Source organism: Caballeronia sp. ATUFL_F2_KS9A, from assembly GCF_023630765.1.
Taxonomy (GTDB): Bacteria; Pseudomonadota; Gammaproteobacteria; order Burkholderiales; family Burkholderiaceae; genus Caballeronia; species Caballeronia zhejiangensis.
The window spans coordinates 1-46,286 of sequence record NZ_JALQEK010000040.1 but is presented as its reverse complement, the minus strand read 5'-3'; the positions used below and the strand labels follow the sequence as shown (position 1 = coordinate 46,286).

General features: G+C 63.3%; 41 protein-coding genes. 18 read left to right on the top strand and 23 right to left on the bottom strand.

All coding sequences use genetic code 11. The features are described from left to right. Positions 1-818 (top strand): ABC transporter permease (locus NCS67_RS25865; protein WP_250437193.1); only part of this gene is annotated, 818 nt, incomplete at its 5' end. A 111-nt stretch (positions 819-929) separates the two neighbouring features. Here NCS67_RS25865 and NCS67_RS25860 read toward each other — a convergent pair. After that, entirely contained in the window at positions 930-2,351 is a 1,422-nt protein-coding gene (locus NCS67_RS25860; protein WP_008347726.1) for an MFS transporter, read from the bottom strand. A 278-nt stretch (positions 2,352-2,629) separates the two neighbouring features. After that, positions 2,630-2,884 (bottom strand): DUF6723 family protein, encoded by a 255-nt coding sequence (locus NCS67_RS25855; protein WP_008347724.1) that lies wholly within the window; start codon positions 2,882-2,884, stop codon positions 2,630-2,632. A 294-nt stretch (positions 2,885-3,178) separates the two neighbouring features. On the opposite strand from NCS67_RS25855, the gene NCS67_RS25850 reads away from it, so the two are divergent. After that, positions 3,179-8,050 carry a response regulator gene (locus NCS67_RS25850; protein WP_250437192.1) on the top strand — a complete coding sequence of 1,624 codons (4,872 nt, stop codon included), beginning with the start codon at positions 3,179-3,181 and terminating at the stop codon, positions 8,048-8,050. A 105-nt stretch (positions 8,051-8,155) separates the two neighbouring features. On the opposite strand, the gene NCS67_RS25845 is transcribed toward NCS67_RS25850, so the two are convergent. Continuing rightward, positions 8,156-9,274 carry a 3-deoxy-7-phosphoheptulonate synthase gene (locus NCS67_RS25845; RefSeq protein WP_275445930.1) on the bottom strand — a complete coding sequence of 373 codons (1,119 nt, stop codon included), beginning with the start codon at positions 9,272-9,274 and terminating at the stop codon, positions 8,156-8,158. 176 nt (positions 9,275-9,450) lie between these two features. Between NCS67_RS25845 and NCS67_RS25840 the strand changes: the two genes are divergently transcribed. Further along, complete coding sequence (locus tag NCS67_RS25840; protein WP_250437195.1) at positions 9,451-10,125, top strand: HAD family hydrolase; 675 nt, start codon at positions 9,451-9,453, stop codon at positions 10,123-10,125. Between the two features lie 13 nt (positions 10,126-10,138). Continuing rightward, positions 10,139-11,167 (top strand): aldose epimerase family protein, encoded by a 1,029-nt coding sequence (locus NCS67_RS25835; RefSeq protein ID WP_250437191.1) that lies wholly within the window; start codon positions 10,139-10,141, stop codon positions 11,165-11,167. 7 nt (positions 11,168-11,174) lie between these two features. Here NCS67_RS25835 and NCS67_RS25830 read toward each other — a convergent pair whose 3' ends face one another. The 6 genes from NCS67_RS25830 to NCS67_RS25805 all read right to left on the bottom strand — a co-directional run bounded on the left by NCS67_RS25830 (position 11,175) and on the right by NCS67_RS25805 (position 18,279). After that, positions 11,175-12,311, bottom strand: a complete 1,137-nt coding sequence (locus NCS67_RS25830; RefSeq protein WP_008347714.1) for a porin — start codon at positions 12,309-12,311, stop codon at positions 11,175-11,177. Positions 12,312-12,518: 207 nt separating this feature from the next. Continuing rightward, positions 12,519-14,033: an ATP-binding cassette domain-containing protein gene (locus NCS67_RS25825; RefSeq protein ID WP_250437190.1), complete on the bottom strand. Its 1,515-nt coding sequence runs from the start codon at positions 14,031-14,033 to the stop codon at positions 12,519-12,521. Beyond that, positions 14,030-14,956 carry a branched-chain amino acid ABC transporter permease gene (locus NCS67_RS25820; protein WP_250437188.1) on the bottom strand — a complete coding sequence of 309 codons (927 nt, stop codon included), beginning with the start codon at positions 14,954-14,956 and terminating at the stop codon, positions 14,030-14,032. Before NCS67_RS25820 ends, NCS67_RS25825 begins: the two co-directional genes overlap by 4 nt. A gap of 2 nt (positions 14,957-14,958) precedes the next feature. Continuing rightward, on the bottom strand, positions 14,959-15,834 hold the full coding sequence (locus NCS67_RS25815) for a branched-chain amino acid ABC transporter permease (RefSeq protein WP_250437186.1): 876 nt from the start codon (positions 15,832-15,834) through the stop codon (positions 14,959-14,961). Positions 15,835-15,947: 113 nt separating this feature from the next. Further along, positions 15,948-17,186, bottom strand: a complete 1,239-nt coding sequence (locus tag NCS67_RS25810) for an ABC transporter substrate-binding protein (protein WP_502801875.1) — start codon at positions 17,184-17,186, stop codon at positions 15,948-15,950. A 196-nt stretch (positions 17,187-17,382) separates the two neighbouring features. Beyond that, positions 17,383-18,279 (bottom strand): LysR family transcriptional regulator, encoded by an 897-nt coding sequence (locus NCS67_RS25805; RefSeq protein WP_008347704.1) that lies wholly within the window; start codon positions 18,277-18,279, stop codon positions 17,383-17,385. Positions 18,280-18,371: 92 nt separating this feature from the next. On the opposite strand from NCS67_RS25805, the gene NCS67_RS25800 reads away from it, so the two are divergent. The 5 genes from NCS67_RS25800 (at position 18,372) to NCS67_RS25780 (ending at position 23,043) form a co-directional block, all read left to right on the top strand. Continuing rightward, positions 18,372-19,148, top strand: a complete 777-nt coding sequence (locus NCS67_RS25800) for an NAD(P)H-dependent oxidoreductase (protein ID WP_175980597.1) — start codon at positions 18,372-18,374, stop codon at positions 19,146-19,148. Between the two features lie 59 nt (positions 19,149-19,207). Next, positions 19,208-19,834, top strand: coding sequence for a glutathione S-transferase family protein (locus tag NCS67_RS25795; protein ID WP_250437182.1), 627 nt, complete (start codon positions 19,208-19,210; stop codon positions 19,832-19,834). 15 nt (positions 19,835-19,849) lie between these two features. Further along, on the top strand, positions 19,850-20,485 hold the full coding sequence (locus tag NCS67_RS25790; RefSeq protein WP_175980593.1) for a glutathione S-transferase family protein: 636 nt from the start codon (positions 19,850-19,852) through the stop codon (positions 20,483-20,485). Between the two features lie 120 nt (positions 20,486-20,605). Further along, positions 20,606-22,249, top strand: coding sequence for an acyl-CoA synthetase (locus tag NCS67_RS25785; RefSeq protein WP_250437180.1), 1,644 nt, complete (start codon positions 20,606-20,608; stop codon positions 22,247-22,249). A 14-nt stretch (positions 22,250-22,263) separates the two neighbouring features. Next, a complete protein-coding gene (locus NCS67_RS25780) occupies positions 22,264-23,043 on the top strand; it encodes an enoyl-CoA hydratase (RefSeq protein ID WP_250437179.1) in 780 nt (259 codons plus the stop codon). Positions 23,044-23,046: 3 nt separating this feature from the next. Here the strand turns inward: NCS67_RS25780 and NCS67_RS25775 are convergent, their stop codons facing one another. Further along, on the bottom strand, positions 23,047-23,436 hold the full coding sequence (locus NCS67_RS25775) for a DUF779 domain-containing protein (protein WP_250437178.1): 390 nt from the start codon (positions 23,434-23,436) through the stop codon (positions 23,047-23,049). A gap of 56 nt (positions 23,437-23,492) precedes the next feature. Further along, a complete protein-coding gene (adh, locus tag NCS67_RS25770; RefSeq protein WP_250437177.1) occupies positions 23,493-25,013 on the bottom strand; it encodes an aldehyde dehydrogenase in 1,521 nt (506 codons plus the stop codon). A 552-nt stretch (positions 25,014-25,565) separates the two neighbouring features. Between adh and NCS67_RS25765 the strand changes: the two genes are divergently transcribed. Both NCS67_RS25765 and NCS67_RS25760 read left to right on the top strand, forming a co-directional pair. Next, a complete protein-coding gene (locus NCS67_RS25765; protein WP_008347689.1) occupies positions 25,566-26,963 on the top strand; it encodes an L-lactate MFS transporter in 1,398 nt (465 codons plus the stop codon). A gap of 21 nt (positions 26,964-26,984) precedes the next feature. After that, the gene (locus tag NCS67_RS25760) at positions 26,985-27,122 is read left to right on the top strand and encodes an MFS transporter small subunit (protein ID WP_008347687.1); all 138 of its coding nucleotides are present in this window, start codon (positions 26,985-26,987) and stop codon (positions 27,120-27,122) included. Positions 27,123-27,204: 82 nt separating this feature from the next. Here the strand turns inward: NCS67_RS25760 and NCS67_RS25755 are convergent, their stop codons facing one another. Both NCS67_RS25755 and NCS67_RS25750 read right to left on the bottom strand, forming a co-directional pair. Beyond that, the gene (locus tag NCS67_RS25755; RefSeq protein WP_250437176.1) at positions 27,205-27,504 is read right to left on the bottom strand and encodes a type II toxin-antitoxin system RelE/ParE family toxin; all 300 of its coding nucleotides are present in this window, start codon (positions 27,502-27,504) and stop codon (positions 27,205-27,207) included. Continuing rightward, complete coding sequence (locus NCS67_RS25750) at positions 27,501-27,644, bottom strand: type II toxin-antitoxin system ParD family antitoxin (protein WP_250437175.1); 144 nt, start codon at positions 27,642-27,644, stop codon at positions 27,501-27,503. Before NCS67_RS25750 ends, NCS67_RS25755 begins: the two co-directional genes overlap by 4 nt. 384 nt (positions 27,645-28,028) lie before the next feature. Between NCS67_RS25750 and NCS67_RS25745 the strand changes: the two genes are divergently transcribed. Continuing rightward, a complete protein-coding gene (locus tag NCS67_RS25745; RefSeq protein WP_034471001.1) occupies positions 28,029-28,334 on the top strand; it encodes a high-potential iron-sulfur protein in 306 nt (101 codons plus the stop codon). 7 nt (positions 28,335-28,341) lie between these two features. On the opposite strand, the gene NCS67_RS25740 is transcribed toward NCS67_RS25745, so the two are convergent. Beyond that, the gene (locus NCS67_RS25740) at positions 28,342-28,827 is read right to left on the bottom strand and encodes a DUF4019 domain-containing protein (protein WP_175980585.1); all 486 of its coding nucleotides are present in this window, start codon (positions 28,825-28,827) and stop codon (positions 28,342-28,344) included. 173 nt (positions 28,828-29,000) lie between these two features. Between NCS67_RS25740 and NCS67_RS25735 the strand changes: the two genes are divergently transcribed. Then, the gene (locus NCS67_RS25735) at positions 29,001-29,873 is read left to right on the top strand and encodes an endonuclease/exonuclease/phosphatase family protein (protein WP_250437174.1); all 873 of its coding nucleotides are present in this window, start codon (positions 29,001-29,003) and stop codon (positions 29,871-29,873) included. Here NCS67_RS25735 and NCS67_RS25730 read toward each other — a convergent pair. From NCS67_RS25730 to NCS67_RS25720, 3 genes are all read right to left on the bottom strand, one after another. Continuing rightward, complete coding sequence (locus NCS67_RS25730) at positions 29,870-30,937, bottom strand: M14 family metallopeptidase (RefSeq protein WP_250437173.1); 1,068 nt, start codon at positions 30,935-30,937, stop codon at positions 29,870-29,872. The genes NCS67_RS25735 and NCS67_RS25730 overlap by 4 nt on opposite strands. A gap of 9 nt (positions 30,938-30,946) precedes the next feature. Further along, on the bottom strand, positions 30,947-32,140 hold the full coding sequence (locus tag NCS67_RS25725) for a M20 aminoacylase family protein (protein WP_008347674.1): 1,194 nt from the start codon (positions 32,138-32,140) through the stop codon (positions 30,947-30,949). 95 nt (positions 32,141-32,235) lie between these two features. Then, entirely contained in the window at positions 32,236-33,132 is an 897-nt protein-coding gene (locus tag NCS67_RS25720; RefSeq protein WP_008347672.1) for a LysR substrate-binding domain-containing protein, read from the bottom strand. A gap of 180 nt (positions 33,133-33,312) precedes the next feature. Between NCS67_RS25720 and NCS67_RS25715 the strand changes: the two genes are divergently transcribed. The 5 genes from NCS67_RS25715 (at position 33,313) to NCS67_RS25695 (ending at position 41,433) form a co-directional block, all read left to right on the top strand. Continuing rightward, a complete protein-coding gene (locus tag NCS67_RS25715; protein WP_008347670.1) occupies positions 33,313-34,629 on the top strand; it encodes an MFS transporter in 1,317 nt (438 codons plus the stop codon). Positions 34,630-35,286: 657 nt separating this feature from the next. After that, positions 35,287-35,745 carry a (2Fe-2S)-binding protein gene (locus NCS67_RS25710; RefSeq protein WP_008347667.1) on the top strand — a complete coding sequence of 153 codons (459 nt, stop codon included), beginning with the start codon at positions 35,287-35,289 and terminating at the stop codon, positions 35,743-35,745. Between the two features lie 10 nt (positions 35,746-35,755). Further along, on the top strand, positions 35,756-36,763 hold the full coding sequence (locus NCS67_RS25705) for an FAD binding domain-containing protein (protein ID WP_284504159.1): 1,008 nt from the start codon (positions 35,756-35,758) through the stop codon (positions 36,761-36,763). A 10-nt stretch (positions 36,764-36,773) separates the two neighbouring features. Next, positions 36,774-39,005, top strand: coding sequence for a xanthine dehydrogenase family protein molybdopterin-binding subunit (locus NCS67_RS25700; protein ID WP_250437172.1), 2,232 nt, complete (start codon positions 36,774-36,776; stop codon positions 39,003-39,005). Between the two features lie 250 nt (positions 39,006-39,255). Beyond that, entirely contained in the window at positions 39,256-41,433 is a 2,178-nt protein-coding gene (locus tag NCS67_RS25695) for a malate synthase G (RefSeq protein ID WP_250437171.1), read from the top strand. Positions 41,434-41,475: 42 nt separating this feature from the next. Here NCS67_RS25695 and NCS67_RS25690 read toward each other — a convergent pair whose 3' ends face one another. From NCS67_RS25690 to NCS67_RS25665, 6 genes are all read right to left on the bottom strand, one after another. Further along, the gene (locus NCS67_RS25690) at positions 41,476-41,661 is read right to left on the bottom strand and encodes a 4-oxalocrotonate tautomerase (RefSeq protein WP_008347661.1); all 186 of its coding nucleotides are present in this window, start codon (positions 41,659-41,661) and stop codon (positions 41,476-41,478) included. A 27-nt stretch (positions 41,662-41,688) separates the two neighbouring features. Further along, complete coding sequence (locus tag NCS67_RS25685; RefSeq protein ID WP_250437170.1) at positions 41,689-42,465, bottom strand: class II aldolase/adducin family protein; 777 nt, start codon at positions 42,463-42,465, stop codon at positions 41,689-41,691. After that, positions 42,443-43,354, bottom strand: a complete 912-nt coding sequence (locus NCS67_RS25680) for an urea transporter (RefSeq protein WP_250437169.1) — start codon at positions 43,352-43,354, stop codon at positions 42,443-42,445. Before NCS67_RS25680 ends, NCS67_RS25685 begins: the two co-directional genes overlap by 23 nt. Positions 43,355-43,486: 132 nt before the next feature. Continuing rightward, positions 43,487-43,693, bottom strand: a complete 207-nt coding sequence (locus NCS67_RS25675; protein ID WP_008347655.1) for a hypothetical protein — start codon at positions 43,691-43,693, stop codon at positions 43,487-43,489. Between the two features lie 112 nt (positions 43,694-43,805). Beyond that, the gene (gene gbd / locus NCS67_RS25670; RefSeq protein WP_250437168.1) at positions 43,806-44,945 is read right to left on the bottom strand and encodes a 4-hydroxybutyrate dehydrogenase; all 1,140 of its coding nucleotides are present in this window, start codon (positions 44,943-44,945) and stop codon (positions 43,806-43,808) included. Positions 44,946-45,036: 91 nt separating this feature from the next. Further along, positions 45,037-45,984 (bottom strand): GNAT family N-acetyltransferase, encoded by a 948-nt coding sequence (locus NCS67_RS25665; RefSeq protein WP_250437167.1) that lies wholly within the window; start codon positions 45,982-45,984, stop codon positions 45,037-45,039. Between the last annotated feature and the right edge of the window lie 302 nt (positions 45,985-46,286).

The window sequence follows — 46,286 nt, the reverse complement described above, 5'->3', positions numbered from 1 at the left end:
GGCGGGGGGGTGATGCAAGCGGGGGGGGGGGGGGGGGCGGGGGGGGGGGGGGGGGCGGGGGCGGGGGGGGGGGGGGGGGCCCCCCCCCCCCCCCCCGGCCCCCCCCCCCCGCGGTGCTTGCCGGCTCGCTCGCAGGCCTCGCGGTGGGCGTGCTCAACGGGCTCGTCATCACGCATATGCGGATCCTGCCGTTCATCGTCACGCTCGCGACGAGTCTCGGCGCGCATGGGCTTGCGTTGCTGCTCGGGCATAACGACGCGGTCGGCATTTCATCGGATTCGAACTTCGCCGCATTCGGTCAGGGCGATCTGTTCGGCTTGCCGATACCGGGCATCGTGTCGGCGCTGACCGCGTTTGCCGGATGGATCGCGCTGCGCAGTTCGCGCTTCGGGCGGCATGCGCTCGCCATCGGCGGAAGTGAGGAAGCGTCGCGGCTGATGGGCTTGAACGTGGACCGCACGCTCGTCATGGTGTATGCGCTGAGCGGCTTGCTTGCGGGCATCGCCGGTGCGATTCTGGCCGCGCAGTTCGGCGCCGGACAGCCGAATGAAGGCGTCGGATGGGAGCTGTTCGCGATTTCCGCGGTCGTCCTCGGTGGCACGCGACTGACCGGCGGCGATGGGTCCATCGCGATGACCGTCGCGGGCGTCGCGTTGCTCGGGCTCGTGTTCAATCTGCTCAACTTCGAGAACGGGCTCGGGTTCATTTCGCTTTCCGCCTACTGGCAGTCGGTGATTCGCGGTGCGTTTCTACTGCTCGTGATCTTGCTGCAGGCGCGGGTTTTGAGTGGGAACAATAAGGTGAAAGTGGCGCACTGAGGTTTGCTTTCTCTACGGTGGATTTCGCCGGATCCCGTTTTGCTTTCGGCTTATTAGCGTTGCCCCTGTGCTAATAGTCCAACGCGAAAACGGGATCCGGCGAAAAAAACATCAAGCATGCCGATGCTCGGGCAACACGTCATGCGCCATATCGTCCCGCTGCGTCCCGGCACCAGCACCAGTCCCGGCCCCAGGAATCCCCCGCCCGCGCAGCGAACACCCGACCGTCTCGGTAACGAACACCAACGCAACCGCGCCAACCGCACAAGCCCCCATCATGTAATACGCCGGCACCAGCGTGCTGCCTGTGCGTCCGATCAGCCAATCGGTGACCATCGGCGCGGTGCCGCCGAAGATCGACGTCGACACGTTATAGGCGATCGCCATCCCCGCATACCGCGCCTGCGTCGGGAACATCGCCGGAAACATCGCGGAGATGCTCGCGAGTTGCGGCACATACAGCAGCCCCAGCACCGCAAGTCCGATCAGCGCGCCGGCAATGCCATGGGTCATCAGCGAGAACATCGGCACGGCCGCGACGAAGATGCCGACGAGCGAAAGCCACCACACCTTCTTGCGTCCGATACGATCCGACAGCGCGCCCGCGAACGGCAGCAGCACCATCATCGACAGCATGCCGATGAGCGGCAGCAGCAGCGAGAGGTTGTCGCTCATGCCGAGCTCCTTCTTCATGAACGTCGGCATATAGGCGAGCAGCACGTAGTTCACGACGTTGAGCGCGACGACGAGCCCGCCGAGCTGCAAGAGCGGCTTCCAGTAGCTCGCGAACAGTTCGCCCAACGACACACCCGTCTGATGCTCTCGCTCCGCCGCTTCGGCGCATTCGCGAAACACCGGCGTGTCCTCCATCTTCGAGCGCAGATACAGTCCGATGAGACCGAGCGGCGCCGCGACGAGAAACGGCAGGCGCCATCCCCACGCGTGCATCGCGTCGTTGCCGAGCAGCACCGAGCAGCCGAGCATCAGGAACGCGCCGAGCGAAAAGCCCGCGAGCGTGCCGAATTCGAGAAAGCTGCCGCAAAAGCCGCGCTTGTGATCGGGCGCGTATTCGGCCATGAACGTGGCCGCGCCACCATACTCGCCGCCCGTCGAGAAGCCCTGGATCATGCGCAACGCGACGAGCGCCACGGGCGCCCATATGCCGATGCTTCCATATGAAGGCAGCAAGCCGACGAGCAGCGTCGCCATCGACATGATGATGATGGTCAGCGCGAGCACATGCTTGCGGCCGAGACGATCGCCGAGCGGTCCCCAGAAGAGGCCGCCGAGCGGACGCACGAGAAACGAAATCGCGAACGTGGCGAGGGCGAAGAGCGTGGCTTGCGCGGTACTGCCGGGAAAGAGCGCGGCCGAAATGTAGGTCAGGCCGTAGCTGTAGATGCCGTAGTCGAACCACTCGGTCGCATTGCCTATTGCCGAGGCGGCCATGGCGCGTCGAATCGGCGCGCGCGAGGGCGTCTCATCGGGCGCCGCGTGTTGACCCTGCCTCGTGGATGGTTGCACGTCACTCATAGTCGTCTTCCGGATGCGTCATGGACCCGGTGCTGCGCTCGAGTTCGCGCGCCATGCACCGCCTTGAGATCAAGATACAGACGCATGCCGCTTGCCTGGCATGTCCTAGGACGATGACGGCGCTGGGGTTTTCCCGAGCGCGCGGGCCATTCTTGCCGATCGTCTGTGGACTCGCCGGGGCTTCTTACCGCGCGGCTCGCAGCCTCGACGCGCTCACGGGGATGAGACGTTCCGCCTGCGTCGAAAGCGCATGTCATAGGACAATGCGCGAGCGCGGATCATGGCTCGGGATTGGCGAGATCCGCGGCGACGATGCGGTGGCCGAGCGCTTCGGCCGCCCGCCGCGCGTCCTCGCTCGATTCGAACGGGCCGATGGTCTCGCAGCCATCGAACGGATAGAGCACGCGCTTGTCGCGCTTTCTCACGACCTTCAGCGTGCCGATGTGCAGGCCCGTCGCATTCACCACATACGACGCGTAGATATCGAAGTCTTCGTGCGCGCCTGCGCCTGATGTCGAGGGGGCTTTAGGCATCGGTCTGGACATGGTTTCGCTTGATGTGATGCTGGCGCCTGACGGTCACGCGCACGTTATCGATTTGAGCGACACGTCTAGCAAATCCCGTGCCGCACTGTCCCGAACGCCTTGCAGGACGGGGCTGACGCGCGTGCGGCCATTGCAAGAAAATGGGTTTTCCGTGCGAGAATCCGGTATCGTTCGCACCCGCGTCCGGAAGCGCACATGAACGATTCGAACCCTACGACGGGCAGCGTCCCTGACAAACCTGCATCGCCCCATCGAGAGGCCGGGCGAGGAGATCAAGCGTCGATGAAAGCCGAAAACCTGATCGCGGATACGAGGATGAACGGGCTCGACCCGAGCTTCCTCCTGGGCGGCGGCGAAATGGGCGCGCTTATCCGCGGTTTCGACTGGACGCAGACCGCGCTCGGCTCGCCCGAAAACTGGCCGCAAAGTCTCAAGACGGCCATCCGCATCATGCTGACGTCGCGCCAGCCGATCTGGGTCGGCTGGGGGTCGGACCTGCTTTTCTTTTACAACGACGCGTACAAGTCGATCATCGGCGGCAAGCATCCGCATGCGCTCGGCCAGCCGACCTCGGTCGTGTGGCGCGAAATCTGGAACGATATCGGCCCGCTGCTCGACACGGCGCTCGCGGGCATCGAAGGGACATTCGTCGAACAGAAGCTCCTCATCATGGAGCGCAACGGCTTTCCCGAGGAAACGTATTACACGTTCTCCTATAGCCCGATTCCCGATGACCGCGGCGGCGCGGGCGGCATCATCTGCGCGAACAGCGACGACACGCAGCGCGTCCTCGGCGAACGTCAACTTAACGTGCTGCGCGAGCTGGCCGCATCGGCGGCGGATGCGCGCTCGTGGCGCGAGGCATGCGAACTGTCGATGAACGCGCTCGAAGGCGCATCGCGCGACATGCCCTTCGCGCTGCTCTACATCGCCGAGCCGGGCGGCGACATGGCGACGCTCGCCGGAGCGTGCGGCATCGCGCCGGGCCATGCGGCCGCGCCCGCAACGCTGCATGCGTCGCACGCGGAGCTGTGGCCGTTTCAAAGCGTGCTGCGCGACGGCCAGGCGCGCGTGGTGACGAACCTCGAACGCCTCGTCGATGCGCCGTTGCCGACCGGCGCGTGGAACGTCGCGCCTTCGAGCGCGGTGCTCGCGCCCATCGCGCCTTCGGGCGAGACGGGCCGCGCGGGCGTGCTGATCGCGGCGTTGAACCCCTACCGGCTTTTCGACGACGCCTATCGCGCGTTCATGAATCTGGTCGCGGGCCAGATCGGCGCGGCGATCGGCTATGCGCACGCGTACGAGGAAGAGCGCCGCCGCGCCGAAGCGCTCGCCGAAATCGACCGCGCGAAAACCACGTTCTTCTCCAACATCAGCCACGAGTTCAGGACACCGCTCACGCTTATGCTCGGTCCGCTCGAAGAACTGCTGGCCAGTCCCGGACGCGTAGGCCGCGAGGATTTGCGGCTCGTCGAGATCATGCATCGCAATGGCCTGCGACTCCTGAAGCTCGTCAACGCGCTGCTGGATTTCTCGCGCATCGAGGCCGGGCGCATCGAGATGCATCGTCAGCCGACCGATATCGCCGTATTCACCGCCGAGCTCGCGTCGCTGTTTCGCTCGGCGATCGAAACGGCCGGCCTGCGCCTCGAGATCGATATCGCGCAGGCGCCGGTGATCGCGGACATCGACCGCGACATGTGGGAAAAGATCGTGATGAACCTGCTGTCGAACGCGTTCAAGTTCACGTTCGATGGCGCCATCCGCATCTCGCTGCACGCGAACGCCGATCGCAGCATCGAAATGAGCGTGCGCGATACCGGCATCGGCATTCCCGAAGACGAGCTCACGCGCGTGTTCGAGCGCTTCCATCGCGTGACGGGCGCGGCGGGCCGCTCGGTGGAAGGCAGCGGCATCGGCCTTGCGATGGTGCACGAGCTCGTCAAGCTGCACGGCGGCATGATCCGCGTGCAAAGCACGCTCGGCGAAGGCGCGTGCTTCACCGTCACGCTGCCCTCGTCGCGCGAATCGGCGTTCGATGCGCAAGCCGCGCCCCATGCCGAAGCGAGCATCCGCGCGCGCTCGTATGTCGATGCCGCCATGCGCTGGATGCCGGACGGAGAGCCGCCGGTCGTCGAAAGCGAGGAAGACGCGCCGCTCGGCGCGGACGCGGCCGACGACCCGACGCTCGCCAATGCGTTGCCGGGCCGCGTGCTGATCGTCGACGACAACGCCGATCTGCGCGACTACATGCGCCGCATGCTGATCGCGGCGGGCCACGACGTGAACGTCGCCGCCGACGGCGAAGCCGCGCTCGCGATCGCGCGCGACGTGCGACCGGAAGTCATCGTCTCCGACGTGATGATGCCGCGCCTCGACGGCTTCGCGCTCGTGCGCGCGCTGCGCGAAGACGAAGCGCTGCGCGAAACGCCTGTCGTGCTGCTCTCGGCGCGCGCGGGCGAGGAAGCGCGCGTCGACGGCCTCGAAGCGGGCGCGGACGACTATCTGACCAAGCCCTTTTCCGCACGCGAACTGCTCGCGCGCGTGGCGAGCAATCTGCGGCTCGCGCGGCTGCGTCGCGCGACCGAACAGAAGCTGCGCGACGAATCGCGCACGCTGGAGATTCTCAATCGCGTCGGCACGGCGGTCGCGGGCGAACTCGATCTGAGCCGCGCGGTGCAGGTCGTCGTCGATGCCGCGACGGAGCTGACCGGCGCCGCCTTCGGCTCGTTCTTCTACAACGTGCTCGACGACAAGGGCGGCAGCTACACGCTCTACACCCTGTCGGGCGTGCCGAAGGATACGTTCGCCAAATTTCCGATGCCGCGCAACACGGCCGTATTCGGTCCGACGTTCGCGGGCGAAGGCATCGTGCGCTCGGACGACATCACGAAAGATCCGCGCTATGGACACAACGCGCCGCATCACGGCATGCCGAAGGGCCATCTCGCCGTGTGCAGCTATCTCGCCGCGCCGGTCCTCTCGCGCACGGGCGAAGTGCTCGGCGGGCTGTTCTTCGGGCATCCCGAGCCGGGCGTCTTCACGGAGCGCTCGGAGCGCATTCTGACGGGCATCGCGTCGCAAGCGGCGATCGCCATCGACAATGCACGGCTCTTTCAGGCCGCGCAGGACGAGATCGCCCAGCGCACGAAGGCGCAGGACGCGCTGCGCGATCTGAACGAAACGCTGGAACGCCGCGTCGCGGATGCCGTCGCGGATCGCGATCGTTTGTGGGAGTTGAGCGAAGATCTGTTCTTCGTCGCGAGCTTCGAGGGCGCGCTGCTGCGCGTGAGTCCTTCATGGACGACGGTGCTCGGCTTCGACTCGCAGCGCCTGCATTCGCACACGGTGATGGACCTCCTTCATCCCGACGACGCGCCCGCCGCCGCCGAGGAACTCGGCAAGCTGCGCGCGAACGGCTTGCCGGTGCGCTACGAATGCCGGATGAACCGTTCGGACGGCGGCTGGCGCTGGATCGCGTGGACCGTATCGCTCGATCCGGCCACGCGGCGCATTCATGGCGTGGGCCGCGACGTCACATCCGACCGCGAAACCGCCGACGCGCTGCGCCACGCCGAAGAAGCGCTGCGCATGGCGCAAAAGATGGAAGCCATCGGCAAACTGACGGGCGGCGTCGCGCACGACTTCAACAATCTGCTGCAGGTGATCGGCGGCAATCTGCAATTGCTCGCGAAAGACGTCGCCGGACAGGACAAGCCCGAGCAGCGCGTGCGAAGCGCGCTCGCGGGCGTCGCGCGCGGCGCGAATCTCGCGTCGCAATTGCTCGCGTTCGGCCGACGCCAGCCGCTCGCGCCGAAGGTCGTGAATCTGGGCCGCTTCGTGCGCGGCCTCGACGACATGTTCCGCCGTGCGCTCGGCGATGGCATCGAGATCGAAACCATCGTGTCGGGCGGATTGTGGAATACGCTCGTCGATCCATTCCAGGTCGAGAACGCGCTGCTCAATCTCGCGATCAACGCACGCGACGCGATGAACGGTCACGGCAAGCTCACGATCGAAGCCGGCAATGCATCGCTCGACGAAACCTACGCGATGCGCAACGCCGACGTCGCGCCCGGCCAGTACGTGATGGTCGCCGTGACCGACACCGGTTCGGGCATGTCGCCCGAAGTGCAGGAACGCGCGTTCGAACCGTTCTTCACGACCAAGCGCGAAGGACAAGGCACGGGCCTCGGCCTTTCGATGGTGTACGGCTTCGTCAAGCAGTCCGGCGGCCACGTGAAGGTGTACAGCGAGCAAGGGCACGGTACGACGGTGCGTATCTATCTGCCGCGCGCGCGCGAGGAAGAGGATATCGAAACGACCATCGATGCCGGTCCGGCCAAGGGCGGCAGCGAGACCATTCTCGTCGTCGAGGACGATGAGGAAGTGCGCGCGACCGTCGTCGAGATGCTCGCGGATCTCGGCTATCGCGTATTGCGGGCAAAGGACGCGCAGAGCGCGCTGGCGATCGTCGAAAGCGGCGTGCCCGTCGATCTGCTCTTCACCGATGTCGTGATGCCCGGCCCGCTGCGCAGCAACGAAATGGCGCGCAAGGCGCGTGAACGCGTGCCGGGTATCGCGGTGCTGTTCACGTCGGGCTATACGGACAACGCGATCGTGCATGCGGGGCGGCTCGACGAAGGCATCGATCTGCTGAGCAAGCCTTATACGCATGAGGCTTTGGCGCGCAAGGTGCGGCAGGTGCTGGGACAACGCATGAGGGCATCGGCGGGCGCGCCTGCCAGCGCCGATGTCAGCGTGCCGAGCGTCGCGCAAAACGATGCGCTCTCGCGAATGCGCGTGCTGTTCGTCGAAGATAACGAACTCGTGCGCGATAGCACCGCCGAATTGCTGCGCACCTTCGGGCTGGATCTGACGGAAGCGGGCAGCGTCGATGAAGCGCTGGCGCTCATGCGCGAGCATCGCTTCGAATTGCTGCTGACGGATGTGGATCTTGCCGGGCAGTCCGGCGTGGAACTGGCTATCGCGGCGTGCCGCAAAACGCCGGGACTGGGCGTCGTGTTCGTGACGGGCTACGACCTCGCGCTCAGCGAGGACGAGCGTCGCGCATTGCCGAAGTCGATTCAGTTGAAGAAGCCATTCGATCCGCTGGCGTTGCTCAATGCGCTGAATGCGGCGGTGGCGCGGTAGGGGCTTGTCACATCACGCGATCATCGAACTTCGATGCATCGCCCGTCGTCGCCGTGATTGCGGCGAACGGAAACGCTTCCCTTGCCGCGCCCACGCTTCTTGTCATCAGCCCGCGCGGCGTTTTCTCACTGCTTGAGCGAGCAGTTCGAGCACAGGTTCGCTTTGCGTCCAGCCAAGGCATGCATCGGTGATCGATACGCCGTGCTTGAGCGGCACGCCCGGCTTCTGATCCTGACGGCCCTCTTCCAGATGACTCTCGATCATCACGCCGGTAATGCGCCGTTCGCCCGCCTCCAGTTGCCGCGCGATGTCCTGCGCGACATCGACCTGACGCAGATGCGACTTGTTCGAGTTGGCGTGCGAGCAATCGATCATCACCTGTTCGCGCTGGCCGAGCTTGGCGAGCGCGCCGCACGCCGCCGCGACGCTTTCGGCGTCGTAGTTCGGCCCCTTCTTGCCGCCGCGCAGAATGACGTGGCAGTCGTCGTTTCCGCGCGTCTCGAAGATCGCCGCCATGCCCATCTTTGTCATGCCCATGAACGCGTGGCTCGCGCGCGCCGCGACGATTGCGTCGGCGGCAACCTGCACGCCGCCATCGGTGCCGTTCTTGAAGCCGATTGGACAAGAAAGCCCCGACGCAAGCTGACGATGACTCTGGCTCTCCGTCGTGCGCGCGCCGATCGCGCCCCACGCGATGAGATCGGCGATGTATTGCGGGCTGAGCAGATCGAGGAACTCGGTCGCGGTGGGCAGACCGAGGCCGCTGATGTCGAGAAGCAGTTCGCGCGCGCGGCGCAGCCCTTCGTTGATGCGGAAGCTGCCATCGAGACGCGGATCGTTGATATAGCCCTTCCAGCCTACCGTCGTGCGCGGCTTTTCGAAGTACACGCGCATCACGATGAAGAGATCGTTACGCAGTTCGTACGCCACTTTCTTCAGACGCTCTGCGTATTCCATCGCCTGATCGTGATCGTGGATGGAACACGGACCGATGACGACGACGAGCCTGTCATCGCGGCCATGCAGAATATTCGCAATGGCCGCGCGGCTTTCCTCGACGAGGGTCTGCACGCCGGGCGTGACCGGCAGTTCATCGAGCAGCAACGCGGGCGAGATCAGCGGACGCACCGCGCCGATGCGCGTATCGTCGATGCGGGTCGTGTCTTGCGTGGAGTCGGCCACGCCTGCCTCCTGATCGCGGGAGGGATTGTCGATGCGGGTCAAGATAGGCTCCGTGATGCGTAATTGATGCAAAATTCAGGGACTTCATGCGGCGATTCCGCGATATAACCGGCTCGCGGCGCAAACATCCATTATCGCACCTGGAGCAGCCTGTTTGCCCGATCGTGCGTATGATGAAGCGATACGACACGCCCGAACTCGATCAAAGGGAGCAGATCATGCGCATCGAAACATCATTTCTATTCGACCTCGACGGCACGCTCGTCGACAGCGTCTATCAACATGTGCTCGCGTGGAAAGAAGCGCTCGACGCCGAGGGCATCGAGTTGTCGGTGTGGCGCATTCACCGCAAGATCGGCATGAGCGGCGGACTCTTCACCAATCAGTTACTGCGCGAGACGCACGGCGAGATCAGCGCGGATCGCGTCGAGCGGCTGCGGCAGTTGCATGCGGAGGCGTACAAGCGGCTGCGCGCGCAGGTGTGTCCGCTGCCCGGCGCGCGCGAGTTGCTGCAAGCGTTGACGAAGGCCGGCACGCGCTGGGCCATCGCGACGAGCGGGCGCATGGAAACCGCGCAGGTCAATCTCGAGGCATTGGGCGTCGATCCGTCGAAGCAAGTGGTCGTTACGCGCGACATGGTGAAGTACGCAAAGCCCGATCCGGATCTGTTCCTCGCCGCCGCCGAGCGTCTGAACGTGCCGATCGAGCATACGGTCGTCGTCGGCGACAGCATCTGGGACATGCTGGCCGCGCGCCGTTGCCGCTCGCTCGGCGTCGGCTTGCTGTCGGGCGGTTATGGCAGCGATGAACTCGAGCGCTCCGGCGCGTTGCGCGTGTATGAAGATCCAGCGGACTTACTGCTGCATCTCGATGAAGTCGCGGCGCGGCCATGAGATGATCTCGCGCATGACGACCTCTTCTTCCATCGACGTTCGCCCCTGGGCTGACGCGAATCGCTACACGTTGCGCAATGCATCGGGCATGTCTGTCGATATCAGCGACCTCGGCGCGACGCTCGTTTCATGGCTCGCGCCCGATCGCGATGGACATCTCGCCAATGTCCTGCTCGGTCACGACATGCCCGACGATTACCGCAACGGCAGCGCGTTCATGGGCGCGATCATCGGGCGCTGGGCGAATCGCATCCGCGATGCGCGCTTCGTGCTCGATGGCATCGCGCATCAGGCGGAGCGCAACGAAGGCGCGAATCTTCTGCATGGCGGCTCGGCGGGTTTTCATCGGCAGATGTGGCGTGTGCAGGCGGCGAACGGCGCGCTCGTCATGACGCTGCAATCGCCTGCGGGCGCTTCTGGCTTTCCCGGCAATGTGGATGTGACCGTGCGCTATGCGCTCGATGACGACGGCACGTTATCGATCGATTACGAAGCTCGCACCGATGCGCCGACGCCCATCAACCTGACCAATCACGCGTACTTCAATTTGAACGACGGCGCGAGCATTCGCGGCCACGAGATATCGATTGCATCGGATACGTACTTCGCAATCGATGCGACCTCGATTCCAATCGCGCGCGAAAGCGTCGGGGACAGCGCGTTCGATTTGCGCGCGCCTGCATCGATCGGTACGCGTCTCGAGGCGGTTCATCCGCAACTCGCGATCGCGGGCGGCTTCGATCATTGCTACGTGTTGAGCGACCAAGCGAACGAACCGCGCACGGTCGCTGTGCTGTTCGATCCATCGAGCGGACGCGAACTGAGCGTGTCGACCGATGCGCGCGGCTTGCAGTTCTACTCGGGGAATTATCTGGAAGATGTGCCCGCGCGCGGCGGTTCGCGTTATCGCAAGCAGGCGGGACTGTGCCTGGAAGCGGGCGGCTTTCCCAACGAGATCAACATGCAAGACAGCGAGCGCGCTGTCTTGCGGCCCGGCGACGTGTATCGTCAGCGCACGCGCTATACATTGCGCGTGCGCTGAAGCGTCATCAGAAGATATTGCGCAAGCCGATCGACACGCCGGTCTGATTCGAGCGGCCCGGCAGTTCGACATCCGCCGCGCCCGTCACCTTGTTGAAGTCCACGGTGCCGTAGACTTCCGTGCGCTTCGACAGCGCGTACTCCGCCAGCGCGACACCCGTATAGCGATTGCCGCTGCCCGTCGCGCCCCCGCCGATGGCCGCGTTCTTCATGTGGTCGTAGTAGAACGCGCCCGTGAGCAACAGCGCCGGCGTGACCTGATAGGTGACGCCCGCGAACGGGCCATCGTCGCGACGGCCCGAGCCTTTCAGAATATCCGTGCCCGATACGAGGCCACGCTGTTGCAGGATGCTGTCGACGAAGCCGGTGTCATCGGTCGAATGCAGATAGCCGACATAGAGCTTCGCCGCGCCGATCGCATAGACCGCGTTCGCGTTCCAGATCTTCTGCTTGTTCGCGGCGTTGTCGCTGTTCTGCTGATAGCCGCCGCCGATGGACAGCGGGCCCATCGCATACGACGCCGTGAAGCCGTACATGTTGCCCGCGCCCATATGACCCGGAACCTGGCCCGAGAAGCCGCCCGCGCCCGTCGACGTATAGTTCGTGCCGAACGAGTACATCGCGCCGATCGTGAGGCCCGCGAACGTGCCGTTGTACTTGACGGCGTTATCCGCATAGAGACCCGCGCCCAACGCAACCGGCAACCATGCGTTCTCGAAGTAATTGCCGACCGTGAGCGGATCGTAGACGTCACCGAGCATGTCGAAGAGCGGCGTCTTCTGACGGCCGAGCGTCAGCGTGCCATATGGATTCGACAGGCCGACGAAAGCCGCGCGATTGAATGCGCGAGCGCTGTCGGAGTATTGGCCGTTTTCCAGTTCCACGCCGCTTTCCAGCTGGAAGATCGCTTTCAGGCCGCCACCGAGATCTTCGACGCCTTTGAAGCCGATGCGGCTATTGGTAATGGCGCCGTTCGTCATGAACAGCTTGCCGTCGTTGTTGGCGTTGGCGTTCGTGAGGTAACGCACGCTGACATCGGCGACGCCGTACAGCGTGACCGAGCTTTGCGCGAATGCGGATTGACACGCGAGCGCGACGACCGACGCGCCGATGCCCGCGATGGCACGCGATGTGAATGTCTTCATGATGTATTGGGAGCGCGTATTCGTTAGCCGTTTTTCATGGCTTCGACGCGTCGCCTTTCAGATAACTGTCTTGGCTGAAGCAGCTTGGCGCGACGCATCGAAAGCTCGCGGTTTTTTAACACATCAAATGACGCGATGCCCATTCGGTGCAATACGTGTGGCGTTTCAGGCAACAAGGCGCGCGTGTTTAGTTGCGCGCGCTACGCTTCAAACTTTCGCCTGCGCAATTTGCGCTGGCTCCGACCGCACCGCTTCGAGAAAGCCTCGTCCCATCTCCTTCTCGAAGCGCGACGGACTGCCCTCCCACACGATGCGCGCATGTTCGAGCACATACACGCGGTCCGCATGGGGCAACGCGAACGTCACGTTCTGCTCGCCCAGCAGCACGGTGATCGGCGTGGTCTTCTGCAGCCGTTCCATCGCCTTCGACAGTTGCTCGAGAATCACCGGCGCGAGGCCGAGCGTCGGCTCATCGAGGATGAGGAGCTTCGGCTGCATCATCAGCGCGCGTGCGATCGCGAGCATCTGCTGCTCGCCGCCCGATAACGTGCGCGCGGTCTGCGCCTGACGCGATTCGAGTATCGGAAAGAGTTCGAAGAGCCACTTGAGCTGATCGGCGCGCATCTTGTCGGAAAGATGATAGCCGCCGAGATCGAGATTCTCGCGCACGGTCATGTCGCCGAACAGCTCGCGCGTCTCCGGGCACTGCACGATGCCGCCACGCGCGATCGCCGCGCCGCTCATGCCTTTCAAATCGCGCGAGCCGTAGCGAATGGTTCCGTGATACGCCACGAGTCCGGAAATCGCATTGAAGAGCGTCGTCTTGCCCGCGCCGTTCAATCCGACGACCGATACGAATTCGCCTTCGCGCACATGCATGTCCACGCTATCGAGCGCGCGCGCCTTGCCGTACAACACGCCGACGCTCTCGACCTGAAGAATCGACGGCTTGTTGCTCACGACTTCCGCGCCACGCTCGCGTGCCTCGATCTTGCCGCCGAGATAGACGCGCCGCACGGTCTCGTTCTGCATCACTTCTTCGGCGGTGCCTTCCGCGACGTACTCGCCGAGATACATCGCAAGCACGCGATCCGCGAGCGCCGCGAGACTCTTCACGTTGTGATCGACGAGCAGCACCGCGCGCCCTTCCGCGCGAAAGCCGCGAATCAGTTCGGAGAACGCTTCCGATTCGGCAGCGGTGAGACCCGCGAAAGGCTCGTCGACGAGCACGACACGCGGATCGCGTGCGATCGCCTTTGCCATCTCCATGCGACGCAGATCGGCGAAGGGCAGCGTCGCCGGATGACGATGCATCACCTTGCCGAGTCCGACGCGCTCCGCGATCTCGCGTGCGCGGCGATTCACATGCGGATCGGCGGCGAGCTTCACGAGCGAATCCGGCAATAGCGCGAGCTTGATGTGTTCGAGCACTGTCTGCCGATGCAGCGGCCGCGAATGCTGGAACACGATGCCCACGCCCGCGCGCGCGATTCGATGCGGCAGCCATCCGGCCATCTCGACGCCATCGACCTTGATCGATCCCGCGTTGGGCCGCTCGATGCCCATGATGAGCTTCATCACCGTCGACTTGCCGGAACCGTTCGGACCGATGAGGCCGAGTATCTCGCCGGGCTCGATATCGAAGCCGATGTCCTTCACCGCGACGAGACCGCCGAAGCGCTTCGTGAGGCCGCGCACCGAAAGCAAAGGTGTATCGCTCATTCGCGCTCCCTCACACGCAGGATGTTGCCGAGCAATCCATCGGGAAAGAACAGGATGACCGCGAGCGCGACAGCCGCGACCACGAACGTATTGATCTGCCCGAGCGGACGCAGGAATTCGCCCGCGACGATGAGAAAGATCGAGCCGAGCACCGCGCCGAGTATCGTGCGCCGGCCGCCGAGCACAGCCGCGATGATGATCTGCACGCCGATGCCGATATCGACCACCGTGCTCACCGACGCCGTGCCCTGATAGAACACGAGCATCGCGCCCGCGACGCCTGAGAACACCGCGCTGATGCAGAACGCCGCGAGCTTGTGCTTCACGACGTTGAAGCCGAGCGCCTGCGCGCCGACGGTATCCTGCCCGCTCGCCTGCAGAATGAGACCGATGGCCGAGCGCGACAGGCCGAACAGAATGATCGCGCAGACGATGAGGAACGCGAGCGCGATCCAGTAGTTGTGGCTCGCATCGACGGACATCACGTCGGGCACCATCATGCCGATCTCGCCGCCGGTGACGCCCGCGAAGATCACGATCGCGTTCTGCAGCAGCAACACCGCGACGAGCGTGACGAGACCGAAGTACGGTCCGCGCAATCGCAATGCGGGCACGGCGAGCAGCAGGCCGCCGACGAGCGCGACGAGGCCGCCGGCCATCACGCATACCGGTATCGGCGCGGCGGCGTGCGCGTTCAGTATCGCGGCGGAATACGCTCCGAGCCCGATCAGGAACGTCGGTCCGAAATTGACTTCGCCCGCGAAGCCGAAGAGCAAGTCCCACGACATCGCGAAGACGCCGAAGTAATACGCGACCGTCAGCACGCCGAGGATATACCCGGTGAGCCACCACGGCAGCGTCGCGGCGACGATCGCGAGCAGGACCGCGGACCAGATCAAGCGCGAACGAACGATGTCTTTCATGATTAGCGCCGTCCGAGAAAGCCTTGCGGCCGCACATATACGACGAGCACGAGCAGCAGCAGCGCGGGCAATGGCCGCAGCGTCGGCGAGATGAGGTACGCCGTGACGGTCTCCAGATAACCCACGACATACGCGGCCATCAACGAGCCCGACACGCTGCCCAGGCCGCCGAGCACGACGATGGAAAACGCGCTCGCCGTGAGCTGTCCGGTGTTGTTCGTGCTCACGCCAAGGAACGATGCGAGCAGCACGCCCGCGATGCCCGCGAGCACACCGTAGATGGTCCACGCGAGCAGATAGATATTCGACAACTCGAAGCCGAGCAGCGTGAGACCGCGCGGATTCATCGACGCCGCGAGCAGCGCCTTGCCCGCCTTCGTGCGATTCACGAAGAGCCACAGCAATCCGATCACGACCCAGCACACGACCGCGATCATGATCTCGTTATAGGGCACGCGCACGCCCGCGACGCTCGCGATGCCGGGAATCAGCGGACGCATCGTGATGGGGTTATCGGAGAAGAGATACGCCATGCCCTGCTGGATCATGATGCCCCAGAGCAGCGTGCCCGTGAGCACGAAGATCTCTTTCTCTTCACGCGGGATCGCAGTCGAGCGTTGAATGGGCCGCACCACCATGAAATAGGTGACGTATGCGGCAATCATCCCGCAGACCACGCCGAGCGGCGTGCCGAGATAGGTGCCCAATCCGGCTTCGCCCGCGAGCGCCCAGCCGAGCAGCGCGGATACCAGCATCACGCCGCCATGCGCGAGATTGAGCACGCCGGATACGCCGAATATCAGCGTGAAGCCGATCGCGCCGAGCGCGTAGAGCGAGCTGATCGCGAAGCCATCGATGAGTATTTGCAGTGGCAACATAGCGGCCCTTTATGTCTTCCATGTCGATGCCAACGTGGAACCGGTCCCCGCAACATGCGCCGCAAGGTGCGCGCTATCGGCAGCGCACGCGCGTCGCGACGACGCAAACGCGCTTAGTTCGCGGCTGCCTGCACCTTCACGAAGGCCGGAAACTTGACCTTTGCGTTCGCCACCGACTTCGGCCATATCGCCACTTGCTTGCCGTTCTGCCATTGCAGGTTGATGCCGGTGATATAGCCTTCGCCGTACTTCAACGCGTGCGTGAACTGATCGTTCTTGCCGTAGAACTGCCAGCGTCCGATGGTGCCGACATAGTCGGTCTTTTCGAGCGCATCGACCATCTTGTCGGGATCGGTCGAGCCTTCATTGCGATGAATCGCATCCGCGATGATGTACACGAGGTCATAGCTCGTGAAGCCGTCATACGCGGGCGATACGCCGGCAAAGTGCTTCTGATACGACTCGACGAAGGGCACGGTCTTCGGCGTCAACGCGACGCCCGGCGCCGCCGCCGATGCGGTGATCACACCTTCGGTCGCGCCGTTGGTGTCCTTCCAGAAGCTCGTGGTCGTCGCTTGCGAGCTTTGGCCCGACATCGGAATCGGCACTTGCTGATCGTGCCACTGGGCGGTCGGCTGCACGCCGACATGGCTGATGCCCGTCGTGATCGTGTCCGGATGCTTCGCTTCGATCTGGTTGAAGATCGGCGTGAAGTCCGACGTGTCCGGATTGAAGCGGATGTGATCCAGCACCTTGAGGCCCGCTTTCGGCAGGCACTCGAGGTAGCGCTCGTCGAGCGGCTTGGTCCACGCGGCGTCCTCGCTCATCACGACGGTCGTCTTCATCTTGAACTCGCCGACAAGCACGTCATGCGAGAAATCGCAGATCGATTGCGCGATGAACGCAGACGTCATCCAGCCGTGGAAGGTGTACTTGTAGTGATCGTAGTCGTCATGCACGCGCTTCGAGATTTCGTTGCTCGCCGCGCCCGGCGTGATGAAAGGCATCTTCAGGCGCGCGGACCATGGCTCCATCGCGAGCGCGACTTCGCTGATGTAGCTGCCGATGATCGCGACCACCTTGTCCTGACTCGCGGCGCGCTGAAAGGCACGCACGCCGTCCGATGCCGACGAGTGATCGTCATACGCGATGATCTGGATTTGCCGGCCATCGACACCGCCCTTCGCGTTGATCTCCTCCGCTGCGAGTTGCGCGGCCTTGCTGATCGAAGCGCCCGCCACCGCGGACTCTTCGCTGATGACGCCGATCTTTATCGGCTCCCCTGCCGCGTGCGCCGTGACCGTGAGACTCAAGGCCGCCATCGCCGTACCCGTTGCAATGACGGTACTCATTCCCCGCCACGTCTTGCGCTTTGACATCATCAGTCTCCTCTGTGTATTCGATCGTGGAGCGACGCCAGCCAGACACATGACACATGCAGCAATTAAGGATTTGCCGACAAACAGTAGCACTCGCCTTTCGAGCACTGAATCAGTAATAACGATAAAGACGATCATGCGAAAAGATCATCAATGCAGCGTCATTCTTTCAAACAGCTTGCGCGATGAACTCACGCAGCCATCGATGCGCAGGATCGCGATGCACGCGTTCATGCCAGTACATCGACATCTCGTAGCCGGGCACGTCGACGGGCGGCGCGACGATGCGCAACTCCGGCCAGCGCTTCGCGAGCCTCGCCGGTTGCATCGAAACCAGATCGGTCGTCGCGAGCACGGAGCGCACGAAGAGGAAGTGCGGCACCGACAGCGCGACGTGCCGCTTCATGCCGAACGTTGCGAGCGTGTCATCCGTCGGGCCGAAGAATCCGCCGCCATCGGGCGACACGATCACATGCTCCAGTGCGCAGAACTGCGCGAGCGTCGGACGCCGCTTCAATCGCGGATGATCCTTGCGTCCCACGAGCACATAGCTTTCCGTGAAGAGCGCTTGCTGATGAAAATTGGCCATCTCGGGCGATGTGATGTGAAACGCGAGATCGATCTCGCCGTTCTCCGCCTGCTTCGCAAGACGCGGCGGCAACATCTCCAGCACGGCGATCCGCGTGTGCGGCGCGGCGGCGCGCAAGCCGCTCAACGCAGGCAGCAGCACGGTCGATTCGCTGTAGTCAGTGGCGGCGATGCGCCATGTGTTGTCGGCGATGGCGGGATCGAACGCGGCTTCCGGCGACACCGCGCGTTCGAGCGATGCCAGCGCTTCGCGCAACGGCTCCCGCAGACTTTCCGCTCGCGCTGTCGGGCGCATGCCACGCGGGCCGGGCAACAGCAGAGGATCGCCGAAGATGTCGCGCAGCTTCGACAGATGCACGCTCACGGAAGGTTGCGAAAAATGAAGGCGCTCGGCTGCACGCGTGACGTTCTGTTCGGCAAGCAAAACGTCGAGCGTGAGAAGCAAGTTCAGATCGAGCCTTCTCAAGGTATTAGTCATGGCAATTCCTGCAATTTCAGATATTCATTTCCAATATACCCGAGAGGCTCTTAAGCTGGTCTCCATTCCAGAAACGAAGTGGAGAAAGCCTCATGAATGTGCTGATCGTGTATGCCCATCCGGAACGCCGCTCGCTGAACGGCGCCATCAATGATTTCACCGTCGAGCGTTTGCGCGCGAACGGCCATAGCGTGCAAGTCTCCGACCTGTATGCAATGAACTGGAAGGCGCCGCTCGATGCGAACGACGTGCGCGACCGCAACGCCGATACGCCGTTTCACGCGAGCCTCGATTCGAAGCACGCGTTCGAAAACGGCCTGCAAAGCCGCGACATCGAGCTGGAGCAGGACAAGCTGCGCTGGGCCGACGCGCTGATCCTGCAATTTCCGATGTGGTGGTTCTCGATGCCCGCGATCATGAAGGGCTGGGTCGAGCGCGTCTATGCGTACGGCTTCGGCTACGGCGTCGGCGAGCATTCGGACACGCATTGGGGCGACCGCTACGGCGAAGGTCTGATGGCGGGCAAGCGCGCGATGATCGTCGTCACGACGGGCGGTTGGGAATCGCATTACAGTCCGCGCGGCATCAACGGACCCATCGACGATATTCTCTTTCACATCCAGCACGGCATGCTTTTTTATCCAGGCTTCGATGTGCTGCCGCCGTTCGTTCTCTATGAAACGCATCGCATGGATGAAGCGCGCCTGCAAGCCACATACGATGCCCTCGGCCGGCGTCTCGACCGTCTCTGGGACGATGCGCCCATTGCATTCCGCAAGCAGAATCACGGCGACTACGCGATTCCTCAGCTCACGCTGCGCGACGAACTCGCAGCCGGAAAGACCGGTTTCGCGGCGCACATCGACTGAAGCAAAACGCGAAACACAGCTAAGATGGATCCTTCGACAAGTACGGAGGAAGACATCGAATGCTGACGATCTGGGGCCGGGCCAACTCGGTCAATGTGCAGAAAGTGTTGTGGTGCTGCGATGAACTGGGGCTCGCGTACGAGCGCATCGACGCGGGCCTGCAATTCGGGCGCAACAACGAGCCCGACTATCTCGCGATGAACCCGATGGGCCGCGTGCCCACGCTCGTCGACGGCGACTTCGTGCTGTGGGAGTCGAACTCGATCATTCGCTATCTCGCGATGCAATACGGCGGTGCCAGCACGCTCTATCCCGCCGAGCCGAAAGTACGCGCGAGCGCGGACCGCTGGCTCGACTGGACGCTTTCGACCCTGCAACCCGCCGAACGTCCGGTTTTCTGGGGCTATATCCGCACGAGTGCCGCGGATCGCGATGCGCAGCAACTCGCTGCCGCCGCGAGCGAGGTGGAAAAGCTCTGGCGCGTTATCGATGCGCATCTGAAGGGCCGCGACTATCTCGAAGGCAACACGTTCACGCTCGCCGATCTCGTCGTCGCCGCGTATGCGCGCCGCTGGTTCGGCATCGCGGAGCTGGTTCGCCCCGCGCTTCCCGAACTCGAACGCTGGTATGTGGGCATCACGCAGCGTCCGGGCTTCGCGCGTCACGTCTCGCCTGCATTGACCTGAACGGGACGGATTGCCATGACCATCGAACTGCATACATGGAACACGCCCAACGGACGCAAGATCAGCGTCGCGCTGGAGGAAATGCAACTGCCGTACACCGTGAAAACGGTGAACATCACGAAGGGCGAGCAGCATACGCCTGAGTTTCTGCGCATCAGCCCGAACAATCGCATTCCGGCGATCGTCGATCCGGACGGACCCGACGGCCAGCCGATCAGCGTGTTCGAGTCCGGCGCGATCCTGCTCTATCTCGGCGAGAAGACGGGCAAGTTTCTGCCCGCGAGTTTGCGCGATCGCGTGCCCGTGCTCGAATGGCTGATGTGGCAGATGGGCGGCTTCGGCCCGATGCCGGGACAGGTGCATCACTTCCGCATGGTCGAAGCGGAAAGCGACCGGCGTTATGGTTTGAAGCGCTATTCCGACGAAACGCGCCGCCTGTACGGCGTGCTCGACAAGCGCCTCGCGCAAGTGGAATGCGTCGCGGGCGATATGTCCGTCGCGGATTTCGCGATTCTCGGCTGGGCGTGGCGGCATGAACGTCATCAGGTTTCGCTCGATGATTACCCTAACGTCAAGCGCTGGTACGAGGCGCTTTTCGCGCGCCCGGGCGTGAAGCGGGGCTTCGAAGTCAAGCTCGACGATCTCGGCTGATCAGGGCAAACCATGAGTCGGAGCGTCAGGCTAACGTAAGTTGCGCGCGTGATAACGATCTTCTAAGAAACGTGAGCGACACTGACGCCATCCGATAGATTCGCGCCCGAGGAGACAATCATGACCGCCAGCATGTACGACGATGGCCTTCCCAAAACTGCCGCCAACTACGCGGCGCTGACGCCGCTCATGTTCATCGAGCGCGCGGCGTCCGTATATCCGACGCTTCCCGCTATCGTGCACGGCGATGTCCGGCGCAACTGGGCCGACACCTACGCGCGCACGCGGCGGCTCGCATCGGCGCTGGCGGCACGCGGCATCGGCCTCGGCGATACCGTCGCCGCGATGCTGCCGAACACGCCCGAAATGGTCGAAGCGCACTTCGGCGTGCCGATGACGGGCGCCGTGCTCAACACGCTCAACACGCGGCTCGACGCCGCCACGCTCGCGTTCATGCTCACGCACGGCGAAGCGAAGGCGGTGCTCGTCGATCGCGAGTTCTCGGACGTGATGCGCCGCGCGCTGAAAGACGTGCCGCAGGACGTGCTGGTCATCGATGTCGACGATCCGCAGTACGCGGGCGCGGGCGAGCGCATCGGCGAAATCGAATACGAAGCGCTGCTCGCGAGCGGCGATCCCGCATACGAATGGTCGCCGCCATCCGACGAGTGGAACGCAATCTGTCTGAATTACACGTCGGGCACGACAGGCAATCCGAAGGGCGTCGTGTATCACCATCGCGGCGCGTATACGAATGCGGTGAGCAATATCCTCGAATGGGACATGCCGAAGCATGCCGTGTACTTGTGGACGCTGCCCATGTTCCATTGCAACGGCTGGTGCTTTCCGTGGACCGTCGCCGCGCGCGCGGGCGTGAACGTGTGCCTGCGCCGCGTCGATGCGAAGACCATCTTCGATCTGATTCGCAGCGAGCGCGTCACGCATTATTGCGGCGCGCCGATCGTGCAGAACCTGCTCGTCAACGCGCCCGACGACATGAAGACCGGCTTCGATCAGAAAGTCCATGCGATGGTCGCGGGCGCCGCGCCGCCCGCCGCGATGATCGAAGGCATGGAGCGCATGGGCTTCGAACTGACGCATGTGTACGGGCTCACGGAAGTTTATGGCCCGGCCACGGTCTGCCCGCAGCAGGCCGAATGGAGCGCGCTCGATATGGGCGAGCGCGCGCGCTTGAATGCGCGGCAAGGCGTGCGCTATCACTTGCAGGATGCGGTCACGGTGCGCGATCCGATATCGATGGAACTCGTGCCTTCCGATGGCGAGACCATCGGCGAGATCATGTTCCGCGGCAACATCGCGATGAAGGGTTATCTGAAGAACGCGGCCGCGACCGAAGAAGCGTTTCGCGGCGGCTGGTTCCATACCGGCGATCTCGCCGTCGCGTATCCGGACGGCTATGTACGCATCAAGGATCGCAGCAAGGACATCATCATCTCGGGCGGCGAGAACATATCGAGCATCGAAGTGGAGGACGTGCTGTACCGGCATCCGGCGGTGCTTGCCGTCGCGGTCGTCGCGAAGCCCGATACGCGCTGGGGCGAGACGCCCTGCGCTTTCGTCGAATTGAAAAGCGGCGCGCACGCGAGCGCGGAAGAGTTGATCGCGCATTGCAAGAAGCATCTCGCCGGCTTCAAGGTGCCGCGCGCGATCGAGTTCTGCGAACTGCCGAAGACATCGACGGGAAAGATCCAGAAGTTCGAGTTGCGCAAGCGCGCGGGGTCCGTCACCGCGATCGACGTCTGATGGAGACCACGACAATGAGCGAACTCGTTCTGATCCAACGCGATGCGTATGACATGAAGGGTGTCGTCAGGCTCACGCTGAATCGGCCCGATGCGTTCAATGCCTTATCTGAATCGATGCTCGAAGCGCTCGAACGCGCATTGAAGGACATCGCCGAATCAGATGCGCGCGTGGTCGTGCTCGCAGGAGAAGGCCGCGCGTTTTGCGCCGGGCACGATCTCAGAGAGATGCGTGCGGAGCCCGCGCTCGATTATTATCGCGAGCTTTTCGCGCACTGCTCGCGCATCATGCTGACGATCCAGCGCATGCCGCAGCCCGTTATCGCGCGCGTGCAAGGCATCGCGACGGCGGCGGGTTGTCAGCTCGTCGCGATGTGCGATCTCGCGGTCGCATCGAGCGAAGCGCGTTTCGCGGTATCGGGCGTGAATCTCGGGCTCTTTTGCGCGACGCCGAGCGTGGCGCTGTCTCGCAACGTATCGCGCAAGGCCGCGTTCGAAATGCTCGTCACCGGCGAGTTCATCGATGCGGCCACCGCGCGCGAACGCGGCCTCGTGAATCGCGTCGCATCGCCTGGCGAACTCGACGATACCGTGCGCACGCTCGCTGCGACCATCGCCGCCAAGCCGCGCGAAGCGGTCGCGGCGGGCAAGGGCTTGTTCTATCGGCAACTCGAAACCGGCATCGAAGCGGCATACGCGCTCGCATCGGAAACGATGGCCTGCAACATGATGCACGACGCCACGCTCGAAGGCACGCAAGCCTTCATCGAAAAGCGCGCGCCGCGCTGGAAATGACGCTCAGCTCACGTGCTCGACCGGATGCCTGTCGAGCCACGCGTTCTCTTCGTCGCTGTACAGACGCGAGCGCGTAAGAAAGCGCAAACCGCTCGGGCGTTCCAGCGAAAACATGCCGCCATTGCCCGGCACGGCATCGATGATGAGCTGCGTATGCTGCCAGTACTCGTACTGCGATTCGGTCATGTAGAACGGCACGCCGCCGATCGAGCCGAGTTTCACGTCCGAGCCGCCGACCATGAATTCGCTGACTGGAAAGCACATCGGCGCGCTGCCGTCGCAGCATCCGCCGGATTGATGAAACAGCACCTCGCCATGCTCGGCCTTGAGCCTTTCGATCAAGTCGATGACGGCGGGCGTCGCGGTCACGCGCTGCACTTCCTGTTCGCTCATGATGTCCCCGTCGGTTTGATCGGCCGCCGCGGGAAGCAGCGGCGGCCTCACACGCTTTAGAAGAAGCCGAGCGGCTTGTCGCTATAGCTGACGAGCATGTTCTTCGTCTGCTGATAGTGGTCGAGCATCATCTTGTGATTCTCACGGCCGATGCCCGATTGCTTGTAACCGCCGAACGCCGCGTGCGCCGGATACGCGTGATAACAGTTGGTCCACACGCGTCCCGCCTGAATCGCGCGGCCGAAGCGATACGCCCGCGTGCCGTCGCGCGTCCACACGCCCGCGCCGAGACCGTACAGCGTGTCGTTCGCGATCTCGAGCGCTTCTTCCTCGGTCTTGAACGTCGTCACCGAAAGCACCGGCCCGAAGATTTCCTCCTGGAAGATACGCATCTTGTTGTGGCCTTTGAAGACCGTCGGCTTGACGTAATAGCCGTTCTTCAGTTCGCCGTCGAAGGTGTTGCGCTCGCCGCCGGAGAGGCACTGCGCGCCTTCCTGCTTGCCGAGATCGATGTACGACAGGATCTTCTCCAGTTGCTCCTGCGAAGCCTGCGCGCCGATCATCGTCTTCGTATCGAGCGGATGGCCCTGCGCGATCGCCGCGACGCGCTTGAGCGCACGTTCCATGAAGCGCTCGTAAATCGATTCCTGCACGAGCGCGCGCGACGGGCACGTACACACTTCGCCCTGATTCAGCGCGAACATCGTGAAGCCTTCGAGCGCCTTGTCGAAGAAGCTGTCGTCGGCGTTGAGCACGTCTTCGAAGAAGATGTTCGGGCTCTTGCCGCCCAGTTCCAGCGTCACCGGAATGAGGTTCTGGCTCGCGTACTGCATGATGAGTCGGCCCGTCGTGGTCTCGCCGGTGAAAGCGATCTTCGCGATGCGCTTGTTCGATGCGAGGGGCTTGCCCGCTTCCAGACCGAAGCCGTTGACGACATTGAGCACGCCCGGCGGCAAGATGTCTTCGATGATTTCGAGCAGCACGAGAATCGACGCGGGCGTCTGCTCGGCCGGCTTCAGCACGACGCAGTTGCCGGCCGCGAGCGCGGGCGCGAGCTTCCACACGGCCATCAGGATCGGGAAATTCCACGGAATGATTTGCCCGACGACGCCAAGCGGCTCGTGAAAGTGATACGCGACCGTATCGTGATCGATCTCCGAAATGCCGCCTTCCTGCGAACGCGCGGCGCTCGCGAAATAGCGGAAGTGATCGATCGCGAGCGGAATGTCCGCCGCCATCGTCTCGCGCAGCGGCTTGCCGTTATCGATCGATTCGGCCAGCGCGAGACGCGACAGGTTCTGCTCCATGCGATCGGCGAGCTTCAGCAGCAGATTCGCGCGATCGGTGACGGAGGTTCTGCCCCACGACGTCTTCGCTGCGTGCGCGGCGTCGAGCGCGGCTTCGATGTCGGCTTCGCGCGAACGCGGAATCGACGTGAACGGCTCGCCGGTGATCGGCGAAATATTGTCGAAATACTCACCGCCCGTCGGCGGCACCCACTTGCCACCGATGAAGTTGCCGTACTGCTTCTTGTACGGATATTCGGTGCTCAGGAACTGCATCTCCGCGTGATTCATTTCTATGTGCTCCTCGCATGTCGACGTGAACGGGCCGGCACTGCCGATGTCCGGCGCCGGTCGCTTCTGTTTGCGAGTTCCATGCCATCGCGCGCGGCACGATGCGACGCCCGCGCGAGCCGCATCGTCATGCGGTTTCGCGGCACATCGTCAGGGTTTGTACGAGGGCGATGGGACCTGTTCACATTCAGAACACCTGCCCCGCTCTGTAGCGATGCGGTACAGCGGCATCGACGGACGTCATCGCCTCCGCAATGCGCGCGGAGCGTGGCGCAAACCACAGACACGCTGCGGGCAAACGCTTATGGCACGAGTGTTCATATTGCAAAGGGCATCGCAGTTGTCTATGGTCATGCCCAACCGTGGCAAAGCGTCGCATCTATATGTGGTTCCATCGCATGTGAGCGGCGCGAAATGGCCTTGCGAGCGCGCGATGCGGACCGTATCGCCGAGCGCATGACCACGGCGGGCTGCTGTCCGGCGACCCCGGACGGCACGTCAAAGTAAACGATGTGCGCGCACGTGCATGCATGACGCGCCACGGAGACCACAATGAACAGCACAATCAATCAAGGGGCCGCCCACGGCCCGACAAATTTCTTTTCCAAGGAGGCGACCATCGCCCGGCCCGGATTCTCGCGCTGGATGGTGCCGCCCGCCGCGCTGGCTGTTCATCTGTGCATCGGGCAGGCATATGCGTTCTCGGTGTTCAATGCGCCGCTCACGAAGGTTATCGGTATCACGAAGTCCGCGCCGGATGACTGGTCGCTGACCACGCTCGGCTGGATTTTCTCGCTCGCGATCGTGTTTCTGGGCTTGTCGGCGGCATTCGCGGGCAAGTGGCTGGAAAAAGTCGGCCCGCGCCGCACGATGTTCACCGCGGCCTGCTGCTTCGGCGGCGGCTTTCTCGTCTCGGCGCTCGGCGTCTATCTGCATCAGATCTGGCTGCTGTATCTCGGCTATGGCGTGATCGGCGGCATCGGGCTCGGGCTCGGCTATGTGTCGCCGGTTTCGACGCTGATACGCTGGTTTCCGGACCGTCGCGGCATGGCGACCGGCATGGCGATCATGGGCTTCGGCGGCGGCGCGATGATCGCGGCGCCCGGCTCCGTCGCGCTGATGAACCACTTCAAGAGCGCGACGAGCTCGGGCGTTGCCGAGACGTTCCTCGTGCTCGGCGTGCTCTATTTCATCTCGATGACGATCGGCGCGCTCGCGATCCGCATCCCGCCGGCGGACTGGAAGCCGGCTGGCTGGACGCCGCCCGCGACGTCCAACAAGATGATCACGAAGAACCACGTGCATATCGATCAGGCGCTGAAGACGCCGCAGTTCTATCTGTTGTGGCTCGTGCTGTTCCTGAACGTGACGGCCGGCATCGGCGTGCTCGGCCAGGCGTCGGTGATGATCCAGGAAAGCTTCAAGGCGTCGATCACGGCGGGCGCGGCGGCGGGCTTCGTCGGGCTGCTGTCGCTCTTCAACATGGGCGGGCGATTCGCGTGGGCGTCGGCGTCGGACTGGATCGGCCGCAAGAATACGTACTTCGTGTTCTTCACGCTCGGCGCGGTGCTGTATTTCCTTGTGCCGCAATTCGCGGGCTCCGGCAATATCGCGCTTTTCGTGTTGGCGTACGGCATCATCCTGTCGATGTACGGCGGCGGCTTCGCGACGATTCCCGCGTATCTCGCCGACATGTTCGGCACGGCTTTCGTCGGCGGCATTCACGGCCGGCTTCTCACCGCGTGGGCGGCGGCGGGCGTCGCGGGTCCGGTGCTCGTCAACTACGTGCGCGCGTTCCAGGTTTCGCACGGCGTCGTGGGCGCAGAGGCGTACACGATGACGCTGCATATCATGGCGGCGCTGCTGGTGATCGGCTTCGTCTGCAATCTGCTCGTCTCGCGCGTGCATGAGAAGCATCACATGAACACGTCGGCGCAGACCGCAATCTAGGAATCAACGAGGAGATCCGCGATGAATGACCGCATCGAAACTCAGCAAGTGCATCCGTCGAACAAGGGGTTGCTCCTGGTGTTCTGGGCCTACGTGCTGATTCCGCTCGCATGGGGCGTGACCAATACGCTCTCGCAGGCCGTCAAGCTGTTCCAGTAATTCTGTAGGTGAAGTCCACGCGCGCCGGATGGCCGATGTTTGAATCGGCTCACGGCGCGCGTTTTGTTTCTTGACGTCAATGCTATTCGGCTTCGCCGAGATGAGCGGGCAAATCCATCTGATGGAGAACGCGCAGGATCTGGATCGTGTCCGCGGCCTCCTTGAAGAAAAGCACGTGCATTCCGACGAGCGCCTTGCGATAACCGGGCCGAACGTGTTCTTCGGACAGGCTGCGTTGTCTGCCCTTACCGAGTCCCGTGCCTGTGTCCTGAATCATGCGCAGATAGCGCTCCGCCTGAGCCGGCCCCCACTTCTCGAACGTGTAGTCCCAGATGCCGTCCAGATCCTGGACGGCGGCAGGCGTGAATACGCACTGCCTCACCGAGCGGACTTGCGCTTGCGAGCGATGAAGGCATCGAAATCCAGCGGCTTGGCGGGGCCGGAGCGCTCGCCGGCTTCGAGCGCCGAGCGCAACGCATCGAGCTTCGCTTCCTGTTCGCCAGCGACGGGGACGTCGTGCACCGATGCTTCCGGAATGCTCAGTGCCCGCGATCCTCCACCTTGTTCAAGCTGCGGCGCGCGAGGACGCTCATGAAAAGCGTGCCGCACACAAGCGCTGCCATATAAACGCCGGCCATCATCCAGTCGAGTTCACTCACGGTTGTTCTCCTTCGAATTGATCCGCGGCCGGGGCGCCGCAGGGGTGATCCACATGATTGCAACTACGTTCTGGCCTGATTTACGGCACGCGCCCGCAAAGGTTTAGCGCGATGCAATGAACGACGTTGGCGGCGCGATGACGGAGGAAACCGACCGCTCGTTCGATTCGCCAACGTGGGCGTATCGTTCGACTAGCGCCCGAGAGCGCGCGACGACATCCCACATACGAACAACCGGTCCACGACAATGAACACGTCCCGCCGCAACTTCATGGTTGTCAGCATCGGCGCGGGCACGGCGCTATGGCTCTCGCGAGCACGCGCCGATGCGCCGCACTTAAGCGAATCCGATCCGGCGGCGGTCGCCGTCGGCTATAAGGAGAACGCCGCGAAAGTGGACAAAGCGAAGTACCCGAACTTCGCGGCCGATCAAACCTGCGCGAACTGCTCGCTGTATCAGGGCAAAGCGAGCGATGCCTGGGGCGGTTGCACGCTCTTCGGCGACAAGCTGGTAGCCGGCAAAGGATGGTGCTCGTCGTGGACGAACATGTGACGCGGCTTCAGCGCACCGAATAGCCGACGAAACGCCAGACCTTGTCCGAGTCGAGAATGAAGGTCACCATTTCTCGCGACGACTGACTCGCCTGGCCGAACTGAGTGTCGAAGAGAATGTTGATGTACGCGCCCGCGGGCATGTTGCCCGTGCCGTCATAACGGTAGTGCTTGACGCCCATCGGCATGCGCAGTCCCGGCGCGCCGAGCGGCGAACGGTCGCGCGCGACCTTCTTCATGAAGTCGTCGCGGGAAATGATCTGCTTTGCGATGGGCGAGGCTTGGTCCCACACGTCGCCCGCCCGGTTTTGATCGATCAACGCGATGATCTGCGACGCAACCTGCGCGATGTCCTGATCCTGTTTGTCGAGCGCGGCCTGCTGCTCCTTCGTGAGCGAACGAGTCGTCGAAGATTGAGTTTCCTGAGCGTGGCACGCAATGCTGCTCGATATCAGCAGGAACGCAGCCAGCGAAAAACGGATGCTTGCTTTCATGATTCGGACGACGTGAGGTTCTTTGGCGCCGATTGTATCGCCGCCCACGCTGCCTACGGTAAGAAATACTTATTTTCAGAATCTGGCAGTTCCGGCGTCCGTTGCCGGGCAAGCACACGCCTTGCTGCCGGAATAGCGAACGTCAACATCCGACGCTACCGTCGAGGTTCACCATGCGACTCGTCGACTGGAACATCCAATGGGGACGCGGCGTGGATGGCCACGTCGATCTCGCGCGCATCGTCGCCGAGGCGAAAGCCCTGCACGACTTCGACGTCCTCTGTCTGCAGGAAGTGACGCGCGGCTTTCACGAAAGCGAGCAGGCCGGCGGACTCAAAGGCGGCCCCGGCGCCGACCAGTTCGCCGAGCTCGAAGCGCTGATTCCCGGCGCGACGGTCATCGACGGAATCGGCTCCGATCTTCCGCCGGTCGGTGCGGGCATCGCGCGCCGTCAGTTCGGCAACGCGATCGTGAGCCGTCTGCCGGTGCGCCAGGTGTTGCGCCATTCGCTGCCGTGGCCTGCCGATCCCGCGAAGCCGTCGATGCTTCGCGTCGCGCTCGAAGCCGTCATCGAGACCGACGTCGGACCGTTGCGCATCGTCAGCACGCATCTCGAGTTCTATTCGGAGAAGCAACGTCTCGCGCAAGTCGCGCGTCTGCGCGAGCTTCACGCCGAAGCGTGCGCGCACGAGCGTCAGCCCGCGAAGGCCGAGAGTCAGGCGAGCCCGTTCGCCGATACCGCGCGGCCCGTGTCCGCCATCGTCTGCGGCGACTTCAACAGCGCGTTCGATGGATCGGCGTATCGCGCGATGCTCGAACCGATTGCCGATGCGCCCGCGTTCGTCGATGCATGGACTTGCGCGCATCCGAACGAGCCGCGCGCGGCCACCGTCGGCCTGTACGATCGCGACCAGTGGCCCGATGGCCCGTTCGCATGCGACTTCATCTTCGTGAGCGAAGACCTGAAGGCGCGCATCGCCGGATGCGAAGCGGATCAGTCGAGCCGTTCATCGGATCATCAGCCGATGTGGCTCGAACTGCATTAAGCGCCCTCTTCGCGCGACAACCCGTATAGCGCCTGCAACACGGCAGCGCGCGCCTGACCCGCGATCATGCCGCGCCAGATATCGTCGTCGATGTAGAAGGCCGCGCGAATCTGGCGGCGAATGCCGGCTTTCAATGCGTCGGGCGCATCGGGATGATGACGCACCCAGACGTCCGCGCGCAGCATGTCGAGCATGTCGGTGAGCGGCACCGTGCCGTATTCGATCGCGATCGATGCGATCGCCGCATGGGCGCACGTCTGCCGCAACGTATCGAGCAACGGACCGGCTACATCGGCCGCGATCGACGTACCATCCGACGGACTCGTCACGTCCGCGCCCCACCAGCGCCGCGCACGCGCGACATCGCCGACGCATATCTTCGCGCCAAAGCCGCTCGGCCCGAGTCCCGTATGAAAATCGATCCAGCCGATCGCCGTGCACGTCTCGCCGTATTCCGCGAGCAGATTGCGCATGGTGCGCGTGCTCCACGCCGTTTCCGCGCCGCCATAGAACATGCCTTGCGCATGCGTGTACTGACCGGTTGTGACCGCTTGCTGATAAGCCCACTGTCCATGCCTGCCGATATACGCGCGAATCGCCGCGATATTCGCTTCGTCGGGCGGCCAGCTCGTGGGAATCAGCAAGTCGTGCAGTTCCGCGTAGCCGGGATTCTGCGGCAACGGCGCATCGAAATTCACGCTGTTGCGATTCAGATCGACATTGCCCTCCGTCGTGCGGCTCAGATAGGAAAAGCCATACGGATTGATCGCATGAACGAGCAGCATTGCGACGTCGAGCTTGTCCATCAACGCCGGCAATACTTCATCGCGCATCAACGCGATCTGCGCGCCCGAGCCGCAAAAGCCTTCGACGCCGTGCGTGCCGGACGTGAGCACGAGCAGGCGCTTTGCATCTTTGGGACCGATGGGAACGACATCGGTTGCGAGCGTCTCGCCTTCCAGACCATCGAAGCCTTCGAGCACGCGCGTATCGACAGCGAGTTTTCGCGCGGCGGCGGTATCGAGAAATCTCTGGCGCGCTTCGCGATACGTCGATGAAAACATGTCGCCTCCTCAGACGCGCGCGAGAAACTTCTCGACGAGCCGCACCCAATACGTCGAGCCTAGCGTGAGTACATCGTCGTTGAAATCGTAGCTGCTGTTATGCAGCATGCAGGGTCCGATTCCGTGACCGTGATCGCGATGCGCGCCCAGTCCATTGCCGATATACGCATAGCAACCGGGACGCTCCATCAGCATGTACGAGAAGTCCTCCGCGCCCATCGTCGGATCGACGTTCGTGTTCACTTTGTCCGCGCCGGCGACATCGCGCATCACGCCGAGTGCGAAGTCCGTTTCCGCTTGTGTGTTCACCGTCGGCGGATAGTTGCGTACGAAACTGACTTCGGCCTTGCAGCGATACGCGGCCGCCGTCGCCGCGACGATTTCCTTCATGCGCGTCTCGATGAGATCGAGCACGTCGACGGAAAACGTGCGAACGGTCCCCGCGAGCGTCGCGGTCGTCGGGATCGCGTTGACCGCGTGGCCTGCCTGCATGCGCGTGATCGAGAGCACGGCGGCGTCGATCGGCCGCTTGTTGCGCGTCACGATGCTCTGCAGGCCCGTGCCGATCTGCAGCGCGGTGAACACGGGATCGACGCCATCGTGCGGAATCGCCGCATGCGCGCCCACGCCTTCGATACGAATCTCGAACTCGTTGCTCGATGCCTGCGTCGCGCCGACGCGCGCACCGAATCCGCCCGCCGGCATGCCCGGCCAGTTGTGCAGCGCGAACACGGCATCGACCGGAAAGCGCTCGAACAAGCCATCTTCGATCATCGCTTTCGCGCCGCCGCCGCCTTCTTCGGCAGGCTGAAAGATGAAGACGACGGTGCCGTCGAAGTCGCGATGCTTCGCGAGATATTGCGCCGCGCCGAGCAGCATCGCGGTGTGTCCGTCGTGACCGCACGCATGCATCTTGTTCTCGTGGCGCGATGCGTGCGCGAACGTGTTCAGCTCGGGAATGGGCAACGCGTCCATGTCGGCGCGCAGGCCGATCGCACGTTTGCTCGCGCCTTTCCTCAACACGCCGACGACGCCCGTCTTGCCGAGTCCGCACGTCACTTCGATATCCCAGCTTTCGAGCTTCCGAGCGACGAGCTCCGCCGTGCGCGCTTCTTCATAGCAGAGTTCGGGATGCGCGTGGATATCGCGGCGAATGGCCTGAATCTCGTCGCGCGACTGCGCGATCTCGGGAATGATCGACATGCTTTCCTCTTGCGTTGTTGAGTGACCGAAGCATTGTCGATGGCCGCAATTCACAGCGAAAGCTGATATTCCTTGTCCGTGACTTAAGGAAAGCTTTAGCTTTCACTCGGCTCGATCGCGCCGTGCGAACGCATCCGTATGCGTTCCTGCACGATGCTCATCACCGCGTGACGATCGTGGATCTTGCGCTCCAGCATGCCGACGACACGGCGCGGCGTGTTCTTCGCAAGCGATATCACGCGCAATGCGGGATCGCTCGCCCACGAGCCGTATTCGAGCAACGGCACGACCGAGACGCCCGCATCCTGCCGCACGAGCTCGACGATCACTTCGAGGGAATTGAGTTCGAGGAACTCGTTCACCGCGAGGCGATTGTGCTTCAACGCGCGATCGATCAGCGCGCCGGTGCGCTGCGCGCGATCGAAGCGCAGAAACGGACGGCTCGCCAGCATCTCGGCGGCATTCGCGGCCACGGCGCCCGGCGAACCAATCGCGACGAGCGGTTCCGAATAGAGCGGCGTCCAGTTGAGGCTCGCCGGCGTCTTGCCCGCCATCTCGACGATCACCGCCGCATCGATCTCGCCCGCCTCGACTTGCGGCGCGAGCGCGAGCGCCTTGCCGGTGAAGAGCCGCACATCGAGCCGTGGATACTGACCTTTCAATTCGGTGACGACGGATGCGAGCGCGCCCATCGCCGAATCGACCGCGCCGATGGAAACCGATCCGGCGATTTCATCATCGAGACCGGTGAGACGCATGCTGTCGTACAGCGCGACGATGCGCTCCGCTTGCGGCAACACCTGCTTGCCGATGCTCGTCAGCCGGTTCGTGCGCCCGACGCGATCGAACAGCGGCCGCTTCAGATCGTCTTCGAGCGACTGCATCTGCATGCTGACGGCGGCCTGCGTGAGCGCGACTTTTTCCGCGGCGGCGGCGAAAGAACCGTAACGCGCGACAGCGATAAACGTGCGCAAAAAGCGGATATTGCTCATCGTGCGTGAGGGTTATCCCGGATCGTTCGATCAGGTTTGCTTGTGTGTCAGTTCAGAAATTCTATATTTTCTTATTTCAACTCGGCGTAATGTTTGCGTGTTGCAGCGGCTCGCTCCGTTCGAAGCGAGTCATCCGAGAAGCGGATGTCGTCAACGAGAAAACCTCATGGAGTACATTCGATGAGCACCGTACTACCTGCAGCGCACGCGGCCGAACAAAACGCCGCATCGAATCTTTCCGGCCGACGAGCGATCGTCGTATCGACCATCGGCAACGCGCTCGAATGGTTCGACTTCATGGTTTACGGCTTCTTCGCCGTCATCATCGCCAAGCTGTACTTTCCCGCAACGAATCCCACTATTTCGCTACTCGCGACTTGGGCGACTTTCGGCGTCGGCTTTCTGACGCGTCCGCTCGGCGGCATCGTCTTGGGCGCGGTCGCGGATCGCGTCGGACGCAAATCAGCGCTCACGCTCACGATTTCGCTGATGGCGGTCGGCATCGCGATCATCGCGTTCGCGCCGACTTATGCGGCAATCGGCATCGCCGCGCCCTTGCTGATGCTGCTCGGCCGCCTGATTCAGGGCTTCTCCGCAGGCGGCGAAGTCGGCTGCGCGACGGCGTTTCTCGTCGAATACGCGCCCGCCAACAAGCGCGGTTATTTCGGCAGCTTCCAGATGGTCGCGCAGGCCGCCGCGAGTCTCGCCGGCTCGTTTTTCGGCGCCGTGCTCACGCGCACGCTGAGTCCCGAACATCTGAATAGCTGGGGCTGGCGCATTCCGTTCGTGATCGGTCTTCTGATCGTGCCCGTCGGCCTGTATCTGCGCTCGAAGCTCGATGAATCGCCGGTCTTCGTCGAGAAGGCGCAAAAGAACGAACTGAGCACGCGCCCGATCCGCGATACCGCCACGAAACACTGGATGTCCGTGCTCGCTGGCTTCGGCCTGACGGTGTTCGGCACCATCGGCACGTACATCTTCCTGCTGTATCTGCCGACGCACGCTACGCGCGTGCTGCACATGGCGCTCACCGACGGCCTCATCAGCTCGACGATCGGCGCGCTCGTCTATCTCGTCTGCTGTCCGATATTCGGCCGGCTCTCGGACCGTATCGGCCGCAAGAAGCTGATGGCGACCGCGCTCACGCTGTCGCTCGTCACCGCATATCCGATCTTCGCCGTGCTCACCGCGCATCCGAGCCTGCCGATGCTGATCGTGTGTCAGGCGCTTTTGATGACTTATCTCGGCATCTTTCAGGGCTGCTATCCCGCGTTCATCTCCGAGTTGCTTCCTTCGAGCGTGCGTTCGACCGGCATCTCGGTGAGCTACAACGTCGCGGTGATGATCTTCGGCGGCTTCGCGCCCGCGATCGTGCAATGGCTCACGATGACCACGGGCGATCCGCTGTCGATCTGCTACTACGTGATCTTCGGCAGCGCGGTCGCGCTCGTGACGATCTTCCCGCTGCGCGACCGATACAGCGAGGCGCTGCGGTAAGTTCGCTGCATCCCGTTCCCAAAGGAAGGAGAATGGACGGCCCGCATGGAAGTCCCGCACGCTTAAGTCTGATTTAAGGAAGCGCGCTTAATCTGAAGTCTGACCGACCCACCCTCCTTCCGGCCGCGCAAGCGGCCATTTTTTTTGGAGCGACGCGATGCAGATGATTCTCCGCATGATCGTGATCCTCGTCGTGCTCGTTCTCTTCACGACGGTCGGCGTGTCCATCCTTTCCGTTTTCGCGCGCGGCCTGATTTCGCACTGAAGGCTTTCATCGGCTGCGGGCATGCTTCGTGCCCCTTCAGAATCTCGCGGCCCGCGCGGGCTTTCGATCGAGAAAGTTTCGCGGCGGATGCCTATACTGGCTGAGTGTCGTCTTTCGCCGCATTGCCGGCGCACGAAAGTCCTGCGCCGCCGCGCAGACCCTTTTCGCCGCCGTTCCCCCGCGCCACCGGCGCGCGACACGCTTCGCCGCATCTTCGCCTCTCTCATGTTCCGCCGCTTCATCGCCGCATTCGTGCAGCAGCTTGCTGCGCAATTCCAGGAGATTGCCCGATGCCACAACGTCCCATCCCCCAATCGAAAACCACGCACGCCGATACACCGAACAAGACGCTTCAAGCCGCACCCGCAGGCGACTCGACCGTCAGCTTCACCATGACCGTCAACGGCCGCAGCGAAACGCTTTCCCTCGACCCCCGCACCACGCTTTTAGATGCATTGCGCGAGCATCTTCATTTGACCGGCACGAAGAAAGGCTGCGATCACGGCCAATGCGGCGCATGCACCGTTCATGTGAACGGACGCCGCGTGAACTCGTGTCTGTGCTTCGCCGCCGCGTGCGAGGGCGACACCGTCACGACCATCGAAGGCATCGGCGAAATCGAGGCACTGCATCCGTTGCAGGCCGCGTTCGTCGAATGCGACGGCTATCAGTGCGGCTACTGCACGGCCGGCCAGTTGATGTCGGCGGTCGCGCTGCTCGATGAACCGATCGGCCCGAGCGACGACGACGTGCGCGAAGCGATGAGCGGCAACCTGTGCCGCTGCGGCGCGTATCAGAACATCGTCAGCGCGATCCAGTCGGTGCGCGCGAACAAGCCGTCGTCGAAATAAGGAGAGCGACATGGATATGTTCCAGCTCTCTCGCGCGCGCGACATGCGCGACGCGATCAATGCGGGCGCGCTCGCGCATACCGCGCAGCAAGGCGCCGAAGTGCGCTTTCTCGCGGGCGGCACGACGCTGCTCGATCTCATGAAGCTCAACGTCGAGCGGCCGATGCGCGTCGTCGATATCAGCCGTTTGCCGCTCGACAAGATCGAGGAAACGAAGGACGGCGGCGTGCGTATCGGCGCGACTTCGCGCAACTCCGATCTCGCGCATCATCCGCTGATCCGCGATCGTTATGCGGTGCTGTCGCAAGCGGTGCTCGCGGGCGCGTCGGTGCAGTTGCGCAACATGGCGACGACGGGCGGCAACATCCTGCAGCGCACGCGTTGCGTGTACTTCCGCGATACGACCTCGCCGTGCAACAAGCGCGAGCCCGGCAGCGGCTGCTCCGCGATTCAGGGCTTCAATCGCATGATGGCGATCATGGGCACGAGCGAATCGTGCATCGCGAGCAATCCGTCGGACATGTGCGTCGCGTTGCAGGCGCTCGAAGCGACGATCCACGTCGAAGGCACGGGCGGCAAGCGCGCGATCCTCATCGACGAGTTCTTCCTGTTGCCGGGCACGACGCCCGATCGCGAGAACGTGCTCGATGCCGGCGATCTCGTCACGCATGTCACGTTGCCGCCGCCGGTCGACGGCGCGCGCTCGGCTTATCTGAAGCTGCGCGATCGCGCATCGTACGAGTTCGCGCTGGCGTCGGCGGGTGTCGTGATCGGCGTGAAGGACGGGCGCATCGAGCATGCGCGCGTCGCGCTCGGCGGCGTCGGCACGAAGCCGTGGCGCTCGCGTGAAGCGGAGAAGGAGCTGATGAACGCGACGCCCGATGAAGCCACGTTCAAACGCGCTGCCGATGCTGCGCTCGCCGATGCGAAGCCGCAAAGCGAGAACGGCTTCAAGGTCGAGTTGTCGAAGCGCTGCATCGTTCATACGCTCAAGCTCGTTACCACGCAAACTTCCTGAGGATCGCGACATGTCCACGGCGCCCGATATCAAACCGTCCGCATTCATCGGACGGCCTCAGTCGCGCATCGACGGACCGCTGAAGGTTTGCGGCCGCGCGACCTATACGACCGACGTCGATCTGCCCGGCATGCTCCATGCCGTGCCGGTCGGCAGCACCATCGCGAGCGGCAGGATCACGTCGCTCGAATTCGCCGCCGCGCAAGCGATGCCCGGCGTGAAGCTGATTCTTCATCGCGGCAATATCGGCCGCTTCTATCGCGTCGCCGGCAACTCGATCGATACCGGTTACGTCGATGAAAACCGTCCGCCTTTCGAAGACGACATCATTCGCTATTACGGGCAGTATGTCGCGCTCGTCGTTGCGGAGACGTTCGAAGCGGCGAGCGCCGCGGCTGCCGCGGTCAAGGTCAGTTACGACAAGACGCCGCACGATGTGAGCGCAAAGCTCGATGCCGGCGACAAGCTCGACACGCACAGCGAACGCGGCGATCCCGACAAGGCGTTCGACGATGCGCCCGTGAAGATCGATGAAACGTACGTGACGCCCGTCGAAACGCATAATCCGATCGAGCTGCACGCGACCATCGCGCACTGGAACGGCGAGAGCTACACGTTCTACGAAACGAGCCAGGCGGTCGCGAATCATCAGGGCACGCTGATGCAGATGATGGGCCTGCCGAAAGAGAAAGTGCGCGTGATTTCGCGCTATCTCGGCTCGGGCTTCGGCGGCAAGCTGTGGATGTGGCCGCATTCGCTGCTCGCCGCGGCCGCGACGCGCCAACTGGAGCGCCCGGTCAAGCTCGTGCTCTCGCGCAAGATGATGTTCCAGAACGTCGGGCACAGGCCGACCACGCAGCAGCGCGTGCGGCTCGCGGCGACGCAGGACGGCAAGCTCGTGTCGCTACGGCATGACTTCGTGAATCACGCGGCCATCGCCGACGATTACACGGAAGATTGCGGCGAAGCGACGCCTTCGATGTACAGCACGCCCAATCTGCGCGTGACGGGCGGCACGGTGAAACGCAATGTCGGCTCGCCGACGTCGATGCGCGGACCCGGCGCGGTGCCCGGCCTCTTCGCGCTCGAATCGGCGATGGACGAGCTGGCCATTGCGTTGAAGATGGATCCGGTCGAACTGCGCCTGCGCAACGAGCCCGAAGTGGATGAAAGCAGCGGCTTGCCGTTTTCGTCGCGGCATTTCGTCGAATGCCTGAAGACCGGTGCGGAGAAATTCGGCTGGTCGAAGCGCACGCCGGACGTAGGCTCGATGAAGCGCGACGGCCTCACGCTCGGCTGGGGCGTGGGCGCGTGCAGTTGGCCGGGGCTGCGCTTCTCGGCGGACGCGACGGTCGATCTTCGTGCGGACGGCACCGCGCGCGTCGCGTGCGGCACGCAGGATATCGGCACGGGCACGTACACGATCCTCGCGCAGATCGTCGCGGAACATACGGGCATCCCGCTCGACAAGATCGAAGTCGGCCTCGGCGATACGGCGCTGCCGCTCGGTCCTGTTTCGGGCGGATCGGCGGCGACGGCATCGGTGATTCCGGCGGTATCGGATGCGGTGCGCGAGGCGATCAAGACGCTGCTGGCGCGCGCCGCGAAGATCGAGGGATCGCCATTCGCGGGCGCGAAGGCCGACGAGCTTGCGATGAGCAACGGACATGTGCATCGCAAGAACGAAGCGCCGGAAAGCGGCGTGCCGTTCGCGCGCATTCTCGACGCGGCGAAACTGCATGCGGCATCGGGCAGCGGCAGCGCGAAAGGCGGCTTCGACGATCCGCTCAAGAAGGACTGGTCGATCCATTCGTATGGCGCGCATTTCGCCGAGGTGACATGGGAGCCGGCGACCGCGCGCCTGCGCGTGAGCCGCGTCGTGACCGTGATCGATGCGGGCAAGATCCTGAATCCGCGCGCGGGGCGTAATCAGATCGAAGGCGCGGTCGTGATGGGCGTCGGCATGGCGCTTTTCGAGCACACGGTATACGACGAGCGAAGCGGCGCGCCGGTGAACAGCAGCCTCGCGGATTACGTCGTCGCGACCAATGCCGACACGCCGAAGATGGACGTCACGTTTCTCGATTATCCCGATACGGTCTTCAACGAACTGGGCGCGCGCGGCATCGCGGAGATCGGGCTGGCGGGCATCGCGGCGGCGATTACGGGTGCCGTGTATCACGCGACGGGCGTGCGTGTGCGAAAGCTGCCGGTGATGATCGAGGATTTGTTGAAGGCGTAGCGTCGGTCTCGTCGCGCTGTTCGAGCGGCCCGGTTTTTCGCGCGGTTTGTTTGCGCGGAGGCCGGGCCGATGCACTGAGAACGCTATCCGTCGACGGCTACCCCGCCCTCACGGGACGCTAAACGGGCGGCCCGTCCAGGCACGCGCATTGCACCTCCCCCACGCTTCGCCCCTCCCCCAAGACGCGCTACCATAGGCACCAGCCCATTCCCCAAACCCCTGTGTAGCAGCCATCTCAGCCGGAGTGCCCATGAACGACATGATCAAACAACACGGCCTGCAGGTCGACGCGAATCTCGCGAAGTTCGTCGACGAAGAAGCCATCCCCGGCACGGGCGTCGATAGCGCGTCCTTCTGGAAGGGATTCGATGCCATCGTTCACGATCTCGCGCCGAAGAACCGCGCACTGCTCGCCGAACGCGACCGCCTCCAGACCGAGCTCGACAACTGGCATCGCAGCAACCCCGGCCCCGTGCGCGATCTACGCGCCTATCGCAAGTTTCTCGAAGAGATCGGCTATATCGTGCCCGCGCCCGCGCATGTGAAGGCCAGCACCGCCAATGTCGATCGCGAAATCGCCGAGCAGGCCGGCCCGCAACTCGTCGTGCCGCTGTCGAATCTGCGCTATGCGCTCAACGCGGCCAACGCGCGTTGGGGCAGCCTCTACGATGCGCTCTACGGCACCGATGCCATCGACGAAAACGACGGCGCCGAGCGCGCGGCGCAGTTCAATCCGAAGCGCGGCGCGAAAGTGATCGCCTATGCGCGCGCGTTCCTCGACGACAACGCCCCGCTCGATCACGGCTCGCACGCCGACGCGACCAAATACAGCGTCGAGCAAGGCAAGCTCGTCGTCACGCTGAAGGACGGCGGCAAGACCGGCCTTGCGAACGCCGAGCAGTTCGCGGGCTTTCAGGGCGACGCGAAAGAGCCGTCCGCGATTCTGCTCAAGCACAACGACCTGCACTTCGAGATTCAGATCGACGCGGACAACTTCATCGGCAAGACCGATGCGGCGCACGTGAAGGATGTGCTGATGGAAGCGGCCGTGAGCACGATCATCGATTGCGAAGATTCGGTCGCGGCCGTCGATGCCGCCGACAAGACGCAGCTCTATCGCAACTGGCTCGGCCTGATGCAAGGCAATCTCGCCGAGCAGGTCACGAAGAACGGCAAGACCTTCACGCGCGCGATGAACCAGGACCGCGAGTACGCCGCGCCGAACGGCGGAACCGTCAAGCTGCACGGACGTTCGCTGCTGTTCGTGCGCAACGTCGGCCATCTGATGACGAATCCCGCGGTGCTCGACCGAGATGGCAACGAGATTCCCGAAGGCATCCTCGATGCGGTGATGACCGTGCTCGGCTCGATGCACGATCTCAAGAACAAGATGAACTCGCGCACGGGGTCGATCTATATCGTGAAGCCGAAGATGCACGGCCCCGCCGAAGTGGCGTTCGCGGACGAGCTCTTCACGCGCGTCGAAGACCTGCTCGGCCTGCCGCGTCACACGATCAAGATGGGCATCATGGACGAAGAGCGACGCACGAGCGTGAACCTCAAGGCGTGTATCGCGGCGGCGGGCGCGCGCGTCGCATTCATCAATACGGGCTTCCTCGACCGCACCGGCGACGAAATGCATTCGTCGATGGAAGCCGGCCCGATGATGCGCAAGGGCGACATGAAGTCCTCTAAGTGGATTGCCGCGTACGAACGCAGCAATGTGCTCGTCGGCCTGAACACCGGCTTGCGCGGTCGCGCGCAGATCGGCAAGGGCATGTGGGCGATGCCCGATCTGATGCACGCGATGCTCGAACAGAAGATCGCGCATCCGAAGGCAGGCGCCAACACCGCATGGGTGCCCTCGCCCACCGCGGCCACGCTGCACGCGCTGCACTATCACATGGTCGACGTGCAACAGGTTCAGCAGGAACTCGAAAGCGTCGACTACGAAAGTCAGAAGAACGAGTTGCTCGATGGCTTGCTGACGATTCCCGTCGTCGACAAGCCGTCATGGTCGGAAGACGACATCAGGAACGAAATCGAAAACAACGCGCAGGGCATTCTGGGTTATGTGGTGCGCTGGGTCGATCAGGGCGTCGGTTGCTCGAAGGTGCCGGACATTCACGATGTCGGCCTGATGGAAGACCGCGCGACGCTGCGCATTTCGAGCCAGCATATCGCGAACTGGCTGCGTCACGGCATCGTCACGGAAGAGCAGGTTCGCGCGACGCTCGAACGCATGGCCGCCGTCGTCGACAAGCAGAATGAAGCCGATCCGTACTATCGCCCGATGTCGCCCGCGTTCGACAGTTCGTTCGCATTCAAGGCCGCGTGCGCGCTCGTCTTCGAAGGACGCACGCAACCGAGCGGCTATACGGAACCGCTGCTGCACAAGTTCCGTCTCGCCGCGAAGGAATCGATGTAACGGTCAAAGCGCGCGCACGAATCGGCGTGCGCGCGCTGTCTTTCACTGCTCCGACCAGAGTTTGCCCGCGGTCGCCCAGTTCTCGCGTTTCACGTCCGTCAGAATGATGTCCACCGAGCCCGGCTCGCAGCCGAGCGTTTCGCACGTCGTGCGCGTGATCGCTTCGACGAACTTGCGCTTCTCTTCCACCGTGCGGCCTTCGAACAGTTGAATGTTGAATGTCGGCATTGCGTTGATCTCCTTTTGAAAGCGGTATTAGTCGCGATACGACGCGTCGATGCGATCGAGCTTGCGCAATAGCGCCGGCCATTCGAGCGCGCCTTCGACGGCGTCATCGTCATGCAGTTGCGCCGCGGTGCGCGTGACGACTTCCGGCGTCGGCACGATCATCTTGCCCACGCCCGCAAGCGCGCGAAGCTGAATATCGCATGCCTTGACGAGCATATCCATCAGCACATAAGCCTCGGCGATCGTGCGCCCGAGCGTGACCGGTCCATGATTGCGCAGCAACATCGCACGATGCGCGCCGAGACTGTTTACGAGCCGCTCGCCTTCCGCGGGCGAGAACGCGAGCCCTTCGTAATCGTGATACGCGAGATGCCCATGAAAGCGCATCGCGTGTTGCGATGCGGGCAGCAGGCCGTGCGGTTGCGTCGATACCGCGATCGCCTCGCGCACGTGAAGATGCATGACGCACACGGCGTCCTCCCGCGCGGCATGGACGGCGCCGTGCAGCGCGAAGCCCGTCGCGTTCACCGGATGCGCCCTCTCGCCGATCACGTTGCCGTCGATATCGATCTTCACGAGATTGCTCGCCGTGACTTCATCGAACGAAAGCCCGAACGGATTGATGAGAAAGCGCCCCGGCTCGCCCGGCACGCTCGCGGAAATGTGCGTGTAGACGACATCGTCCCAGCCGTTGAGCGCGACGAGCCGATACGCGGCCGCGAGATCGACGCGCGTGGCCTGTTCGGCTGCCGATCGCGGCCCGCTTTCCGCGATCCTGCGCTCAGGCGTGTGGGTGAACGACATGCGAGTCTCCTTGTTTGGATGATCCGGACAGACGCCGCTCGAGCAGAATCACCGCCCAGGACGCAAGCACGAACGGCGCGGTCAACGCAGCGATGCCGATGCAATCGATCACGCGCTCGATCAGCACCGCCGCGACGATCGCGACGAGCGCATAACGCGTGCCGAGCTTCGCGGCCGCGAGTGCCGCAAGCGCCGCATTGAAGCCGCACGCGCCCGAGAGCACGACGGCATCGCTTGCACCGCCGAGTGCGTGCAACATGGCGCCGAGCGCACTGCCCGCGAGCGCCCAGCCCGCCTGCGCGGGCCGCGACGCCAACAATCCCGCCGCGATCAGCGCGCCGGCGAGCGCGCCGGTCGCGAAGGTGATCGGCGCGAGACCCGCGAACGCGGCCTGAAGCATTGGAATGAAACCGGCGGCGACTTGGGGAATCGCGCCCGTGTCGCCGCGCTCGCTCAAAAGCGGCAGCCAGCACCAGGTCACGATGATGGCGGGGCTGGAGAAGATCGGCAACCGGTAGCGCGAGAGCACGCGCGAAAGCACGTTGGCGAGGAAAGTGGCGAACATCGCCGCGACGATCGCGACGGCCGCGGCGCGCGATGCATCGTCGAGAAACGTGAATGCGGCGAGCGCCGCGAGCGCGCCGTTGAAACCGTAGAGATCGTCGCGGAACGCGGGTGCGTCGTCGTTTTCGACGATCACGCTGATGACATTGCCCGTCAGCGTGCCGATCAGAAGCCCGCACGCGAGGCGCGGACTCGCGCTCAGCACCGCGAGGAACAGCAGCGCGCCGGTCGCGGCGTTGCGCTGAAGGACGATCTGTCCTATCGCGCGAGCGAAGCTGCGGAGTTGATCGCCGAAGGCGGCGTTCGATTGGAGAGCGGTGGACATGCTGGACGGCGACGGCATGGAAAGCCGCCAGCATAAAGCAGCCGGCGCGCGCCGTGCGGCGGCGGGCCGAATAACCTGTATGTGGCTTGACGCAGAAGGCGCGACGAGTGTCGCGCCGGATAAAACCGAAACTTAGTTGAACGCCATCGGGACGAGCGGCGTCGAATCGCCTACACCCGGGTTCGCCAAAGACAGATCGGCGCTGATCTTCACGATCTCCGTGACGTTTTCGCGGAAATTCGGATGTTTTTCCCAGGTGATGTAGCTGGCGTCCATGACAGCGGAAAGCGTAAGCAAGGCGAAAGCGATTTTTTCGAGCACTTCGTAGCGGCGGCGCATGATTTGTTCCTCAAACTTTGTGACATTGTAACAGACTTAAGGGTTTTCCCCTACCTCGCTGTTGCAATGCCGCAAATCACACGCGGTTAATGCGGTTGCGCTCCGGCCCTTTTCACATCGACGTTTCGAGCATCGCCTCGTAATCCGCGGTGGACGCCTCGCGCGGATTCGTCTTATGACTGTGATCCTTGAGCGCGCCCGCGATGATGCGCGGAAACATCTCGCGCGTCACGCCGAGTTCAGCGAGGCCGCGTGGCAGGCCGAGCGTCGCGGTCATCGAGCGCAGCGCACCGCCGACCTCATCGCCGGACCTCAGGCCCATTGCCTGCGCGATGCGGTCGAGCTTGCCTTCTTCGCGCATCGTCGGCGCGGTGCTGTTGAACGCGATCACCGCCGGCAAAAAGATTGCGTTGAGCGTGCCGTGATGCAGTTTCGGATTGATGCCGCCCAGCGAGTGGCTCAGGCTATGCACGCAACCGAGGCCCTTCTGGAACGCGAGCGCGCCCTGCATCGATGCGCTCATCATGTTCCAGCGCGCGGTGCGATCGGAGCCGTCCCGCGTCGCGCGCTCGATGTGCCGCCACGCGCGCCACAATCCGTCGAGCGCGATGCCATCGGCGGGTGCGTTGAACGCGGGCGCCATGAACGTTTCGAGGCAATGCGCGATGGCATCCATGCCGGTCGCGGCGGTAAGCATCGGCGGCAGGCCGAGCGTCAGTTCCGGATCGCAGATCGCGACCTTCGGCACGACGTGCGGCGAGATCACGCCGACCTTGCGGCCATCGTCGAGAATCAGGATCGCGCCGCGGCCCACTTCGCTGCCGGTGCCCGCGGTCGTCGAAATGGCGATGACGGGCGCGGTCTTCGCCGTGATGCGCGCGAGGCCGCCTTCGATGACCGCGAAGCCTTGTAGCGGACCGTCGTGCGTCGCGCACACGGCCACGCCCTTCGCGAGATCGATCGATGAACCGCCGCCCGCCGCGATCACGCCGTCGCATTGATTCTCCTTGTACATCGCGACGGCTTCGCGCACGGCGGCTTCGTTCGGATTGGGCGGCGTCGAATCGAACACGGGCACGGCCGACGATGAACCGAGCGCGTCGAGCACCTTGTCGAGCAGGCCGGCCGCGCGGATGCCGGCATCGGTCACGATCAGCGGACGATGAATGCCGATGCGTTCGCACTCGCCCGCAAGCAGGCGCACCGCGCCGAAATCGAATTGAATCTGCGTGATGTAGTTGATGAGGGGCATGGGTGTCTGAGGGAAGGTTATGGTCGGAGGCAGCGCGGTGACGTCAGTATAAGAGCGCGCTGTTACCGGTACAACTTTCCCTCGACGCCGGTCAAAAGCGAAAATCGTCGAAGAACTTTTCGCGTTCCATCACGGTGAGCGCGGCGCGCTTGTGCGGAAAGTCGAATTCCTTCAGCGTATAAAAGCCCATGCGATGCATGTAAGCGATATGTCGCACATGATCGACGCGCGGTTCGCCAACGAGGCGTTCCGTGCGCGGATCGTCGATGAACATGTAGTGCAGTACGCCGCTCCACCATGCCTTGAGCTTGCCTGCGCTCTGGAATTGCGCATCGCCGATCAGCAGATGCAGTCCGCGATCGAAGTCGCCTGCATCATAGAACGGGCCCAGGCGATCTTCTTTCGCCCAATAGAACTCGAAGTAGCCGAAGGGCTTGTCGTCGAAATAGCCGATCATCGGATGCATGTGCGGATCTTCGCGGCGTTCCGCGAGATAAGCGGCGTGTTCGGCGCGCGTGCCGCGCTGATCCCAGAAGTATGCGACGCGATCGAGATTCATCCATTCGCTGAAGACTTCGGAATCGGCGTCGGGGTCAGCTGTGCGCAGGCTGAAGGTCATGTCGATCTGCGGGAAGTGACGTTCGTAGATCGTGCCTTCGGCGTTCGTTGGTCTTTGCGGATGTGTGACGCCGTTGGTTTGTGTATAGCGCAGCAGCGTGTCGCTCGATGCGGGCGCCTTGAGCCATGGGCGCGCGATTTGCCAGAACGTTTTGCGTGATGTCGTCAGGAGAAGGTGATCTTCGTGCTGCTGTGCGATGTCGATCAGGTTCTCGTTTCGCGCTTGCGCGATGAAGGTTCTTGTGCGGTGGGCTTCGTTGGAAACGTGTGGAAGTGCGATCGTTGCCGTGCGGCGCTCAGGGTCGTTGCAGTAGATTTCGCATAGGGCCGTCAGTAACGCGTCGGTGTGACACGCTGTCAGCGTGCGGTCAGGCGATTGTTCGACAGTCGCCGCTACTTCGGGATCGAAACGTATGTTCATCGGTGAGTCTCCGGATTTGCTTCAAGTATTCGGCTTTCGCTTCTGGTTTCGCTTGTGCTTTCGTGGAATCCTGTAATCGCGTCGGTCTATTAGCACTGCCCCTGTGCGGGGCGGCACTCACTTTCTTTGCTGCTGCAAAGAAAGTAAGCAAAGAAAGCAGCTACTGATACGCCCGCGGTCACACGCAATTTGGGTAGTCCTCTCGTCGTTCGTGGGCTGCCTAACGAGTGCCCTCATAGGCCCAACCGGGCTTGGCTCGCGCACGGTCCGTCTCATCGCACCACACAACAAACTGGTTCAGC

What these genes read in the sequence shown, in the direction of transcription:
- NCS67_RS25690 (WP_008347661.1), bottom strand. Translation starts at nt 41,661, where the DNA reads ATGCCGACATTCAACATTCAACTGTTCGAAGGCCGCACGGTGGAAGAG.
- NCS67_RS25725 (WP_008347674.1), bottom strand. Translation starts at nt 32,140, where the DNA reads ATGTCGATCATTCCCGAGATCGCGCAGTCGCGCGACGAGATTCAGGCC.
- NCS67_RS25810 (WP_502801875.1), bottom strand. Translation starts at nt 17,186, where the DNA reads ATGAGTACCGTCATTGCAACGGGTACGGCGATGGCGGCCTTGAGTCTC.
- NCS67_RS25665 (WP_250437167.1), bottom strand. Translation starts at nt 45,984, where the DNA reads ATGAACATACGTTTCGATCCCGAAGTAGCGGCGACTGTCGAACAATCG.
- NCS67_RS25835 (WP_250437191.1), top strand. Translation starts at nt 10,139, where the DNA reads ATGACGACCTCTTCTTCCATCGACGTTCGCCCCTGGGCTGACGCGAAT.
- NCS67_RS25820 (WP_250437188.1), bottom strand. Translation starts at nt 14,956, where the DNA reads ATGAAAGACATCGTTCGTTCGCGCTTGATCTGGTCCGCGGTCCTGCTC.
- NCS67_RS25740 (WP_175980585.1), bottom strand. Translation starts at nt 28,827, where the DNA reads ATGAAAGCAAGCATCCGTTTTTCGCTGGCTGCGTTCCTGCTGATATCG.
- NCS67_RS25695 (WP_250437171.1), top strand. Translation starts at nt 39,256, where the DNA reads ATGAACGACATGATCAAACAACACGGCCTGCAGGTCGACGCGAATCTC.
- NCS67_RS25715 (WP_008347670.1), top strand. Translation starts at nt 33,313, where the DNA reads ATGAGCACCGTACTACCTGCAGCGCACGCGGCCGAACAAAACGCCGCA.
- NCS67_RS25720 (WP_008347672.1), bottom strand. Translation starts at nt 33,132, where the DNA reads ATGAGCAATATCCGCTTTTTGCGCACGTTTATCGCTGTCGCGCGTTAC.
- NCS67_RS25765 (WP_008347689.1), top strand. Translation starts at nt 25,566, where the DNA reads ATGAACAGCACAATCAATCAAGGGGCCGCCCACGGCCCGACAAATTTC.
- NCS67_RS25815 (WP_250437186.1), bottom strand. Translation starts at nt 15,834, where the DNA reads ATGTTGCCACTGCAAATACTCATCGATGGCTTCGCGATCAGCTCGCTC.
- NCS67_RS25735 (WP_250437174.1), top strand. Translation starts at nt 29,001, where the DNA reads ATGCGACTCGTCGACTGGAACATCCAATGGGGACGCGGCGTGGATGGC.
- NCS67_RS25800 (WP_175980597.1), top strand. Translation starts at nt 18,372, where the DNA reads ATGAATGTGCTGATCGTGTATGCCCATCCGGAACGCCGCTCGCTGAAC.
- NCS67_RS25675 (WP_008347655.1), bottom strand. Translation starts at nt 43,693, where the DNA reads ATGCGCCGCCGCTACGAAGTGCTCGAAAAAATCGCTTTCGCCTTGCTT.
- NCS67_RS25745 (WP_034471001.1), top strand. Translation starts at nt 28,029, where the DNA reads ATGAACACGTCCCGCCGCAACTTCATGGTTGTCAGCATCGGCGCGGGC.
- NCS67_RS25805 (WP_008347704.1), bottom strand. Translation starts at nt 18,279, where the DNA reads ATGACTAATACCTTGAGAAGGCTCGATCTGAACTTGCTTCTCACGCTC.
- NCS67_RS25785 (WP_250437180.1), top strand. Translation starts at nt 20,606, where the DNA reads ATGACCGCCAGCATGTACGACGATGGCCTTCCCAAAACTGCCGCCAAC.
- NCS67_RS25760 (WP_008347687.1), top strand. Translation starts at nt 26,985, where the DNA reads ATGAATGACCGCATCGAAACTCAGCAAGTGCATCCGTCGAACAAGGGG.
- NCS67_RS25850 (WP_250437192.1), top strand. Translation starts at nt 3,179, where the DNA reads ATGAAAGCCGAAAACCTGATCGCGGATACGAGGATGAACGGGCTCGAC.
- NCS67_RS25790 (WP_175980593.1), top strand. Translation starts at nt 19,850, where the DNA reads ATGACCATCGAACTGCATACATGGAACACGCCCAACGGACGCAAGATC.
- NCS67_RS25860 (WP_008347726.1), bottom strand. Translation starts at nt 2,351, where the DNA reads ATGAGTGACGTGCAACCATCCACGAGGCAGGGTCAACACGCGGCGCCC.
- NCS67_RS25830 (WP_008347714.1), bottom strand. Translation starts at nt 12,311, where the DNA reads ATGAAGACATTCACATCGCGTGCCATCGCGGGCATCGGCGCGTCGGTC.
- NCS67_RS25840 (WP_250437195.1), top strand. Translation starts at nt 9,451, where the DNA reads ATGCGCATCGAAACATCATTTCTATTCGACCTCGACGGCACGCTCGTC.
- NCS67_RS25795 (WP_250437182.1), top strand. Translation starts at nt 19,208, where the DNA reads ATGCTGACGATCTGGGGCCGGGCCAACTCGGTCAATGTGCAGAAAGTG.
- NCS67_RS25705 (WP_284504159.1), top strand. Translation starts at nt 35,756, where the DNA reads ATGGATATGTTCCAGCTCTCTCGCGCGCGCGACATGCGCGACGCGATC.
- NCS67_RS25775 (WP_250437178.1), bottom strand. Translation starts at nt 23,436, where the DNA reads ATGAGCGAACAGGAAGTGCAGCGCGTGACCGCGACGCCCGCCGTCATC.
- adh (WP_250437177.1), bottom strand. Translation starts at nt 25,013, where the DNA reads ATGAATCACGCGGAGATGCAGTTCCTGAGCACCGAATATCCGTACAAG.
- NCS67_RS25710 (WP_008347667.1), top strand. Translation starts at nt 35,287, where the DNA reads ATGACCGTCAACGGCCGCAGCGAAACGCTTTCCCTCGACCCCCGCACC.
- NCS67_RS25825 (WP_250437190.1), bottom strand. Translation starts at nt 14,033, where the DNA reads ATGAGCGATACACCTTTGCTTTCGGTGCGCGGCCTCACGAAGCGCTTC.
- NCS67_RS25730 (WP_250437173.1), bottom strand. Translation starts at nt 30,937, where the DNA reads ATGTTTTCATCGACGTATCGCGAAGCGCGCCAGAGATTTCTCGATACC.
- NCS67_RS25680 (WP_250437169.1), bottom strand. Translation starts at nt 43,354, where the DNA reads ATGTCCACCGCTCTCCAATCGAACGCCGCCTTCGGCGATCAACTCCGC.
- NCS67_RS25855 (WP_008347724.1), bottom strand. Translation starts at nt 2,884, where the DNA reads ATGCCTAAAGCCCCCTCGACATCAGGCGCAGGCGCGCACGAAGACTTC.
- NCS67_RS25700 (WP_250437172.1), top strand. Translation starts at nt 36,774, where the DNA reads ATGTCCACGGCGCCCGATATCAAACCGTCCGCATTCATCGGACGGCCT.
- NCS67_RS25685 (WP_250437170.1), bottom strand. Translation starts at nt 42,465, where the DNA reads ATGTCGTTCACCCACACGCCTGAGCGCAGGATCGCGGAAAGCGGGCCG.
- gbd (WP_250437168.1), bottom strand. Translation starts at nt 44,945, where the DNA reads ATGCCCCTCATCAACTACATCACGCAGATTCAATTCGATTTCGGCGCG.
- NCS67_RS25780 (WP_250437179.1), top strand. Translation starts at nt 22,264, where the DNA reads ATGAGCGAACTCGTTCTGATCCAACGCGATGCGTATGACATGAAGGGT.